At 67.8% G+C, this 54,942-nt stretch carries 56 protein-coding genes (2 of these 56 running past the window's edge); 32 read left to right on the top strand and 24 right to left on the bottom strand.

Annotated features, from left to right (window positions below; all coding sequences use genetic code 11):
- The 10 genes in view from AC1DS0_RS07840 to AC1DS0_RS07795 are tightly spaced (at most 50 nt apart) and all read left to right on the top strand, a layout consistent with a single transcriptional unit that may run on beyond the window.
- On the top strand, positions 1-704 hold the 3' portion of the coding sequence (locus AC1DS0_RS07840) for an ABC transporter substrate-binding protein (protein WP_476813810.1). It extends 292 nt beyond the left edge of the window; the window shows 704 of its 996 coding nt (coding positions 293-996); the start codon falls outside the window, past its left edge; its stop codon occupies positions 702-704.
- A 50-nt stretch (positions 705-754) separates the two neighbouring features.
- Positions 755-1,513 carry an ABC transporter ATP-binding protein gene (locus AC1DS0_RS07835; RefSeq protein ID WP_476813809.1) on the top strand — a complete coding sequence of 253 codons (759 nt, stop codon included), beginning with the start codon at positions 755-757 and terminating at the stop codon, positions 1,511-1,513.
- 2 nt (positions 1,514-1,515) lie between these two features.
- The gene (locus tag AC1DS0_RS07830; protein ID WP_476813808.1) at positions 1,516-2,283 is read left to right on the top strand and encodes an ABC transporter permease; all 768 of its coding nucleotides are present in this window, start codon (positions 1,516-1,518) and stop codon (positions 2,281-2,283) included.
- 38 nt (positions 2,284-2,321) lie between these two features.
- The gene (locus AC1DS0_RS07825) at positions 2,322-3,644 is read left to right on the top strand and encodes a UbiD family decarboxylase (RefSeq protein ID WP_476813807.1); all 1,323 of its coding nucleotides are present in this window, start codon (positions 2,322-2,324) and stop codon (positions 3,642-3,644) included.
- Between the two features lie 16 nt (positions 3,645-3,660).
- Positions 3,661-4,269: a UbiX family flavin prenyltransferase gene (locus AC1DS0_RS07820; protein WP_476813806.1), complete on the top strand. Its 609-nt coding sequence runs from the start codon at positions 3,661-3,663 to the stop codon at positions 4,267-4,269.
- Positions 4,270-4,285: 16 nt separating this feature from the next.
- Positions 4,286-5,032 (top strand): aspartate/glutamate racemase family protein, encoded by a 747-nt coding sequence (locus AC1DS0_RS07815; protein WP_476813805.1) that lies wholly within the window; start codon positions 4,286-4,288, stop codon positions 5,030-5,032.
- Positions 5,029-6,132, top strand: coding sequence for an NAD(P)/FAD-dependent oxidoreductase (locus tag AC1DS0_RS07810; protein WP_476813804.1), 1,104 nt, complete (start codon positions 5,029-5,031; stop codon positions 6,130-6,132). Before AC1DS0_RS07815 ends, AC1DS0_RS07810 begins: the two co-directional genes overlap by 4 nt.
- A complete protein-coding gene (locus AC1DS0_RS07805) occupies positions 6,116-6,412 on the top strand; it encodes a (2Fe-2S)-binding protein (protein WP_476813803.1) in 297 nt (98 codons plus the stop codon). The genes AC1DS0_RS07810 and AC1DS0_RS07805 overlap by 17 nt, the downstream gene beginning before the upstream one ends.
- On the top strand, positions 6,409-7,824 hold the full coding sequence (locus AC1DS0_RS07800) for an FAD/NAD(P)-dependent oxidoreductase (protein ID WP_476813802.1): 1,416 nt from the start codon (positions 6,409-6,411) through the stop codon (positions 7,822-7,824). Before AC1DS0_RS07805 ends, AC1DS0_RS07800 begins: the two co-directional genes overlap by 4 nt.
- Position 7,825: 1 nt before the next feature.
- Positions 7,826-8,353: a TIGR02444 family protein gene (locus AC1DS0_RS07795; RefSeq protein WP_476813801.1), complete on the top strand. Its 528-nt coding sequence runs from the start codon at positions 7,826-7,828 to the stop codon at positions 8,351-8,353.
- A gap of 46 nt (positions 8,354-8,399) precedes the next feature.
- Here the strand turns inward: AC1DS0_RS07795 and AC1DS0_RS07790 are convergent, their stop codons facing one another.
- Entirely contained in the window at positions 8,400-9,470 is a 1,071-nt protein-coding gene (locus AC1DS0_RS07790) for a Gfo/Idh/MocA family protein (RefSeq protein ID WP_476813800.1), read from the bottom strand.
- Between the two features lie 156 nt (positions 9,471-9,626).
- Here AC1DS0_RS07790 and AC1DS0_RS07785 point away from each other — a divergent pair, with 156 nt between their 5' ends.
- The gene (locus AC1DS0_RS07785) at positions 9,627-10,316 is read left to right on the top strand and encodes a TetR/AcrR family transcriptional regulator (protein ID WP_476813799.1); all 690 of its coding nucleotides are present in this window, start codon (positions 9,627-9,629) and stop codon (positions 10,314-10,316) included.
- Between the two features lie 3 nt (positions 10,317-10,319).
- On the opposite strand, the gene AC1DS0_RS07780 is transcribed toward AC1DS0_RS07785, so the two are convergent.
- The 9 genes from AC1DS0_RS07780 to AC1DS0_RS07740 form a co-directional block, all read right to left on the bottom strand.
- On the bottom strand, positions 10,320-11,228 hold the full coding sequence (locus AC1DS0_RS07780) for a polyphosphate kinase 2 family protein (protein WP_476813798.1): 909 nt from the start codon (positions 11,226-11,228) through the stop codon (positions 10,320-10,322).
- Positions 11,229-11,305: 77 nt separating this feature from the next.
- Complete coding sequence (locus tag AC1DS0_RS07775) at positions 11,306-12,301, bottom strand: hypothetical protein (protein WP_476813797.1); 996 nt, start codon at positions 12,299-12,301, stop codon at positions 11,306-11,308.
- A 2-nt stretch (positions 12,302-12,303) separates the two neighbouring features.
- Positions 12,304-13,419: a GNAT family N-acetyltransferase gene (locus AC1DS0_RS07770; protein WP_476813796.1), complete on the bottom strand. Its 1,116-nt coding sequence runs from the start codon at positions 13,417-13,419 to the stop codon at positions 12,304-12,306.
- Complete coding sequence (locus AC1DS0_RS07765; RefSeq protein WP_476813795.1) at positions 13,416-14,636, bottom strand: hypothetical protein; 1,221 nt, start codon at positions 14,634-14,636, stop codon at positions 13,416-13,418. The genes AC1DS0_RS07770 and AC1DS0_RS07765 overlap by 4 nt, the downstream gene beginning before the upstream one ends.
- Complete coding sequence (locus AC1DS0_RS07760) at positions 14,633-15,514, bottom strand: HesA/MoeB/ThiF family protein (RefSeq protein ID WP_476813794.1); 882 nt, start codon at positions 15,512-15,514, stop codon at positions 14,633-14,635. The genes AC1DS0_RS07765 and AC1DS0_RS07760 overlap by 4 nt, the downstream gene beginning before the upstream one ends.
- A complete protein-coding gene (locus AC1DS0_RS07755; protein ID WP_476813793.1) occupies positions 15,511-16,473 on the bottom strand; it encodes a hypothetical protein in 963 nt (320 codons plus the stop codon). The genes AC1DS0_RS07760 and AC1DS0_RS07755 overlap by 4 nt, the downstream gene beginning before the upstream one ends.
- Positions 16,473-19,880, bottom strand: coding sequence for an acyl-[ACP]--phospholipid O-acyltransferase (locus tag AC1DS0_RS07750; RefSeq protein ID WP_476813792.1), 3,408 nt, complete (start codon positions 19,878-19,880; stop codon positions 16,473-16,475). The genes AC1DS0_RS07755 and AC1DS0_RS07750 overlap by 1 nt, the downstream gene beginning before the upstream one ends.
- A gap of 116 nt (positions 19,881-19,996) precedes the next feature.
- Positions 19,997-20,275, bottom strand: coding sequence for a YiaA/YiaB family inner membrane protein (locus AC1DS0_RS07745; protein ID WP_476813791.1), 279 nt, complete (start codon positions 20,273-20,275; stop codon positions 19,997-19,999).
- Between the two features lie 38 nt (positions 20,276-20,313).
- Entirely contained in the window at positions 20,314-21,006 is a 693-nt protein-coding gene (locus AC1DS0_RS07740) for a PspA/IM30 family protein (protein WP_476813790.1), read from the bottom strand.
- Between the two features lie 108 nt (positions 21,007-21,114).
- Between AC1DS0_RS07740 and AC1DS0_RS07735 the strand changes: the two genes are divergently transcribed.
- Positions 21,115-21,732, top strand: coding sequence for a TetR/AcrR family transcriptional regulator (locus tag AC1DS0_RS07735; RefSeq protein ID WP_476813789.1), 618 nt, complete (start codon positions 21,115-21,117; stop codon positions 21,730-21,732).
- A gap of 18 nt (positions 21,733-21,750) precedes the next feature.
- Here AC1DS0_RS07735 and AC1DS0_RS07730 read toward each other — a convergent pair whose 3' ends face one another.
- From AC1DS0_RS07730 to AC1DS0_RS07715, 4 genes are all read right to left on the bottom strand, one after another.
- Positions 21,751-22,092 (bottom strand): hypothetical protein, encoded by a 342-nt coding sequence (locus AC1DS0_RS07730; RefSeq protein ID WP_476813788.1) that lies wholly within the window; start codon positions 22,090-22,092, stop codon positions 21,751-21,753.
- A gap of 117 nt (positions 22,093-22,209) precedes the next feature.
- Positions 22,210-23,472: an acetoin dehydrogenase dihydrolipoyllysine-residue acetyltransferase subunit gene (locus tag AC1DS0_RS07725; RefSeq protein WP_476813787.1), complete on the bottom strand. Its 1,263-nt coding sequence runs from the start codon at positions 23,470-23,472 to the stop codon at positions 22,210-22,212.
- A gap of 10 nt (positions 23,473-23,482) precedes the next feature.
- The gene (locus tag AC1DS0_RS07720) at positions 23,483-24,457 is read right to left on the bottom strand and encodes an alpha-ketoacid dehydrogenase subunit beta (RefSeq protein WP_476813786.1); all 975 of its coding nucleotides are present in this window, start codon (positions 24,455-24,457) and stop codon (positions 23,483-23,485) included.
- 2 nt (positions 24,458-24,459) lie between these two features.
- Entirely contained in the window at positions 24,460-25,446 is a 987-nt protein-coding gene (locus AC1DS0_RS07715) for a thiamine pyrophosphate-dependent dehydrogenase E1 component subunit alpha (RefSeq protein ID WP_476813785.1), read from the bottom strand.
- 252 nt (positions 25,447-25,698) lie between these two features.
- On the opposite strand from AC1DS0_RS07715, the gene AC1DS0_RS07710 reads away from it, so the two are divergent.
- From AC1DS0_RS07710 to AC1DS0_RS07690, 5 genes are read left to right on the top strand one after another with little or no spacing between them, the layout of a single operon-like run.
- On the top strand, positions 25,699-26,022 hold the full coding sequence (locus AC1DS0_RS07710) for an NIPSNAP family protein (RefSeq protein ID WP_476813784.1): 324 nt from the start codon (positions 25,699-25,701) through the stop codon (positions 26,020-26,022).
- 29 nt (positions 26,023-26,051) lie between these two features.
- The gene (locus AC1DS0_RS07705; RefSeq protein WP_476813783.1) at positions 26,052-26,924 is read left to right on the top strand and encodes a hypothetical protein; all 873 of its coding nucleotides are present in this window, start codon (positions 26,052-26,054) and stop codon (positions 26,922-26,924) included.
- The gene (locus tag AC1DS0_RS07700) at positions 26,921-27,751 is read left to right on the top strand and encodes an alpha/beta fold hydrolase (RefSeq protein ID WP_476813782.1); all 831 of its coding nucleotides are present in this window, start codon (positions 26,921-26,923) and stop codon (positions 27,749-27,751) included. Before AC1DS0_RS07705 ends, AC1DS0_RS07700 begins: the two co-directional genes overlap by 4 nt.
- Positions 27,752-27,753: 2 nt before the next feature.
- Complete coding sequence (locus AC1DS0_RS07695) at positions 27,754-28,689, top strand: 3-hydroxyacyl-CoA dehydrogenase NAD-binding domain-containing protein (protein WP_476813781.1); 936 nt, start codon at positions 27,754-27,756, stop codon at positions 28,687-28,689.
- A 22-nt stretch (positions 28,690-28,711) separates the two neighbouring features.
- Positions 28,712-29,464, top strand: coding sequence for an SDR family oxidoreductase (locus tag AC1DS0_RS07690; protein WP_476813780.1), 753 nt, complete (start codon positions 28,712-28,714; stop codon positions 29,462-29,464).
- A gap of 5 nt (positions 29,465-29,469) precedes the next feature.
- On the opposite strand, the gene AC1DS0_RS07685 is transcribed toward AC1DS0_RS07690, so the two are convergent.
- On the bottom strand, positions 29,470-30,249 hold the full coding sequence (locus AC1DS0_RS07685) for a pyrroline-5-carboxylate reductase family protein (RefSeq protein WP_476813779.1): 780 nt from the start codon (positions 30,247-30,249) through the stop codon (positions 29,470-29,472).
- 132 nt (positions 30,250-30,381) lie between these two features.
- Here AC1DS0_RS07685 and AC1DS0_RS07680 point away from each other — a divergent pair, with 132 nt between their 5' ends.
- The 11 genes from AC1DS0_RS07680 (at position 30,382) to AC1DS0_RS07630 (ending at position 42,368) form a co-directional block, all read left to right on the top strand.
- Complete coding sequence (locus tag AC1DS0_RS07680; RefSeq protein WP_476813778.1) at positions 30,382-31,146, top strand: GntR family transcriptional regulator; 765 nt, start codon at positions 30,382-30,384, stop codon at positions 31,144-31,146.
- A gap of 302 nt (positions 31,147-31,448) precedes the next feature.
- A complete protein-coding gene (locus AC1DS0_RS07675) occupies positions 31,449-32,288 on the top strand; it encodes a VOC family protein (protein WP_476813777.1) in 840 nt (279 codons plus the stop codon).
- A 49-nt stretch (positions 32,289-32,337) separates the two neighbouring features.
- A complete protein-coding gene (locus AC1DS0_RS07670; protein ID WP_476813776.1) occupies positions 32,338-33,942 on the top strand; it encodes an ABC transporter substrate-binding protein in 1,605 nt (534 codons plus the stop codon).
- A 132-nt stretch (positions 33,943-34,074) separates the two neighbouring features.
- Positions 34,075-35,052, top strand: a complete 978-nt coding sequence (locus tag AC1DS0_RS07665) for an ABC transporter permease (RefSeq protein ID WP_152015726.1) — start codon at positions 34,075-34,077, stop codon at positions 35,050-35,052.
- Positions 35,053-35,055: 3 nt separating this feature from the next.
- Entirely contained in the window at positions 35,056-35,886 is an 831-nt protein-coding gene (locus AC1DS0_RS07660; protein ID WP_476813775.1) for an ABC transporter permease, read from the top strand.
- A gap of 11 nt (positions 35,887-35,897) precedes the next feature.
- Entirely contained in the window at positions 35,898-37,496 is a 1,599-nt protein-coding gene (locus AC1DS0_RS07655) for an ABC transporter ATP-binding protein (protein ID WP_476813774.1), read from the top strand.
- 13 nt (positions 37,497-37,509) lie between these two features.
- Complete coding sequence (locus AC1DS0_RS07650) at positions 37,510-38,022, top strand: cupin domain-containing protein (protein ID WP_476813773.1); 513 nt, start codon at positions 37,510-37,512, stop codon at positions 38,020-38,022.
- An 11-nt stretch (positions 38,023-38,033) separates the two neighbouring features.
- Complete coding sequence (locus tag AC1DS0_RS07645) at positions 38,034-38,828, top strand: aspartate dehydrogenase (RefSeq protein WP_476813772.1); 795 nt, start codon at positions 38,034-38,036, stop codon at positions 38,826-38,828.
- 12 nt (positions 38,829-38,840) lie between these two features.
- Complete coding sequence (locus AC1DS0_RS07640) at positions 38,841-40,631, top strand: cobalamin-dependent protein (RefSeq protein ID WP_476813771.1); 1,791 nt, start codon at positions 38,841-38,843, stop codon at positions 40,629-40,631.
- Between the two features lie 82 nt (positions 40,632-40,713).
- Complete coding sequence (gene copM / locus AC1DS0_RS07635; protein WP_476813770.1) at positions 40,714-41,097, top strand: CopM family metallochaperone; 384 nt, start codon at positions 40,714-40,716, stop codon at positions 41,095-41,097.
- Positions 41,098-41,273: 176 nt separating this feature from the next.
- Positions 41,274-42,368, top strand: coding sequence for a lysylphosphatidylglycerol synthase transmembrane domain-containing protein (locus AC1DS0_RS07630; protein ID WP_193219564.1), 1,095 nt, complete (start codon positions 41,274-41,276; stop codon positions 42,366-42,368).
- 4 nt (positions 42,369-42,372) lie between these two features.
- On the opposite strand, the gene AC1DS0_RS07625 is transcribed toward AC1DS0_RS07630, so the two are convergent.
- Positions 42,373-43,260 carry a DMT family transporter gene (locus tag AC1DS0_RS07625; protein ID WP_476813769.1) on the bottom strand — a complete coding sequence of 296 codons (888 nt, stop codon included), beginning with the start codon at positions 43,258-43,260 and terminating at the stop codon, positions 42,373-42,375.
- A 140-nt stretch (positions 43,261-43,400) separates the two neighbouring features.
- Between AC1DS0_RS07625 and AC1DS0_RS07620 the strand changes: the two genes are divergently transcribed.
- Positions 43,401-43,955 (top strand): helix-turn-helix domain-containing protein, encoded by a 555-nt coding sequence (locus AC1DS0_RS07620; protein WP_476813768.1) that lies wholly within the window; start codon positions 43,401-43,403, stop codon positions 43,953-43,955.
- Positions 43,956-44,120: 165 nt separating this feature from the next.
- Here AC1DS0_RS07620 and flhA read toward each other — a convergent pair whose 3' ends face one another.
- Entirely contained in the window at positions 44,121-46,244 is a 2,124-nt protein-coding gene (flhA, locus tag AC1DS0_RS07615) for a flagellar biosynthesis protein FlhA (RefSeq protein ID WP_476813767.1), read from the bottom strand.
- Positions 46,245-46,488: 244 nt separating this feature from the next.
- Between flhA and AC1DS0_RS07610 the strand changes: the two genes are divergently transcribed.
- From AC1DS0_RS07610 to AC1DS0_RS07600, 3 genes are all read left to right on the top strand, one after another.
- Positions 46,489-46,788: a hypothetical protein gene (locus tag AC1DS0_RS07610; RefSeq protein WP_476813766.1), complete on the top strand. Its 300-nt coding sequence runs from the start codon at positions 46,489-46,491 to the stop codon at positions 46,786-46,788.
- Between the two features lie 83 nt (positions 46,789-46,871).
- Positions 46,872-48,302 (top strand): MFS transporter, encoded by a 1,431-nt coding sequence (locus AC1DS0_RS07605; protein ID WP_476813765.1) that lies wholly within the window; start codon positions 46,872-46,874, stop codon positions 48,300-48,302.
- Between the two features lie 186 nt (positions 48,303-48,488).
- Complete coding sequence (locus AC1DS0_RS07600; protein WP_476813764.1) at positions 48,489-48,773, top strand: hypothetical protein; 285 nt, start codon at positions 48,489-48,491, stop codon at positions 48,771-48,773.
- 65 nt (positions 48,774-48,838) lie between these two features.
- Here the strand turns inward: AC1DS0_RS07600 and flbD are convergent, their stop codons facing one another.
- The 7 genes from flbD to AC1DS0_RS07565 form a co-directional block, all read right to left on the bottom strand.
- A complete protein-coding gene (gene flbD / locus AC1DS0_RS07595) occupies positions 48,839-50,203 on the bottom strand; it encodes a sigma-54-dependent transcriptional regulator FlbD (RefSeq protein WP_476813763.1) in 1,365 nt (454 codons plus the stop codon).
- A gap of 44 nt (positions 50,204-50,247) precedes the next feature.
- Entirely contained in the window at positions 50,248-50,601 is a 354-nt protein-coding gene (gene fliN / locus AC1DS0_RS07590; protein WP_137878861.1) for a flagellar motor switch protein FliN, read from the bottom strand.
- A 5-nt stretch (positions 50,602-50,606) separates the two neighbouring features.
- Positions 50,607-51,191: a FliH/SctL family protein gene (locus AC1DS0_RS07585; protein WP_476813762.1), complete on the bottom strand. Its 585-nt coding sequence runs from the start codon at positions 51,189-51,191 to the stop codon at positions 50,607-50,609.
- A gap of 1 nt (position 51,192) precedes the next feature.
- Positions 51,193-52,275: a flagellar motor switch protein FliG gene (gene fliG / locus AC1DS0_RS07580; protein WP_476813761.1), complete on the bottom strand. Its 1,083-nt coding sequence runs from the start codon at positions 52,273-52,275 to the stop codon at positions 51,193-51,195.
- A 14-nt stretch (positions 52,276-52,289) separates the two neighbouring features.
- Positions 52,290-53,972 carry a flagellar basal-body MS-ring/collar protein FliF gene (gene fliF / locus AC1DS0_RS07575; protein WP_476813760.1) on the bottom strand — a complete coding sequence of 561 codons (1,683 nt, stop codon included), beginning with the start codon at positions 53,970-53,972 and terminating at the stop codon, positions 52,290-52,292.
- 200 nt (positions 53,973-54,172) lie between these two features.
- Complete coding sequence (sciP, locus tag AC1DS0_RS07570) at positions 54,173-54,448, bottom strand: CtrA inhibitor SciP (RefSeq protein ID WP_038359348.1); 276 nt, start codon at positions 54,446-54,448, stop codon at positions 54,173-54,175.
- A gap of 111 nt (positions 54,449-54,559) precedes the next feature.
- A protein-coding gene (locus AC1DS0_RS07565; protein WP_476813759.1) for a flagellar hook assembly protein FlgD crosses the window boundary here: on the bottom strand, positions 54,560-54,942 show its 3' portion. Its footprint extends 295 nt past the window's final position; only the last 383 of its 678 coding nucleotides appear in the window; its start codon lies beyond the right edge, outside the window; the stop codon is at positions 54,560-54,562.

The raw sequence follows: 54,942 nt of genomic DNA, 5'->3' as shown, positions 1-54,942 counted from the left end.
CGATCGCCAAGGGCGCCAAGCTCAAGTCCTTCATGGTCTATACCGACGTCACGACCAGCGGCCTTGCCTCGCTGACGCCGTTCAAGACGCCGGACTCGATCATCGGCAAGCGGATCGCCGCATCGCAGACCGACAGCGCCCGCGTCGTGCTGCCCATCATCTTCGACGAGAAGAAGCTCGACGCCTCCAAGCTGGACTGGCAGGCCGCCGACCCCGGCGTCTATTTCTCGCTGCTCCTGAGCAACCGGGCCGACCTGTTCACCGCCAGCTCCGACGGCGACATGCCGGCCCTGACCAAGGTCGCGACCGCGCAGGGCAAGACCGTCGAATTCTCCAGCTTCGTCGACTGGGGCTATGACGTCTTCGGCTATGTCCTCGTCGCCGGCACGCCGACCCTCGAGAAGAACATCGACGAGGCCAGGCGCTTCGCTGCTGCAACGCGCAAGGCGGTCGAATACGCCATCAAGAACCCGGAAGAGACCGCCGAGATCATGGTCAAGGCCAACCCGGCCATGAACCGCGACACCGTGCTGACGCAGTGGACCGGCGCGATCAAGTCGATACAGACGCCCTACACCGCAGAGCACGGCTACGGCGCGGCCGAGGACAAGCGCATCCAGCGCACCATCGACCTGGTGAAGAAGGCGCTGAAGCTCGACGCGGCGCTGACGCCCGACGACCTCTTCGCGATCAAGGGCAAATAGGCCGCTCCGGCCACCCTTCTCAGCCTGACGACCGCACTCCGGAAGCCTCCATGTCCACCTCTCTCGTCATCGACAACCTGTCGAAGACCTTCGGCTCGACCCTGGCGATCGATCAGGCCTCCTTCTCGGTCCCCGAGAACAGCTTCGTCTCGATCGTCGGCCCCAGCGGCTGCGGCAAGTCCACCTTGCTGCGCATCGCCGCCGGGCTGGTGCGTGCCAGCAGCGGCCGCATCAAGCTGCGCGGGCAGGAGGTCACCGGCCCGATCCGTGATGTCGGCATGGTGTTCCAGTCACCGGTGCTGCTGCCCTGGCGCACCACCCTCGGCAACATCCTGTTCGTCGCCGAGATGGGCGGGCTGCGCGCTGCCAACTATGAGGAGCGCGCCCGCGAGCTGATGGCGCTCGCCGGCCTCTCCGGTTTCGAGGAGAGCCGCCCCTTCGAACTATCCGGCGGCATGCAGCAGCGCGCCGCGATCTGCCGGGCGATGCTGCTCAAGCCCTCGCTGATCCTGATGGACGAGCCCTTCGGCGCACTCGACGTCATCACCCGCGAGCGCATGGGCTTCGCCCTGCAGACGCTGTGGGAAGAGAGCCGCAACACCGTGCTCTTCGTCACCCACAGCATCACCGAGGCCGTCCTGCTCTCCGATATCGTCGTGGTGATGTCGCCGCGGCCGGGGCGGATCCACGACATCGTCGAGATCGACCTGCCGCGCTCGCGCACCACCGCGACCCTGCGCGATCCCCGCTTCGTCGCCTTCGCCGCCCGCGTGCGCGAGGGCATCGAAGCCGGCGAGACGGAGTATTGACGATGGCCGAGACCTCCCTCGTCGCGCGCCTGCGCCCGCTCCTCTTCCTGGCCTTCCTGCTGCTCGCCTGGGAGATCGGCGCGCCGCTGCTGGGCATCCCCGGCTACGTCCTGCCGCTGCCTTCCGCGATCGCCGCCCGCTTCGCCGAGACCGCCTCGATCCAGCTGCACGGACTGGTGATGACCGGCATGACCACGCTGGTCGGCCTCGCTTTGGCGCTGGTCTTCGGCGTCCTGCTCGCGCTGCTCGTCATCTATGTGCCGATGCTGCGCTCGATCGTCATGCCGCTGCTCGCCGCCTTCAACTCGATCCCGAAGATCGCGGTGGCACCGCTCTTCGTGATCTGGTTCGGCCTCGGCGTCGAATCCAAGATCATCCTCGCCTTCCTGCTGGCGCTGTTCCCGATTTTCGTGAACTCGCTGACCGGGCTCGGCGAGATCGAGGCCGATGTCATCGACCTGTCGACGCTGGCCGGCGGCACGCGCTGGCGCATCTTCACCAAGGTGCGCCTGATGAACGCTGTCCCCTACATCACCGACGCGCTCAAGGTCGCCTTCCCGCTGGCGCTGGTCGGCTCGATCGTCGGCGAGTTCATCGGCGGCAACGACGGCATCGGCCATCTCATCCTGTTCGGCCAGTTCAACATGGATACCCCGCTCGTCTTCGCGGCGCTGGTCTCGATCACCGCCTTCACCACGCTCGGCATCGGGGCCGTCTCGCTGTTCGAGCGCATGGCCCTGACCTGGCGCCCATCGCAACGCCGGCGCTGACGCGCCCGCCCCGACGTCACATCCGCAAGGACAATCCGATGAGAAACTATATCGCGCGCCTGAAGGAGAGAGGCGATCTGCTGGTCGTCGACAGGGAGGTCGATCCCTTCCACGAGCTCGCCGCCGTGACCCATGCCGCACAGAAGCGCTGGGGCAAGCCGATCCTGTTCAACAAGGTCAAGGGCACCCGCTTCCCGGTCGTCACCAATGTCTACGGCTCGCGCGAGCGGCTGGCCGAGATCATCGGCATCGACGCCGCCGATTTCTGCCGGCAATGGAGCAACCTCGCCAATCTCGGCAGCGGCCCCGGCGGCACGCCGTTCGTCCAGTCCGAGGATGACGACCTGATCGAGTGCAAGCTCTCCGAGCTGCCGCTGATCACCTATTCCGACCGCGACGCGGCGCCCTATTTCACCTCGGCGATGTTCATCGCCAAGGACCCTGAGACCGGCGTCGGCAACCTGTCCTATCACCGCTCGATGTTCGTCAGCGACGACGAGTTGCGCTGCCGGCTGGCGCCGCGCCACCACCTGACGATCTATCACGAGAAGGCCGAAAAGATGGGCAAGCCGCTCGAGGCCGCCATGCTGATCGGCGCGCCCTCGACCTCGTTCCTGACCGCGGCTGCCCCCCTGCCCTACGATGTCGACGAGCTCGAGGTCGCGGCCCGCCTGAAGGGCAGCCCGATCGCGATGCGCAAATGCAAGCACATCGATCTCGAAGTCCCCGCCGATACCGAGATCGTCATCGAGGGCCGCTTCCTGCCGAACGAGCGCCGGCCCGAGGGACCGTTCGGCGAGTTCATGGGCTACTATGTCCCTGAAGGCCCGAACGCGGTCTTCGAGGTGCTGGGCGTCACCGTCCGCAAGGACGCCGTCTTCCACTCGATCCTGTGTGGTTCGGCCGAGGAGGTGCTGACGCTGGAACTGTCCGTTTCGGCCAATATCTACCAGCGCCTCAGCGCCGCCCTGCCGGGCATCCTCGACGTCACCTGCCAGCCCTTCGTCAACCACGCCATCGTCAAGATGGACACGCAGTTCGAGGGTCATGCCCGCCAGGTCATGCTGGCGACGATCGGCGCCGAGCCGATCTGGGCCAAGATCATCACCGTCGTCGATCCCGACGTGAACATCTACGACATGGACGACGTGATGTGGGCGACGCTGACGCGCTGCCGGCCCGACAAGGACATGCTGATCATCCCGGAGACGCCGTCCTTCTATCGCGACGAGCAGAAGGACCATTGGGGCCGTCTCCTGATCGACGCGACCAAGCCGTTCCACCGCAAGCCGGAATTCGAGCGCAAGAAGATCCGCCTCGCCGACCAGATCGTCCTCTCCGACTGGTTCGACAACGCCTGAGGGCAGCGGTGTTCCCATGAGCGATCACGACACGCCCGCGCGCATCATCGTCGGCATCAGCGGCGCCTCCGGCGCCGTCTACGGCGTGCGGGCGCTCGAATTGCTGGCGACGGCAGGCGTCGAGACCCATCTCGTCGTCACCCGCTCGGCGCATCTGACGCTGTCGCAGGAGCTCGGCATGAGCCCTGCGGCGCTGGCCGAGAAGGCGAGCGTCGTGCACAACATCCAGGATATCGGCGCGACGATCTCCAGCGGCTCCTTCCGCACGCTCGGCATGCTGATCGCCCCCTGCTCGGTGCGCACCATGTCGGAGATCGCGACCGGCGTGACCTCGACCCTGATCAGCCGGGCGGCCGACGTCGTACTCAAGGAGCGCCGCAAGCTGGTGCTGATGGTGCGGGAGACGCCGCTGCATCTCGGCCATCTCAGGACGATGACCAGCCTTGCCGAAATGGGGGCGATCATCATGCCGCCGGTACCGGCCTTCTACGCCCTGCCGGAGACGATCGCCGACATGGTCGACCACAGCGTCGGCCGCGCGCTCGACCTGTTCGGCGTCGATTCCGGCGCGGTCCGCCGCTGGGCCGGCATGGCGGCTGCCCGCAAGATCGCTTCCGAAGCCTGAGCGTAGGAGCCCGGTCATGACACCATCCGCGCATCAACCCAGACGCCGCCCGGTGCATGGCGCAATGATCGGCGTCATCGTGCTCGACACCGGCTTCGACCGCTTGCCCGGAGACGTCGCCAACACCGGAACCTGGGATTTCCCGGTGCAGTTCCGCGTCGTCCGCGGCGTGACGCCCAAGGACGTGATCGAGGGCGATCCGCAGCAGGCGCTCGGCCCGTTCCGCGAGGCGATCGACGATCTCGTCGCGATTGGCGCCGCCGGCATCACCACGAGCTGCGGCTTCCTCGCCGCGGTCCATCCGGAGCTGCGCCGCCATTCCCCGGTGCCGATCGCGACCTCCAGCCTGATGCAGATTCCGCTCGCGCTCAGCCTGCTGCCCGAAGGCCGAACCGTCGGCGTGATCGTCTCGGACCGCAAGGCGCTGCAAGACCGGCATTTCCGCAATGTCGGCGCCCCGACCGACCTGCCGCTCGGCGAATTGCCGGAGGACGGCGTCATCCGCTCGCATATGCGCGAGAACCGGCCGCTCGCCGATCACGAAGCCCAGGAGCGCGAGGTGCTGGCAGTCGTCGAGCGCATGCTCATGGAGACCCCGGCGATCGGCGCCATCGTCAGCGAATGCGCCAACCTGCCGCCGCATTCGGCGGCGATCCAGCGCGCCTTCGGCCTGCCGGTCTTCGACATCGTCACGCTCGTCGACTGGCTCCATTCGGCGATCCGGCCGCGGGCCTATGGCGGCGATCCGAGGTCGCGCAGATGACCTACGACCTCGTCGTGGTCGGCGGCGGCCTCATCGGCGCCGCGATCGCCTGGGGCGCGAGCCGGGCCGGCGCGAGCGTCGCGCTGCTCGACGAGGGCGATGTCGCCTACCGGGCCTCGCGCGGCAATTTCGGCCTGATCTGGCTACAGGGCAAAGGCGTCGGCAAGCCCGCCTATATGCACTGGTCACTGCGGGCCGGCCGCCTCTGGAAGGACCTCGCGGAGGAACTCCATGCCGCGACCGGCCTCGATACCGGGTGGCGCCAGACCGGCGGCGTGCATTTCTGCTTCTCGGAGGCCGAGCTCGACAAGCGCCGCGATGTCCTCGCCCGCAGCCACGCCGATGGCGGCGAGATCACCATGCAGTTCCTCGACCGCACGGCGCTGCGCGACCTCGTGCCCGGGATCGGTCCCGAGGTCGTCGGAGCCTCCTTCTCACCGGAAGACTCCCATGTCAGCCCGCTCTACCTGCTGAGCGCCTTGCAGCAGGCCCTGCAGGATCGCGGCGGCAGCTACCGGCCGGGCACGACCGTCACCGAGATCCGCCCCGAAGCCAGCGGCTTTGCCGTGGCGACGCCGTCCGGGCCGGTCCATGGCCGCCGCATCGTCCTCGCCGCCGGGCTCGGCTCCGCCCAGCTCGCGCCGCAGCTTGGCCTGTCGATGCCGGTGGAGCCCGAGCGCGGCCAGATCGTGGTGACGGAGCGCGTCCGCCCCTGCTTCCCCTATGCCGCCAACTGCCTGCGCCAGACCGCCGAAGGCTCCTTCCTGTTCGGCAGCAGCCATGAGGAGGTCGGCTTCGACGACGGCACGCAGCTGGCGACCGCGGCCGATCTCTGCGCCACGGCGCTGCGCGTCCTGCCCGGGCTGGAGGCGGCCGGGGTGGTGCGCTTCTGGGGCTCGCTGCGGGTGATGACGCCGGACGGGCTGCCGATCTACGAGGAATCCAGCCGCTATCCCGGCGCCTTCGCCGCGACCTGCCATAGCGGGGTTACTCTCGCCAGCGTGCATGCCTTCGACATCGGCCCAGCTGTCGCAGCCGGCGCCCTCCCCCCGGCAGTCGCCAGTTTCGGAAGCGGACGGTTCGATGTTCAGGCGCATTGAACCGGACGCTACCGAAGGCGACCTGACGCTGACCTTCGAGGGACGGCAGATCGCCTTTCACCCCGGCGACAGCCTGGCTGCGGCTCTGCTGGCTGCCGGCATCGGCGCACTTCGGCAGAGCCCGGTCGACGCTTCGCCACGCGCGCCCTACTGCATGATGGGCGTCTGCTTCGAATGCCTAGTCGAGATCGACGGGCGCCAAAACCAGCAGGCCTGCCTGACGCCCGCGCAGGACGGCATGGTGGTGCACCGGCAGATCGGCGCGAGGCAACTGCCATGAGCCGGGACTGGGATGCGATCGTGATCGGCGCCGGCCCCGCCGGCATGGCGGCGGCGGCGACCCTGGCCGAAGGCGGCGCGCGCACCCTGCTGCTCGACGAGCAGGTCGAGCCCGGCGGCCAGATCTACCGTGCTATCGAGCGCAACCGGAGCAACACCCGCCTCTCGGCGATCCTCGGACCCGATTATCTGCGCGGCGTGGCGCTGGTCGAACGTTTGCGCGCCTCCGGCGCCCAGCTACGCTTCTCCAGCACCGTCTGGCGGGTCGAGCCGGGAGCCGCGGTCTGGTCCCGCAGCAACGGCACTGTCGCGCTCGACCGGGCCAAGGCGCTGGTGATCGCGACGGGCGCGATGGAACGCCCGGTGCCGCTGGCGGGCTGGACCTTGCCGGGCGTGATGACGGTCGGCGCCCTGCAGATCATGCTGAAGACCGGCGGCCTCGTGCCAAGCGGCAAGCTCGTCCTCGCTGGCACCGGGCCACTGTTCTATCTCTTCGCGCGGCAATGCCTCGATGCCGGTGTCGAGCACCTGACCTTGCTCGACACTGCCCGATCCGGAAACATCCCCACCGCACTGCCGCATCTGCCGCGCGCCCTCACTGGCCAAGGCTGGCGCTATCTCGCCAAGGGCGCCGGCCTGCTCGCGGCCCTGACGATCGGGCGGGTGAAACTCCTGCGCGGAGCCAGCGAGATCGCGATCGAGGGCGAAGAGCGCGCCACCGCCATCCGCTTCCGCGCCGGCGGAACGCCGCTCCGGCTCAGCTGCGATCTGGTCGGCCTGCATGAAGGCGTGATCCCCCAGCAGCAGCTGCCGCGCGCTCTCGGCTGCACCTTCGACTGGAACGACGCCCAGTCCTGTTTCCAGCCGAGCCGCGACGCATCGGGCGCCGGCACGCTGCCGGGTATCTTCATCGCCGGCGACGCCGGCGGTATCGTCGGGGCGGAAGCGAGCCGCCATGAGGGCGATGCGGCCGCCGTTGCGATCCTGGCGGAGCTCGGGCGGATCACCGCGGCCGAACGCGACGCCCGGCTGCACAGCATCCGGAAGGCGCGCGATGCCCATCTTTCGGCGCGGCCCTTCCTCGACCGTCTGTACCGACCAAGCGCCGACCTCGTCGCACCGCCAGACCCGGTCACGATCTGCCGCTGCGAGGCGGTCTGCACCGGCTCGCTGCGCCAAGCGGTGGCGCACGGGGCACTCGGCCCCAGCCAAGCGAAAGCCTTCCTGCGCGTCGGCATGGGCCCGTGCCAGGGAAGGCTGTGCGGGCCGAGCGTGACCGGGCTGATCGCGCGCGAGACGGACCGGAGCGAAGCTGAGACCGGCTACTATCGCGTCCGCGACCCGATCAAGCCCGTCACCGTGGGCGAACTGGCAAGGGCCTCGCAATCAAGTGCTTCGCAGCGTGGAGGCTGACATGAGCAAGCTCGATCTCGACGGCCCGCTCTGGCGCTTCGCGCTGGAATTCTATGCGCTGCCCAGCGTCGCCGAAGCCTGCCTGACCTTGCAGGACGAAGCCGGTCTCGATGTGATCCAGCTGCTGGCTGCGACTTATGCCGACCTCGTCCTGCGGCAGCCGCTCTCGGCGGCGGATGTCGCGGAGCTAGGCCGGCAGACGGCCGAATGGCGGGCCGCGACGGTCCTGCCGCTTCGCGAGATCCGCCGCGTCCTCAAGCCGCCGAGGGACGGCTTTCCCGAGGAGCGGCAGCTGCTGCGGGAGAAGGTCAAGGCCGCCGAGCTGCTCGCCGAGCAGATCCAGCTCGCCATGACCGAGCAATGGCTGGGCCGGCGCGAGCCGAAACCGGGCCTGCCGATGCAGGAGGTGCTCGGCTTGTTCCTCGAGAACGAGGCAAGGACGCAAGGAAGCGAACGGACGATCGGCATCGCGCTCTCGGCCCTGGCAACCGCGAGGGACAGCATCGCTCGCGCCCGGAGCAATCGCTGATCGGCCACCCGCTGTCTCCGGCCAAGCCGGCTCAGCAGCCTCCTCGCTATGCCCCGGGCGGAAGCAGCGTCGCGTAGCGCTCGCGCAGGTCGATCCGCCTGCCGCTCGCGGCGGCCTCGGCTACGGCGAGCGTCGCGATCAGCGTGCGCGCCCCGTCCTCGACCGGCTGCAGAGAAGCGGAATCGCCCCTGACCAGATCGCGGAAATGGTCGAGCTGGGCGATATAGGGGTCGAGCGTCGGCGCATGGATGCGCTGCGCCTGGATCGGCAGGTTCCAGCTCGGAGTGTCACCAGCCTGCGCCCACTGCACCAGATTGGGGAATTCCAGCGCGCCGCGGCTGCCCATGAAGCGATAGCTGCTCTCGCCGCTGAACGGGAATTCGGGGGATTCGCCGACGCCCTGCTCAGTGGTCCAGGGCGAGACGGCGCTGTCGCTGACGAAGAAGGTGCCGATCGTCCCGTTCTCGAACTCGACCAGCACGCCGGCCGTGTCCTCGACGGCAAAGCCGCGCCGGCGGTTGGAGAGCACGGCGCCGACCGCGACGATCTCGCCGACGGAAAAGCGCAGGAAGTCGATCTCGTGGATCAGGTTGATCAGGACCGGCCCACCGCCGGCCTGTGTCCGCCACGGCGCTGCGCTGAAATAAGCCTCCGGCTTATGTACCGCCCAGATCGCGGAGACGCCGACGAGATCGCCGATCCGCCCCTCGCCCAGCAGGGAGCGCAAGGTCGCGACCTGGCGATGGTGGCGCCGGTGATGGCCGACAAGCGAGCGGATGCCGGCGGCCCTGGTCGCCTCGATCAGCGCACTCGCCGTTGCCAGCGTGTCCGTGACCGGCTTTTCGATCAGGATATGGATGCCGCGGCGGGCGCATTCGATGCCGTTCTCGGCATGGAGCTGGTTGGGCGAGGCGATGATGACGGCGTCCGGCCGGGCCTCGTCGAGCATCGCGCGATAGTCGGCGAAGACGCGCGCGCCGGGGTTCTGGGCCGCGACCTGCTCGGCATTGACGTCGGCGATCCCCGCCAGCTCGAAGTCGGGATGCGTGGCGATCTTGGCCAGGTGCTTGCGACCGATCAGCCCCGCGCCGATCACGCCGATTGCGATGGTCTTCATGCTCCCACGGCTCCCTATGACCGCCATATGTCTGCCCACAATTAACTCGTGGGATAATTACGTGTCAATTAACCAGATGGATAATTGCTGTCAAGCGTCGCCGGATGAGCTAATCAGCGAGGGCTCCCTATCGGAACGGGCAATCGGGATCGCGGAATGAAGGCAGTGACCACGCAGACGCCGGCGGGCGAAAAACCGGCCAAGGTCCGCCGCCGGGATCGCGAGAAGACCAAGGCCGAGATCCTGCAGATCGCTTTCGAGGAGTTCGCCGAGAACGGGCTGCTCGGCGCCAATGCCGACGCGATCGCCGCGCGGGCCGGGATCACCAAGCGGCTGATCTTCTACTACTTCAACTCGAAGGAAGAGCTCTTCATCGCCGTGCTGGAGATGGCCTATGGCAGGATGCGCCAGGCGGAGGAGAGCCTGCATCTCGAGACTCTCGAACCGGAGGCGGCGATCCGCCGGCTCGCCGAATTCACCTTCGACTTCCATCAGGCCAATCCGGAATTCGTCCGGCTGGTCGCGATCGAGAATATCCACCGCGGCCGGCATGTCGCCAGCAGCGAGACGCTCCAGCAGATGACACGGCCGATCATCGGCCAGATCGAACGCGTGCTCGCCAAGGGCAAGGACCTCGGCGCGATCAGGCTGGAGATCGATGCCCACGCACTCCATGCCACGCTGAACGCCCTGTCGATTTTTTCGGTGGCGAACCGCCATACTTTCGAGGCCCAGTTCCACTGGGACATGTCCTCACCCGAGGCGAAGGCCCGCCAGCGGGCGCAGATCGCCGAGGTGCTCTGGCGCTATGTCCGCAGCGACGACGCCTCCCCTGCCCCGGGGTAACGATTAGCCCCCGCCGCGGCGCTTGCGCCCACCATCCTCGGCCAGCAGTTCCTTCCGCGCCTTGGCCATGACCTTGCGGGCCTCGTCGTCGACCACGGGGAACTGCGGATCGAGCTTTTCCAGCCGGTTGACGATCGCCGCCGCGACGATCAGCCGGGTGAACCATTTGTTGTCGGCGGGAACGACATGCCAGGGTGCGTGCTTGGTCGCCGTCTCGGCGATCGCGTCCTGATAGGCGCCCTGATAGTCGTCCCAATGCTTGCGTTCGGCGAGATCGCCCGCATCGAACTTCCAGTTCTTGTCGGCCTCGTCGATCCGCGACAGCAGGCGCCGGCGCTGCTCGTCCTTCGACAGATTGAGGAAGAACTTGAGGACCACCGTGCCGTTGCGGGCCAGATGCTTCTCGAAATCGCGGATGCTCTCGAAGCGATCGCGCCAGACCTGCTTGCCGATCAGCTTGGGCGGCAGGCCCTGCTTGCGCAGCAGTTCCTCATGCACGCGCACGACCAGCACCTCCTCGTAATAGGAGCGGTTGAAGATGCCGATCTCGCCGCGCTCCGGCAGCGCGCAGGCGGTGCGCCAGAGGAAATCATGGCGCAGCTCTAGCGAGCTCGGCGCCTTGAAGGAGGTAACCTCGCAGCCCTGCGGATTGACCCCGGACATGACGTGCTCGATCGTCCCGTCCTTGCCGGCGGTGTCGATCGCCTGCAGCACGATCAGCACCGACCAGCGCCGTTCGGCGAAGAGCCGCTCCTGCAGCTCGCGCAGGCGCCTGACGCCGGTCTGCAGCAGATCGCGCGCACCGTCCTTGTCGAGATCGAGGCCGCAGGTTTCGCCGGGGTCGAAGCGCTTCAGCTTGAAGTCGTCGCCATCCGTGACCCTGAAGCGCTTGACCATCTCGTCCGGCAGCATGCCTGGCATCTCCTCGCTGAAAGAACTCTGTTCAGTCTGTCGCCTCGTCACCGATTGTCCAGCCTTACAGGCCGCGATCAGGCGATCAGCTCCGCGACCGGCAGCCTGGCCCGCACTGATGGAGGCGTCCCCGCCGCCAGCCCGAGCTTGAAGACATTAACCAGGCGGCGGCCGGCCGGAACGCCGTGTTTTTCGACAAGCCGCCGGTTGCTCGCCGGCCAGTCAGCCAGCACCGAGACCGGGCAGGCGGCGAGCCCCTGCGCCGTCATCATCAGCCAGGCGCGGTAGAAGGCGCGCCCGGTCACGCGCGAGTCCTCGCCATCCGGCCGGTGGAAGAGCGCGACGGCGGAGTTCGCGAATTTGCCGCGTTCGCTCACCAGCGTCGCAGCAAGACCCAGCCGACGCAGCGACGGAAACAGCGGGCCGAGTACCAGCCTGGTCCCGAGCGCGACCACGCCCGGCATCGCCATCGCCTCGGCGCTGAGCCCGTCGCGCTGGTATGCCGGGTCGGATCGCGACAGCCGCATCCAGTGCAGCAATTCGGCGCGATGGGCGTCGTCGCGGAGGAAATGGAAACCGGCCTCGTCGGCGAGCCGCGCGATCGCGTCGATGCTGTCCACGTCGCGGACCAGCTGCACATCATCGACCATGGCGGAATACATATGGAGCGCCGCCTCGCCTGCGGCATCGAGGGGCCGGAAACCACCGCGCCAGCTCGTCCGGGCAGGGACGAAGTCCGCCAGCCCATCAGGTTCGCCGCCCGCCGCGACGGCGATGCGCGCGACCGGCTGCAAGCCGTCCGACGCCGCGGCGTCGACCAGCGGTTCGACCTTCGCGATCCTCAGCCCGCGTCGGCCAAGCGCCAGCGACAGCCCCTCGATCGCGGCACCATGCGAGAGCCTGACGTCGTGCCCCGAGGGATCGGCCGCCGGCAGGCGTCGCTCGACGTCCGCCAGCACAAGCAGCGCATCGCTGCCGATGAGCCGCCAGCGCGTGGGCTGGATATTGTGAACGCTCGGCGCGAGGCGAACCTCGGCGATGAGATCTTCGAGCAGGGCCCGGTCGAGCATCATCGTTAGCCCCGCAAGCTCTTGGCGAAGAGGTGCAGCCGGTGCAGCGGCTTCGCCCCCGCTTTCTCGGCTTGCCGCAGACTCGGCCCGTTGACGTCGGCGATCCAGGTGCCGCCGAGCTCGTCATAGCCGGCCGCCTTCAGCGCGCTCGTCACCTTGTAGAGCATGGCGCCGTTGAGCCCGCGATTATGGAAGGCGCGATTGACCGACTGGTAGACGATGACGGCGCGCCGGTTGGTCCAGCGATGCCAGAGGAAGCGCAAGGGGAAGCTCAGGCCGATCCGCCCGCCGGCCGCCTTCACCAGCGGGTTGAGATCGGGGATCGCGATGATCGCGCCGACCGGCTCGCCCTTGTGGTGCACCACGGTCGAGATGCGCTTGTCGATCACCCACATCATGTCGCCGGCCTGGAAGCGGTATTCTGCCGCCGTGGGCGGCACGAACATCGGATTGGCGTCGAAGCCGTCATTGAGGATGAGACGCGACTCTTCCAGTCGCTCGGCAAAATGCCGGCGGTCGATCGGCATCCAGTGATAATCGGGATCGGCGAGGATCGCCTTTTGCTTGTCGCCGAGCAGTCCGGAAGGGTCGACCTCGGCGAGCGCGATCCGGAAGGTGGTCATCGGGAAGGTCGAGCCATAGCCGTTCGCTTCGAGCAGCCGCGCGACATGCGGCGGGCTGAAGATCATGTCGGTGAAGGGCGCGTTCTCGAAGCCGCCGGTGACGACGCCGGCCTGCTGCATCGCGGTCAGGTTGAAGTTGCCGACGAGCTCCGCCATGCCCCGCTCACGCGCCCAATTCTCGGCGGCGCCGAGCAGGGCCGAAGCGATTTCGGCATCATCGGCGCAGTCGAAATAGCCGAACTGGGCCCGGGCCGTGCCATGGCGCGCATTCGAGGTGTCGTGGATCGCAGCGACGATGCGTCCGAGCGGTCGCCCGTCTCTCAGCGCCGTGAACAGCTCGAAACGGCCATGCCCGTCCTTGACCAGCGGATTGCGCGCGGGATCGAGCATGCGGTCGAAATCGGACCACATCGGCGGCACATACGGGCTGTCCACCGGATAGACCTCGGCGGTGACGGCGAAGGCGGCCTTGCGGTCGTTGCTGGTGATCTCGATCATGCCGGGACCTTGCTCGGTGCGCTCGCCAGGAGCCGGCGCACCAGCGCCAGCGCCGTCTCGGTCGCAGGATCGTCCGACACCACCGACACGGTGACCAGCAGCAGGTCGAGCGGCTCCTCGCCGAGCACGAGCAGATGGCTGGCGGAATGGGCCGCCATCAGGGCAGCAAGCCGTTCTGCGGCCGGCTCGGTCGGCGGCCAGGGCCAGCTTCGCCCGGAGGCATGCAGCACGCCGATCTCGCGCAGCGCCGGCTTCAGGATGGCGGGGTCGTAATCGCCGAGCTCCGCCTCGCCGAGCCGCCGAGCGCTGCTGAACAGCGGATGCCCGGCCAGCTGGGCGATCAGCGCCTCCCGCGTCTCCGCCCGCGAACGGGCGAGCGAGCCAAGGACGCCGGGCGCTGCCGCATCGAAGGAACTCGACAGCGCATCGACCGCGAGCGCAATTGCGAGCACGCCGGCGAGCGCCACGGCGCAGAGCCTGACGCCATGGGCGAGGTCGGCGCCAGGGGTGACATGCGCAGCGGCCGCGCCGAGCAGCAAGGCCGCGGCAATACGCAGACCAAGCAGGAAGAAGCCCTGCCGGCGCGTCGGCGCCGCGCCGCCGGTCACGAGCACAATCGAGACCAGCAGCAGAGCCCCGACGCCGCCAAGCCGGACCGGCATGTCCGGCAGCAGCCCCCGGAAATCGCTGAGCGCGAAGGGCAGGATCAGGAAGGCGCAGAGTCCGAGCCGCCAGACGCTCGTATTCTCCGCTTCGGTCAGCGAAGCCGGATCGCGCTTGAACAGCAGCACGCCGCAGAAGGCAACCGTGACGAACTGAAAGCCGGCCAATGTCAGGTCATAGGCCCAGGGATGATCGGCGAGGCCGATGAGGCTGCCGAGCATGAGCAGGCCCGAGCCGGCGAGCACGGCGATCTTGCCGACGCGCGGCGCATGCCGGCGCAGCATGCCCTCGGTGACGATCAACGCCCCCAGCGGGAACAGCGCGGCGCACGCGAGCGCCAGTCGCTCGAGCAAAACGCTGCCGCTCCACCAGCCGAGGCCGCGCAGCAGGAAGAGCGCGGCGACGAGCCCCATCGCCACGAGGAAGCGGGTCGTCAGCGCCCCGCGCGGATCGCGCCGGCGCAAGGTCAGCATGGCGACGGCGAGCCCGAGCGCGCCGCAGATGTCGACGATGGAATCGGCGACCAAGGCAGGGTTGGCGAAGCCGCCATTCATGGCCCGGCCACCATCTGCTTGAGCGCCCGCACCACGAAAGGCTTCAGCAGTGCCGCGACCGGCGCCAGCAAAGGCCGTTCGACGGCCGGCCGATAGGGGTTGAAGAACCAGCCGCGGCAATCGGTGCCGGTGCGCTTGCCCAGCACGAGCGCGATCGCCTCATAGGCCATCATCATGCCGGTGGTGATCACCATCGGCGCGAAGGACATGCGGCTGCGCCGGCCTGCCGCGACCTCGCCGGCAATAGTGAGGTCGACATGATGGCGCGAGCGCGAATGCAGCATCACATGCGTGACCTCGCACAGCATCGCCGCGCGCTTGTCGTCCTCACCGAGCGTGCGCCAATCCTTGCCGAGGGTCGGGAAGCCGAGCCGCTCTTCCGGGCGCGGATCCTCCGGCCGGACCACGATCACCGAGGGAAGCGGGGCCATATAGGCATCGATCACGCTGGCGCCCGCCGTTTTCGCCGTACGGTAGAGGTGCAGGCCGGCGGCAATATCGTCCATGCCGTTGACGATCACCTTGCAGCGTCCCGCGATCTCCGGCAGGCGCTCCGCCCATTCGGCGCCGAGCACCTCGATCTCGATCTCCGGATTGATCGCGCGCGCCGCCTCGGCCGCGGCCTCGGCCTTGGACTGGCCGACCGTGCCGGCATTGGCGAAGACCTGGCGGTTCAGGTTCGAGACCTCGAAGACGTCGATATCGGCGATGACGAAGCGGCCGACACCGGCCCGGACCAGCGCCATGAAGGCGGCTCCGCCCATGCCTCCGACGCCGCAGACGAAGACCGTCGCCTGCCGCAGCCTTGCCTGCTCGACTTCCGTGACGAAGCCGATATTGCGGGTGGTGAAGAGCTCGTAGCTGAATCCGGGAATCATGGCTTCGTCCTCGCGGCGCGTGGACGCAATGTGCCGAAACGCCTGCCGTCGTCGAGCCAGTGCAGCAATGGCAGCACAAGCCTCTGCAGCAGGAGGAAGGCAGAGGCCCCGACGAGGCCAGGCAAGGACGAGCGCGGGACCTGCCCGAGCAGGTAGCGCCGTGCCGCCGCAAGATCCATACGGCCGAGCTGGAGCACGTCGTCGCCGCGCTCGTAGTTCAGCGCATCCCGGCAAAAATCGTTGTAGCTGGGATCGCGGTGCTGCGTTGCCTGCGCGAAGCCCTTCTTCAGATCGTCCGAGCCGCCGGTATAGGCGTCGGTGATGATCGAGCGCGCCTCCTCGAAGCCGGCCTCTTCCCCCACGCCGAAGACATGGCGGTGCCCGCGCATGATCTGCCGGGCGAGCGAGAGATGCGCAAAGCTCTGGCGGCTGCCGGCATCCGGCGAGGGATAGACGTCTGAGAAGGTCTCGCAGACCATGCCGACCACGCTCGGAACCTGCGTCACGTTCGAGATCCAGCGTGGCCTGAGGCCGCCGCGCACGAACAGCACCAGCACGGTCAGGCCGTAGAGCACCCAGGACAGCCCGCGCCCGCGCACCTCCGGATCGACCATGACGAGGCCGAGATGCGTGACCTGCTCCGGCTCACCGTTCAGCGAGAGCTGCATCTGCGCCAGGGCGTTGAAGGCGACCGGCCGCCCGGTCGCCGTCTCGCTGATCAGGGTGACGATGCTCTGGCTCAGGCGCTCGCGCTCGCCGGAGAAGACACCATAGGTCAGCGCGCCCTGCGCCAGCGTCCGCCCCGCCACCGTGCGCAGCTGCCCGACCAGCGCCGCGAGTTCGGCGTCGTCGAGCACCACGCCCGGCCGCTCGATGATCCGCGTCGTCAGGCCCGGCGCGGTCGCAAGCGAGAGGTCAAGCGTCGGTCGCCGCAGCGCCTTCAGCCAGAAGCCGAGCATCAAGCCACCGCCGTGGCGGGAGCCTGGCTGCGCTCCTTCACCAGCCTGGTGATGCCGGCGAAGTCGAGCTTGCCGGAACCGAGCACCGGTACGGCCGGCACCACCATCACCTCGGCCGGGATCATCAGGTCCGCGGCGCCCTTGCCCTTGGCGAAGGCCTGGAAGGCGGCGCGCGTCGCCTCCTTCTGCTGCGTCACCAGCACCAGCCGCTCGCCCTTGCGGGCATCGGGCAGGCTGGCGACGCCGGAGAGCACGCCAGGCCAGCATTCGGCGGCGAGCGCCTCGACCGCGGCGAGCGAGACCATCTCGCCGGCGATCTTGGCGAAGCGCTTGGCGCGGCCCTTGATGGTGACGAAGCCGTCCTTGTCGATCACGACGATGTCGCCGGTGTCGTGCCAGCCGCCCAGTGGCGGCTCGAGCACGCCCGGGTTCTCGGACTTGAGATAGCCCAGCATGATGTTCGGGCCACTCACATGCAGCCGGCCGCCCTCCTCGACGCCCGGCATCGGCTCGAGCCTGGCCTCCATGCCGGGCATGATCCGGCCGACCGTGCCGAAGCGGTTGAACATCGGTGTGTTCAGCGCCAGCACCGGCGCGGTCTCGGTCACGCCATAGCCTTCGAGGATGCGCAGGCCGAACTTCTCGGCATAGGTCCGCCGCGTCGTGTCCTTCACCGGCTCGGCGCCGGCCACGATGTAACGCAGCGAGCGCAGGTCGTAGGGGTGCGCGGCGCGGGCATAGCCGGTGAGGAAGGTGTCGGTGCCGAACAGGATGGTGGCGTTGCAGCCATAGACCAGCTCCGGCACCATCCGATAGTGCAGCGGCGAGGGGTAGAGATAGACCGGCACACCCGAGACCAGCGGCAGGACGAGCCCCGCCGTCAGGCCGAAGGAGTGGAAGACCGGCAGCACGTTGAAGACCTTGTCGCGCCGGCCGAAATCGATGCGCGCCGCGGCCTGCGCCGCATTGGCCAGCATGTTCCGGTGCGAGAGCACCACGCCCTTGGGTGCCCCCTCCGAGCCCGAGGTGAACAGGATCGCGGCGCGATCCGAGCCTTTGGCCTCTTCTATCGGGGTGCCGTGGTGCCAGATCGCCCAAAGCTTGTCGCCGGTCGAGACGGTGGCGCGCACGTCCTCAAGATAGACGATGCGGACATCGGTCTGCAGAGCCTCGATCAGCGGCCCCATCCGGCCCTTCTCGACGAAGGCGCGCGAGGTGACGATGGTCTTCACCTGCGCCGCCTTGCAGGCTGCAGCGATATTGCTCGCGCCGGCGGTGAAGTTGATCATCGCCGGCACGCGCGCCGCCGACATCAGGCCGAGCAGCGTCACCGCCGCGCCATTGGCGTTGGGCAGCATCACGCCGATCGCTTCGCCCTTGCCGGCCAGCGGCATCAGCTTGCGGCCGAGTACCTCGGCGCCGATCAGCAGGCGCTTGTAGGTCAGGCTGCCCGTGATCGGGTCCTCGACCGCGACGCGGCCCTTGCCGTTGAGCTTCGCCGCCTCGGCGACCGCCTCGAAGACGCTTCGGTCGATATCGGTGGTCTTGAAGATCAGGTCGGACATGATCTGGTAGAGCGCCGCGCCCGCCGCCTGGCGCCGCGGCTTGCCCTTCAGCTCCTCGGCCACCGTCAGCGAGACCGGCTCCAGCACGGTGACGCGCACCTTGGGGAACCAGCGCCGGCGCACTTGCTCGCGGGTCAGGCGCGAGAAGATCGTCGCCTCCAGCCCCTCGATCCGCACCGGTACGACCTTCGCCCCGGACTTCTCGGCGATCATGCCGACGCCGTCATAGACCTTCATCAGGCTGCCGGTGACGGTGAGGCGCCCTTCCGGGAAGATCACCAGGTTCTCGCCGTTCTTCACGGCGTTGATCAGCGAGCGCGTCGCCAGAGGCCGCGCCGGATCGAGCGGCATGGCGCGGGTCAGCTTCAGGAAGGGCTTCACCCACCAGCGCTGGGCGATGCCGTGGTCGATGGCGAAGACCGGCTCCTTGTCGAGGATCGAGAGTGCCAGCGCCGCATCGAGGAAGGAGACGTGGTTCAGCGCGATGATGGCGTTGCCGCCGGCCTTGGCGATGTTCTCGCGGCCGGTGACCTCGACCCGGTAGAAGGCGCGGAACAGGATCGAGAGAAAGTCGCTGAGCGGATTGGTCGGCAGCGTCCGCAGGATCCAGACGGATGCCGCGATGGTCAGCACGCCAATCAGAAGGAAGAGGTGGCTGAGCGTCAGGCCCGCCGCCTGCAGCAGCGCGACCACGATGGCGCCGGCGACCATGAAGGCGGCCGAGAGCACGTTGACGGCGGCGACGATGCGGGCGCGCTTCTCGGCCGGGGCCCAGGCCTGCGCCGCCGCGAAGGACGGCACGACGAAAACGCCGCCGGCGATGGCGAGGCCGGCGAGGTCGATGCCGACACGCCAGGCGGAGGGGCCTGAGAAGAAGGCGCCGATATCCTGCGCCGGCTGATGCGCGACGACGCCAGAGACGGCCCAGCCGAGATCGAGCGCGAACAGGCCCATCACCACGCCTGCGACCGGCACCGGCAGCAGCACGATGCGTCCGCTCGACAGGAAGGAGCCGATGCCGGAGCCGACCGCGATCGCGATGGCAAAGATGCCGAGATAGGTCGAGACCACCATCTCAGTGCCGCCCATGCCGTTCTTCACCAGCGAGGGCAAAAGCGACATCACCACCGCGCCGATCAGCCAGAACAGCGAGACCATGACGCCGGTGCGCCACAGCCGGGCGTCGCCCCAGAGATCCCTGAGCAGGTCGCGGGTCGAGCGCAGGATGTTGCGGTCGATCACGAGGTCGGGCGCCGACGGCCCGGTCTTCGGGATGAACAGCGTCGCAACCCAGCAGGCCAGCGCGAACACCAGGATCAGCAGGCTGAGCTGCGCGGCATCGCCGCCTTCGCGCGCCGTCAGGCCGCCGGCGATCGTGCCGAGCAGGATCGCGATGAAGGTCGCGCCCTCGATCAGCGCATTGCCGGCCGGCAATTCCTCGCGCTTCAGATGGTCGGGCAGGATACCGTATTTGATCGGGCCGAACAGCGCCGCGATCACGCCGAACAGGAACAGCGCGACGAACAGCACCGGCACGGAATGCAAGGTGAAGCCGAGGACCGCGACCGCCGCCGCGCCGATCTCGGCGAGCTTCAGCCGCTGCGCCATCATCGCCTTGTCGAAGCGGTCGGCCATCTGGCCGCCGACCCCCGAAAGCAGGAAGAAGGGCGCGATGAAGAGCCCGCCCGCCAGGGTCACCAGCGCTTCGCCATGTGAGCCGGCGAGCTTGTAGAGGATGATGAAGACCAGCGCGTTCTTGAGGAAATTATCGTTGAAGGCGGAGAAGAACTGCGCCCAGAACAGCGGGGCGAAGCGCCGCTTCAGCATCAATGTGTCGATCATGGCGATCTCACGGGAAGGGACGGTGAGGTTGCATCGGCCGGGCTTTAGCAACTCTTGCCTGCGCCGGCCGATCTCGATTTGCGGTTAAGCGGGACTTGCGGCCGGAGCGCCAAAGCTCACAGAGCCGGCTTGCCGACATCCATCAGCAGGCGCTCGGTACGGGCGTCCTCGATCCGGTTCACCAGCTTCGAGGCTTCGTGCATGTCGCGCACCGTCTTGGTCATGGTGATGCAGGACTGGACGAGCATCACGCAGCCCATGGCGAGGTAGCCCTTCGCCCACCAGTCGAGCGGCAGGAACAGGACGCCGGCGCCGACCATGGCCGCGGCAACGAAGAAAGAGGCGTAGGTGAAGCTGACCCAGGCGCCGCTATGGGGCTGTACATTCTGGTTCATCGTTGTCTCCCGTCGGGTGCGTTTGCAGATGAAAGAGGTCAATTCGCCTGGAGCTGCCGGCTGCGCAGCCGCTCCAGCACGTCATCGGCGGTGGTCCGCAGACGCGGGCCGAAGCCCTTGGCGGCGAGCTTCTCGGTGACGGAGGCGGCAGCCGCGCCATCGAGTTCGTCGAGCGCAGTCTCGGCAGCCTCGGCCTCGACCTGGCGCTCGCGCAGGCGCTTCAGCGTCTGCTCGGCCTCGGCGAGCGTCGATTCATAGGCAGGGCCGCTCTCGATCCGGCCCTGCCGCATCTGGCGCACCGCCTCCGAGGCGCGGGCGAGACGCCGGCCGCGGTCGAGTTCGCCGATGCGCGCCTGGGCCTGGCCGACATGGCGGCGCAGGCGGACGATCTCGGCGGCGAACAGCGCTTGCGCGCCCGCCGCCGCATCGCGGTCGGCCTCGAGGGCCGCGATTGCTTCGGCGCCCTCGCGGGCGAGACTCTCATCGCTCGCGGCGAGCGCGGCGGCGACACGGCTCTCCAGATCGGCGATGCGGGCAGTGCTCGCGGCGAGCCGCTCGCTCTCCTGCCTGTCCTGCGCGATCGCCACCGCAAGCGCCTTCTTGGCACGCTCGAAGGTACCAGCGGCATCGCGCATCTGCTGGTCGAGGATGAGGAGCGCGTTGCGATCGGCAAAGCGCTCCTCGGCAATGGCGGCACTGCCGCGAACGAAGGTGAGAAACATCTTGAGCATTGGTTGTTCCCTGCTATGAACGATGTTCACGAAGCAATGCATAACTCAGCCTTGAACGTCGTTCAAGAAATATTTTGAACATCGTTCACAAAATTTGAGATCGACGGAATGACCACGACGGCAGAGCGCCGCGAGCGGCAGCGAACCCAGCTGATCGATGCAGCCGAGAAGGCCATCGCCGAGAGAGGCCTGGCCGGCCTGAAGGCGCGCGAACTGGCGCAGGAGATCGGCTGCGCGCTCGGCGCGATCTACAATCTCGTCGCGGATATGGACGAGCTCGTCCTGCGCGTCGGCTCGCGCACGCTGGCACGGCTCGATGCGGCGCTGAGCGCGGCCGAGCGCGAGGACGCGCCGGCCTCCGCGGGTGCCGCCGCCGACAGGCTGGTCGCGGTCGCCCTCGCCTATTGCGCCTTTGCCCGCGACAACCTGCAGCTCTGGCGTATCCTGTTCGAGCACCGCATGGCGGAAGGCGCAGTGGTGCCGGACTGGGCGGTGAGCGAGCAGATGACGCTGTTCCGGCACATCCTCGAGCCGCTCAGCATGCTGTTGCCGGATCGAGCCGAGGCGGAGCGCATGCTGATGAGCCGGACCCTGTTCTCCGCCGTCCATGGCGTCGTCGCGATCGGACTGGAGCAGAAGTTGATCGCCGTGCCGCGCCGCGATCTCGACCGCCAGATCGAGGGCCTGGTCCGTCTGGTCTGTCGGGGGCTTGCCGTCTCGGACTGAGGCCTCGCGACGGCGTCCTCAGTCCTTGTGCACCCGGACGCGGCGCACGACCGGGTCCTCGCCCTCGGTCACGACCTCGATCGTGGTCGCCCTGCGACGCCAGATGAAGATGCACGGAGCCAGGCCCGTCCCGGCGCAGGCATGCATTTCCGGCCGACCGGCGCAGCGCTGGTCGCTGGCCATGCAGCGATCGGCGTCGGGCAGCGTGACCGGCTGCCAATCCTGACGCAACAGGGCGGCGCGCGCCTTGCCGTAATCCTGGCCCGCGAGCTTGGGCAGGGGCTCGGCGGCGGCCACGCCGACGACCGTTCCCAAAATCACGACGAGAGACGTGACCACACCCCTGAGCAGCTGCATCATGCCCTCGCAATGTCCTGGATACCGGCCGGCCTGCGGCATCGGCCGACGCCGGGCCTTACCATTGCATCATGCCGAATGACAGCGCTCCCACCCCTCGCTGCAGCGCCTGTTCACATGTCAACTCGCCTCGGCGCTGCGCACGTTCTGCATGATCAGCTGCGCCACGAGGGCCGGAGCTTCGATAGAGGGCATGTGCCCGACGCAGCCGAGCCGGTGGCAGGCGACATGGCCAGGCAATTCGTCCTGATGCTTTTGCGGGATGATGCGATCGCCTCGGCCCCAGATCACCTTGAGCGGCCCAGTGAAACGGTCGAGATCGGCGCCGATCCCGATCGCCTGCGTCCCGTCCGGAAACAGCCGTTGCGCGATCGCGGCCTGGGCTGCGCCGACACCAAACCGTTCGCGCTCGCGCAGCACCGCCTGGGCATAGCCGCGCGGCAGCCGGCCGGGATCTGCCGTGAGCCGCTCCAGCCAGGGCGCCAGGCTCTCCGTCGTCCGCGCCGACAGGAAGCCGGCGAGGAAGCTCCCGTCGATCTCAGGCCCAAGCCCCGCCGGCGCGATCAGCGTCAGCGAGCGCACCCGGACCGACTGGTTCGCCGCCAGCACCGCCGCGACGGCCCCGCCGAGCGAATGCCCGACGAGATCGCACTCGCGCGCGCCGCTGGCCTCGATCTGGCCGAGCACCGCCTCGGCGAGCGCCTCCAGCGATGGCGTTTCCAACGCAGGTTCCCGGCCATGGCCGGGCAGCTCCGGCGTCAGCACCGAACGCCCGTCGAGATGCGGCCGCACCATGTTCCAGGCCGCGGCATTGGCACCGAAGCCATGGATCAGCACGAGGGGGACGGCAGAGCTGATCTTTGTCACGGCAGGCGATGGTATCGCGGCAGCCGATACAGCCAGCGGAGCGGCTTCCGCCCGCTGACGCAAAACCCGCTCGATGTCGCGGCTCTTGATCCGCCCGCCCGGCCCGGTGCCGCCGATGTTGGACGTATCAAGCCCGGCCTGGCGCGCCAGTCGCCGGGCCAGCGGCGAGATGCTGACACGCCGACTGGCTGGCTCGGCCCGAGCCGATGCGTTCGGAACCGTGTCGGGCACGGCTGCCATCGCCGGCTCGGCAGCAGCGTCCGGCGCCGCATCCAGGCTATCGGCGATGCGGCCGAGCACCGCGCCGATGCCGACTTCGGCGCCCTCAGGCGCGAGGATCGCGGCGAGGACGCCGTCGCGCCCGGCCTCGATTTCGGTCGCGGCCTTGGCCGTCTCGACCACGACGACGACATCCCCCGCCTTGACGAGGTCGCCGACCTTCGCCGACCAGGAGACGACGGTCGCGCTCTCCATGTATTCGCCGGCGCCGCCGGCGAGCGTGATCTCATGGCTCATGCCATCCCCCTCAGGCCAGGGCCCGGCGCGCCGCCACCGCGATCTTGGCGGCATCGGGCAGGACGGTGCTTTCCAGCGGCTCGCTGTAGGGAATCGGGATGTCGTGGGTCGCGACACGCTCGACCGGCGCATCGAGCTCGTCGAAGCAGCTCTCCATGATCGTCGCGCTGAGCTCGGCGGCATAGCCGCAGAAGCGCCAGCCCTCGTTGACCACCACGGCGTGATGCGTCCGGGCGATCGAAGCCTTGATCGTCTCGCGGTCGAGCGGGCGCAGCGTGCGCAGATCGACGACCTCCGCGGAGATTCCCTCCTTCGCCAATTCGTCGGCGGCCTTCAGCGCGTCGACCACCATCTTCGAGGAGGCGATGATCGAGACGTCGCTGCCCGCCCGCGCGATGCGGGCCTTGCCGATCTCGACGAGATGGTCACCGTCCGGCACCTCGTCGCGCGTGTTGTAGAGCAGCTTGTGCTCCAGGAAGATCACCGGATGGTCGTCGCGGATGGCCGCCTTGAGCAAGCCCTTGGCATCCGCCGCCGTGGCCGGCGCGACCACTTTGAGGCCCGGGATATGGGCGACGAGCGCGTCCAGGCTCTTGGAATGCTGCGCGCCGGCGCCGGCTCCGCCGCCACCTTGCGTGCGCAGCACGAAAGGCATCGTGACCTGACCGTTCCAGATATAGTTGTAGATCGAGGCTTGGTTCATCAGCGCATCGATGCTGAGCGGCAGGAAGTCGGCATACATGATCTCGAGCACCGGACGGGTGCCGGCCATCGCCGCTGTCACCGCCATCGCAGTCAGCGTCTGCTCGGAGATCGGGGTGTCGCGCACGCGCTCCGGCCCGAACTCCGCCATCAGGTCCTTCGAGACCTTGAACACGCCGCCATAAACGGCGATGTCCTCGCCCATCAGCCAGACGGAAGGGTCGCGCTGCATCTCCTCGCGCAGCGCCGAACGCAGCGCCTCGGCATAACGCATCATCGCCATGGTCAGGCTCCCGCAACGGTATAGGGCGCGCTCGGCGCATGGTCGGCGAAACTGGGCAGCGGGTCGTTCAGGGCCTGCTCGACGGCGGCATCGACCTCGGTGCGCGCCGCCGCCATGACCGCGTCGAGCCGTTCGGCCGGAACGCTGTCGGCCAGCATGGCGAGCGCGCGCACGATCGGGTCGCGCTCGCGCCAGAGGGACAGGTCCTCCTCCGTCTGGTAGCCGCCGACATCGCTCGTCGAGAAGCCGACCATGCGGTAGGTCTTGGCTTCGATCAGCGAGGGCCCCTCGCCGCGCCGGGCCCGCTCGACCCCGGCGCCGACGGCGCGGTGGACGGCCATGATGTCGTTGCCGTCGACGATCTCGCCCGGCATGCCATAGCCGGCCGCGCGCACCGACAGGTCCGGCACCGAGGACTGCGTCGAATGATGCGCGGTCAGCCCGTACTGGTTGTGCTCCAGCACGAAGACGACGGGCAGCGACCACAGCGCCGCGAGGTTCATCGATTCATGGCAGATGCCGGTCTGTGCCGCGCCGTCGCCGAAGATGCACATGGCGACGCGCTGGCCGCCATCGGCCCGATTCTTCATCTGCAGCGAGACGGCGAAACCCGTCGCCGCCGGGATGCCGCCGCCGACGATGGCGTTGCCGCCGAGCAGGCCCTTCTTCACATCGGCGATCAGCATGTGCCCGGCCCGGCCGGCGCAGGCGCCGGTGGCGCGACCGAGGATCTCGGCGACGATCGGATGTAAGCCCACGCCCTTGCCGATATAATGCGCATGGCCGCGATGGGTGCTGGTGAGGAGATCCTGGTCGTCCAGCATCGCGGTCGCACCGATGCCGACCGCCTCCTGGCCGTCGCAGCGATGGATCGGCCCGCGCGTCTTGCCGGCCTTGTGCAGTTCGCCGAGACGCTCCTCGAGATGGCGCACCGCCACCATCCGCCCGAGCATGCCGAGCTGCTCGTCCACCGTCGGTGAATTCCTCATCGCCGCCGCTTTCTCCCTGCGTTCACGCCTCGCCCACCAGGTTTTGAACAGAGTGATCGAGACGCCCACGTCTTTCGCTGCGAGGGACCCTAGCGCAGTCCACGGCGCGGCGCTATAAGTGTCTACACAAGATAATGCAGTCTTGCAGCAAAGCGACAGGACCGGCCGCATGACGGCGAACGCGCGCTCCGATCACGGGGGGCGTCACCGGAGGAACGGCCGGCTTTCCGCCGGAACCAGAGGAGAAGCACGATGATCTTCGACCACCGCGTCTACACGGCCCGGCCGAACCGCCTGAACGACTTCCTGAAGCTCTATGAGGATGTCGGCCTGCCGATGCAGCGACAGTATCTCGGCGAGCCCTTCGGCTTCTTCCAGACCCATATCGGCGAGCTCAGCCGCGTCGTGCACCTCTGGCAATACGACAGCCTGGCCGACCGCGAGGCGCGCCGTGACGCGATGGAGGCCGATCCGGCCTGGCAGGCCTATCGCAAGCAAGTGGTCGAGGCCGACCCGCTGCTCGACATGCGCAACCAGATCCTCAAGCCCGTCTCCTTCTTCAAGCCCAAGACCTGAGAGCGAGCACCGCGCCGGACATCCAGCCCATGAAACTCGACCTGATCGTCGGCGACGACCGCTGGCGGATCGCCTGCGACACGGCGCGGGCGCCCCGCACGCTTGATGCGCTCGCCGCGACCTTGCCCACCGCACTCCAGCTCCACACCCCGAAGATCGCCGGCCAGCACGTCTACTGGCATGCGCCTTTCGTCGAGGATGCGGAGGGCGGCGTCGACGTCATGGAGGCGCAGCCGGGCGCCTTCCTGTACTGGCCGGCGCGGCAGTTCCTCGAGTTGATCTTCGCGCCGCTCCAGGCCGAGACCGCGCAGGTCACCCTGCTCGGCCAGATCGAGGGCGGGCTACCGGAACTCCAGGCGCTTGGCCTGCGCCTGCGCGAGCAGCATGGGCGCAGGCTCTTTGCCGGCAATCTGCTGCCGGTCGAAGGCGTGCAGGCGCCGGAATCGCGACCATCGCAGGTTCCGGCCAAGCTCGTCGCCTTGCGGCGCCAGCTCTGGAACGCCTCGCCCACCGATATCGAGGCCCTGCTGGCCTCGCGCGCGACCATGCATCCGGCCGGCCCGCTCTTCCTGGCAGAATCGGAAGCGCGCATCCTGCACGAATTGCTCTGGTGGGTCCGCGGCGGCCTTGCGACGGAAGAGCCACGCATCTCCCGCCGTATTGCAGCTGTCGCCTGCAACAAGGCCGCGACCCGGCTACGCGATTTCTGCCATCTCGGCGAGAGCGCGGCGGCGATCTTCGCGCTGGAAGCGGCCTTCAGCCGCGGCGACATCCCGCTCGCCGCTTTGGTCGACGAAGCCATCCTCTGCGCCGGGCGTCTGGCGGCCTGGCTCGACCTGCGCATCCCGTGGTCGGCAGTCAACGCCGCCACCCGCTCCGCCCTCGACGAGGTCATCGCATGAAGACCGGGCTCGCTCCCCTCGCCGATGGCGGAAGCCTCGCCTACACGCTTCGCGGCGAAGGCCCGCCGCTCGTGCTGATCTCGGGCCTGGGCGGCCTCGCCTCGTTCTGGAACGCCTTCGCCGAGGTCTGCGCGCCCTATTTCCAGGTCGTCACCTACGACCATCGCGGCGTCGGCGGTTCCTCGGCCCTCGAGGGCCCGACGAGTATCGACGCGATGCGCGAGGACCTTATCGGCCTGCTCGACCATCTCGGCATCGCCAGTTCCGCCATCCTCGGTCATTCCACCGGTGGCGCCATCGCGCAGAACCTCGCGCTCGCCCAGCCGGAGCGCATCGCGCGGCTGGTGCTGTCGGCGACCTTCGCCCGCCCCTGCGCCTATATGCGCCGCCTTTTCGTCGGGCGGATCGATCTGCTCGATAGGCTCGGCATCGACGCCTATCGCCGCCATGCGGTGACGCTGCTCAACGCGCCCTATTGGCTCGACGCCAACGATGCACTCGTCGAGGCGGAGTTGCAGGCCGCAGCGACCCGCTCGAAGCCGACGGACGCCGCGGTGATGCGCGAGCGCATGCTCGCCGTGCTCGGCCACGATGCGCAGGGCCGGCTGGCGCAGATCGCCTGCCCGGTCCGCGTCGTGGTCGCGGCCGACGACATCGTCACCCCCGCCTATCTCTCGGAGCGCCTCGCCGACGGCATCCCGCAGGCGGAACTCGCAGTGCTGCCGCGCGGCGGCCACTACGCCATGCGGGCCGAGCCCGAACTCTACCGCGACGCGGTGCTGGACTTTTTGCGTGGCGGGACGTCCGCCGCCGGGACGAGGACATGATCATGGATGTGAACGCGATGCGCGGGCCGATCGGCGTGGTCGGGCTCGGCACCATCGGCCAGCGCTGGGCCGCGACCTTCGCCCATCATGGCTACGAGGTCTCCTGCTATGATCCCGACCCGGCGCGCTGGCAGGGTTTCCAGGCGCTGCACCCGGCGCTGATCGACGATCTCGAACGGCTGGCGCCAGCGCGAACTGCACGCGGCCCGGTCCGCTTCTCCAGCGATCTCGGCAAGGCGCTCGCCGGCGTCGCCTTCGTCCAGGAGTCGGGGCCCGAACGGCTCGACCTCAAGCAGGAGCTGCTCGCGGCGATCGAACGAAACGTCGGCGACGACGTCATCATCGCCTCATCCTCCTCGGCATTGCTGGTCTCGGACATGCAGGCGAATTGCGGCCAGCCGCAACGCATCGTGCTAGCCCATCCCTTCAATCCCGTGCATCTGATGCCGCTGGTGGAGATCGTTGGCGGCCGCGACACCGCACCTGACGTGATCGAGCAGACCCGCGCCTTCTACGAGGCGCTCGGCAAGAAACCGGCAGTCCTGCGCAAGGAGGTCACCGGGCATCTGGCGCTCCGCCTGATGGGCGCGATGTGGCGCGAGGCGATCGCGCTGGTCGAGAATGGCGTCGCCAGCGCCGAGGATGTCGACCGCGCCTTCTGCTACGGCCCCGGCCCGAAATGGACGCTGCAGGGCTCGTTCATCTCGAACCACCTCAACGCCGAGGGTATCGAGGCCTTCCTGACCAAATACGGCAAGACCTACCAAGACATCTGGAACGATCTCGGCGATGCGAAACTAGAACCAGCGACAATCGCGCGCGTCTCGCAGGAAGTGCGTGCCGCGATCGGCGAGCGCAGCGACGCCGAGCTGCGCGACCAGCGCGACGCCGGCCTGGTCGACCTGCTGCGCGTGATGACGCAGCGCGCCGCCCTCTGACGATCGCAACGGGAGCATAGCCATGTCCGCGTCACTTCCCTATCGCACCGCCCTTGTCACCGGCGCCTCGCGCGGCATCGGTGCAGCGATCTGCGCCCGTCTGACCGGGATGGGCCTCACCGTCTACGGCGTCGCCCGCAGCCGCGAGGCGCTCGCCGGCGTCGTCGACGCGTTCGGCGTCGTGCCCGTCGTCGCCGATGTTCGCGATACCGACGCGATCGTCGCCGGGCTCGCCGGAGCCGAGATCGACGTGCTCGTCAACAATGCCGGCATGGTCGCGACCGTGAAGCCGCTTTACGAGCAAAGCGCCAACGAGATCGCCGAGACGATCGCGGTCAACCTGACTGCGCCGATGCTGCTGATGCGGGCGCTGCTATCGGGCATGGTCGCGCGCCGGCGCGGCCATGTCGTCAATATCACCACGACTGCGGCACGCGGCGTGCTCGCGGGAACCTCGGCCTATGGCGGCGCCAAGGCGGGCCTTGCCCATGCCTGCCGCTCGCTGCGCTACGATCTCGCCGGCAGCAATGTCCGGATCACCGATCTGGCTCCGGGCCGGGTCGAGACCGAGATTTATCTGCGCGCCTTCGGCGGCGATCGCGAACGTCTCAACGAGACCATGTACGGCCATGTCCGCGCGCTGCAGCCGCAGGACATCGCCGAGACGATCGCCGCGGTGCTGGCCTTGCCGCAGCATGTCGACGTCACCGAGATCGAGATCTCGCCGACCGACCAGGCGGTCGGCGGCCATGTCTTCAAATCGGTGGAGGGCTGAGCTGTTCAGGCGCGGCGGGTGCTCGCCGGCGCGCCCGTCAGCTTCTCCAGCACAGCATCGCAGGCGGCAATCCAGCTCGCCTCGACGTCACCAGCTTCGAGCACCTTCAGGCCGCATTCGGTGATGCCGCCCGGCGTCGCCAGGCTGTGGAGCAACGTCGCGACCGGTTCCGGTCGTTCCGCGATCATCCGGCCGGCGGCGACGAAGGTCTCCGCTGCCAGCTGCCGCGCCGTCTCGGGCGCCAGCCCCTGGGCGAGCGACCAGTCGCGCCCGAGCCCGATCAGCACCTGGGCCCAGCCATAGATCGCGGCGCTGACCGTCGCGGTCTCGAATCCTGCTTCGTCGGCGAGCGGGATGACCGCGCCGAGCCGCGCCAGCAGCGGCCGCAGCGCCGGCAGGTCCGGATAGACGGTCGTCGGACTCGCGCCGATCGAGGCCGCCGTCAGCGGCATGATCCGCACCACCACAGCCGGCGCAGCCACCGCCCGCAAATCCGCCAGGGGCACGCCGGCGCAGGCCGAGACCAGGATCTGGCCCGGCCGCCAGCCCAACCCCGTCACCGCGGCGGCGGCATCGCCCGGCCGTGTCGCCAGCAGCACAATGTCGGCGGCAGCGACGAGTCCGCCATTGTCGGCCGCGAGCCCGATACCATGGCGCTGCGCCAGCTTCGGGCCGTGCCCGCGCGGCGACAGGATCATCTCGCCCGCCGGCAATCCGCTGCGCAGGAGCCCGGTGATCATCTCTTCCGCGAGATGACCGACGCCGAGGAAGCCAATTCGTGTCATGTTGCATCCATGAGTGCGCACACTGCTTGCAGCAATGACGATCGGTGGTTGATTTTTGCGTGCGAGACGCTTTCAAGCATGAAGCGTCGAGAGGCCGGACGCGACCGCAGACCGGCCGGACAGAGAGGCTGAATGCCGAAGACCGCCAAGGCCACGACCGCGGAAAAGGCCGACAGGACCGCGCCGCGCCGCGCCGCCGACAGCGCCGAGCGCGCCTACAAGGCGATCCGGCAGCAGCTCGTCGAGTTCAAGATGCGCCCGGCCGAGCGAATCAACGAGGTCCATCTCGCTGAGATGCTCGACCTCTCGCGCACCCCGGTGCGCGAGGCGCTGAACCGGCTCGCCTCGGAAGGCTTCCTGGTGTTCACGCCCAATCGCGGCTTCTGCTTCCGCGGGCTCGACATCGACGATCTGCTCGACCTGTTCGAGATGCGCTCGATCATCGAGACCGGCGCCTTCGCGCTGGCCTGCGAACGCGTAGACGACGCCGGCATCGCCAAGCTGCAGGCCTTCTGGGCCGACGCGCACCCACGCTATGACAAGCGCGACCCGGACGAGATCCTCGAACTGGACGAGGCCTTCCACGTCCACCTCGCCGAACTCGCCAACAACCCTGAGATCGTGCACCAGCTCACCGGCATGAATGCGCGCATCCGCTTCGTGCGCCGCGCCCAGATCGAGAATGCGCCGCAGCACTGGAGCCTGGTCGACGACCATGCGCGCATCCTCCAGGCCCTGATCGACCGTGACCGCGAGCGCGGCGTCGACATCCTGCGCCGCCATATCTCGCTGACTTTCGCCGAGGCGCGCGCCGCCCTCAAGGAAGCGCTGCTCAAGAGCTATTTGCCGGACGAGGACGTGCCGCCCCGTCGCCGGGGACGCACGGCGCGGAAGTAGCGCGGGCCCCTCATTTCTGCAGATTGCACGGCCAGCGCGCACCAAGCCCTGAGCTACCGCTTCAATGGTCGCTGCAGCCAGCACACGGCTGCGCTTAGACCTTGAAATCGCGCCACTTTTCCTGAATTCACCGGAGCCTCGGCCCGACAAGGAACAGCTCACGGCCGGCGCTTTTACCAGCAAGAATCTGCGATTTGGGCAGGGGCTGCGCACGTGATGTCCAAAAGTGCCTGTACAACTGCATGCACTTATGACACGTTCCCTCCATCGGGGAAATCCCGCTGTGAATGGAACCTTTAGGGATGCGCGACCACGTCCTCGGGCTCGACCACATCGTCATCGCCGTGAGCGAGCTGTCGGCGTCGGCGCAGCGCTGGCAGGCGCTGGGCTTCGCGGTCTCGCCGCGCGGCCTGCACAGCGACTATCTCGGCACCGGCAACCACACAATCATGTTCGAGGACGACTATGTCGAACTCCTCGGCGTGCTCGCCGCCACCGAGTTCAACGCCCCGACACGCAGCTTCCTCGCTGATGGCGCCGGACTTGAGCGCCTCGCCATGCGCACCGACAATGCCGCTGCCGGGCTCGCCGCCCTGAAGCGTGACGGTTTCGATGGCAGCACCGGTCCCTTCGAGTTCCGTCGCCCCGTCGAGCTCGATAGCGGGCGCATGGGCGAGGCGGGCTTCCGCATCTTTCAATGGCCGCTGGAGCCGGCGCCCGGGAATGTTCGCCTGTTCGCCTGCGAGCATCTCACCCGCGACACCGTCTGGCTGCCGAGCCTGACCACGCATCGCAACGGCGCCCGGGCGCTGAAGCGGATCGAGATCGTCGCCACCGACCCGCGCGCCGAAGCGGAACTCTGCGGCAAGCTGCTCGAGCTGCCGGTCAGCGCGAATGCCGGCGCCCATACCGTCGCCATGCGCCCGCGCGGCGCCGATCTGGTCTTCGTCGACAAGGCGAGCTTCGCAGCGCGCTGGGGGCGTCAGGCCGACGGCGCGCTACCGCGCTGCGGCATTGTCCTGTCGGTCGCCGACATCGAGGCGGCCGCGCCCTTCGCCGAATGGACCGGCCCAAATGCCCTGCTCTGCGCGGGCGTCGACGGCGCGCTGATCGGCTGGGAGGCGTCCGTCCGGCGGGAATGACCGCTCGCCACAAAGAATTCACAAGCAAATCACGACAATGGAGGGGACCATGACCACGACACATCCGACACGGCGCCGCCTGCTCGCCAGCGCCGGCGCGCTCGCAATGGCTGCCGCACTGCCGGCCGCGACCTTCGCCCAGGAGCCGCGCCGCGGTGGCACCATCACCGTGCACATGCCGCAGGAGCAGCGCATCCTGAACCCTGCCTTGCGCGCCTCGACCGGCGTCTATGTCATCGCCTCCAAGATCATGGAGCCCCTCGTCGATCTCAACGAGAAGGGCGAGCTCGAGCCGATGCTGGCGACGAGCTGGGAAGGCTCGGCCGACGGCAAGACCATCACCATCAAGCTGCGCGAGGGCGTGAAGTGGCATGACGGCAAGCCCTTCACCTCGGCCGACGTGCAGTACACGGCGATGGAGCTGTGGAAGAAGCACCTGAACTACGGCACCGCGCTGCATTCGGCGCTTGAAGCGGTCGATACGCCCGACGCCCACACCGCGATCTTCCGCTACAGTCGTCCGATGCCGATGGACCTGTTCATGGGCGCGGCGCCGGACCTCGGCTACATCGCGCCGAAGCATGTCTACGAGGGCACCAACATCCTCGACAACCCGGCCAACGTCGCCCCGATCGGCACCGGCCCGTTCAAATTCGCCCAGTATGAGCGCGGGCAATACGTCATCGCCGAGCGCAACCCGGATTACTGGCGCAAGGGCTTCCCCTATCTCGACAAGATCGTCTGGCGCTTCATCACCGACAAGGCCGCCGCGACCGCCGCGATCGAGGCCGGCCAGGTTCATATGAGCAATTACTCCTCGCTGCCGCTGGCCGATATCGCCCGGCTCGGCAAGGATGCCCGCTTCGAGGTCTCCTCGCGCGGCAATGAGCGCCAGCCCTTCCAGAACACGATCGAATTCAACCTGCGCCGCAAGGAACTCGCCGATGTGCGCGTGCGCCGCGCCATCATCCACGCGGTCGACACCGACTTCTTCATCGAGAACTTCCTGTACGGCAACGGCAAGCGCGCCCATGGGCCGATCCCGTCGGTCTCGACCAATTTCTACAAGGCCGGCGCGCCGGACTATGCCTTCGACGTCAAGAAGGCCAACGCGCTGCTCGACGAGGCCGGCTTCAAGCGCGGCGCCGGCGGCGTGCGCTTCTCGCTGAAGATGCTGAGCCCGCCCTTCGGCGAGGACATCCCGCTCTGGTCGACCTTCATCCAGCAGTCGCTGCAGCAGGTCGGCATCAAGGTCGAGCTCCAGCGTCCGGACGCCGCGACCTATCTCACCGCGGTCTATCGCGACTGGGACTACGATCTCTCGACCGGCTGGCACATCTACCGCGCCGACCCGGCGATCAGCACCATGGTCTGGTACCGCTCGGGCAGCCCGAAGGGCACCGCCTTCACCAACCAGTGGGGCTGGGTCGACCCGAAGGCCGACAAGATGATGGACGACGCGGCCTTCGAGATCGATCCAGCCAAGCGCAAGGCCGCCTATCCGGAGCTCGTCAACCTGCTCAACACCGAGGTGCCGCTGTGGATGGCGACGGAACGCCAGTTCATCTCGGTCACCAGCAAGAAGCTGAAGAACCACCACAACAATCCGCGCTGGCCGTCGAGCCACTGGGCGGATCTGTGGTTCGAGCCCTGATCCGGCCGAGCCGGAGCGGCCGTCCCTAGCGGCGGCCGCTCCCCGCCTGACCACCGCCTTAGACTAGGGACCGCTTGGCGGATTTCGGATGCCGGCCATCCGAACAAGCCCGGCGCTTGAAGACCACGGTTCATGCACATTCTGAAACTGGCCGGACGACGGCTGATGAGCAGCATCCCGACGCTGCTCATCCTGCTCGCCGGATTGTTCATCCTCCTGCAGTTCGCCCCCGGCGACACCGTCGATGCGCTGATGGCGCAGATGGGCGGCGGCGATCCGGCGCAGGCAGCCGAGCTCAGGCGCTTCTACGGGCTGGAAGGCAGCGCGGCCGTGCGCCTGCTCGACTATCTCTGGCGGCTGGTCCGGCTCGATCTCGGCTTCTCCGCCATCTACAACAAGCCGGTCGCGACCGTGATCCTGGAGCGGCTGCCGGCGACGCTGATGCTGATGCTATCGGCGCTGAGCTTCGCCTTCTTCGCCGGCATGCTGCTCGGCATCGTCTCCGCCCAGCGCGTCAACGGCTGGGCCGACACGTTGATCTCGCTGCTCGGCCTCCTCTTCTACGCGACGCCGTCGTTCTGGCTCGGCCTGATGAGCATCGTCGTATTCTCGATCTGGCTGGCCTGGCTACCGCCGGGCGGGCTCTACGAGATCGGCTCGGGTGCGACCGGCATCTGGCTGGTGCTCGACATCGCCCGCCACCTGATCCAGCCGACGATCACGCTCGCTTTGATCTTCCTTGCCATCTACCTGCGCATCATGCGCGCCTCGATGCTCGAGGTCTCGACGCTCGACTTCGTCCGCACGGCCCGCGCCAAGGGACTGACCCGCGGCGAGATCGTCCGCAAGCACGTGCTGCGCAACGCGCTCCTGCCGATGGTGACGCTGATCGGCCTGCAGGCCGGCACCATGCTCGGCGGCTCGGTGGTGATCGAGAGCGTGTTCTCGCTGCCCGGCATCGGCCGCCTCGCCTATGAATCCGTCGTCCAGCGCGACCTCAACACCCTGCTCGGCATCGTCTTCGTCTCCGCCGTCATGGTCATCTGCGTGAACTTCATCGTCGATCTGGTCTATGCGCGGCTCGACCCCCGCATCAGCGCGGGAGCCTGAGCCATGAAGGCGCTCAAGCATTTCCTGATGAGCCCGGCCGCCATGCTCGGCCTCGTCCTGCTCGTCGTCATCGTCGGCCTCGCCCTCTTCGCCGATGTGCTCTATCCACGCGATCCACTCGGCCTCGCCGGCCGCCCGCTGCAATGGCCCAATCCCGGCGGCCGCTTCCTGCTCGGCACCGACGCATCGGGGCGCGACATCGCCGCCCAGATCGCCCATGGCGCCCGCACCACGCTTCTGATGGGCATCGTCTCTACTCTGATCGCCATCGCAATCGGCATCGTCATCGGCGCGATTGCCGGCTTCTATGGCGGACTGACCGACGATGTGCTGATGCGCCTGACCGAGGCCTTCCAGACCCTGCCGAACTTCATCCTGCTGCTGGTGCTCGTCGTCGTCGTTGGCTCGAACATGACTGCGGTGACGATCGCGATCGGCGTCGTCTCCTGGCCGGCGGTGGCGCGCCTGACGCGGGCCGAGTTCCTGACCCTGCGCAACCGCGAATTCGTCCAGGCCTGCCGCACCCTCGGCCTGACCAATCGCTGGATCATCTTCCGCGAGGTCCTGCCCAACGCGCTCGCTCCGATCATCGTCTATGGCAGCGTCGTGATGGCGACCGCGATCCTGCTGGAGAGCGCGCTCGCCTTCCTCGACCTCTCCGACCCGAACATCGCCTCCTGGGGCAACCTGATCGGCCAGGGCCGCAAGGTGCTGCGCAGCGAATGGTATGTCTCCGCCATCCCCGGCGTCGCCATCCTGCTAACCATCCTCTCGGTCTCGCTGGTCGGCCAGGGGCTGAACGATGCGCTCAATCCGAGGCTGCGCAACCGATGAGCGCCCCCGCGATGACTCCGCTCGTCCGCATCGAGGACCTCTCCATCGCCCTGCCCAGGGGCGCCGACCGGCCCTTCGCCGTCGAGACGCTGTCGCTGACCTTGAACGCCGGCGAGATCGTCTGCGTCGTCGGCGAGAGCGGTTCCGGCAAGTCGATGACCGCCTCGGCGCTGATGGGGCTGCTGCCGCCCTCGCTGCCGGTCCACAGCGGCAGGATCATGCTCGGCGAGCGCGACATCGTCCGCCTCACCGAGGACGAGCTGCGTGCCATCCGCGGTCCTGAGATCGGCATGATCTTCCAGGAGCCGATGACGGCGCTGAACCCGCTGCGCACCGCCGGCGACCAGATCGCCGAGATGTTCCGCGCCCATACCGACCTGCCGAGAGCGCAGATCGAGGCGCGGGCGCTGAAACTGCTCGACGAAGTCGGCATTCCCGAGCCGGCCTCCGCCTATCGCGCCTATCCGCACGAGCTTTCCGGCGGCCAGCGCCAGCGCGTGATGATCGCGATGGCACTCGCCCTCGAACCGAAGATCCTGATCGCCGACGAGCCGACCACCGCGCTCGACGTCACCATCCAGGCGCAGATCCTGGAACTGATCCGCGACATCCAGCGGCGCACCGGCATGGCGGTGCTGTTCATCACCCATGATTTCGGCGTCGTCGCCGAGATCGCCGACCGGGTCATGGTGATGCAGCACGGCAAGGTCGTGGAAAGCGGCGACGCGCAGGGGGTGCTGCACAACCCGCAGCATCCCTATACCAAGGCGCTGATCACGGCGGTGCCGAGCCTGACGCCACCGCCACCGCGCGCTCTGCCCGACCAGACCATCGCGACCGTGCGCGAGCTCTCGAAGACCTACCGCACCGGCGGCGGCTGGTTCGGCCGCAAGCAGCGCGTCACCTATGCGGTGAAGTCGGCGACCATTTCCCTGCCGAGCCAGGCGACGCTCGGCATCGTCGGTGAGAGCGGCTCGGGCAAGTCGACGCTGGCACGCTGCATCGTGCGCCTGCTCGATCCCGACAGCGGCTCGATCGAGCTCGGTGGTGTCGATTTCGGCAGGCTCGAGGGCGAGGCGCTGCGGCGCCAGCGTCATCTCGTCCAGATGGTCTTCCAGGACCCTTACGCCTCGCTCAACCCACGCCGCAGCGTCGGCGACCTCGTCACGCAGGGCCTGATCGCCCGCGGCACCAAGCGCGCCGACGCGATGGCGCGCGCCAAGGAACTCTTCGCTTTGGTCGGCCTCGACCCTGCCGCCACCGATCGCCTGCCGCACGAATTCTCCGGCGGTCAGCGCCAGCGCATAGGCCTCGCCCGGGCGCTGGCGCTCGAACCCAAGGTGCTGGTCGCGGACGAGGCGGTCTCGGCGCTCGATGTCTCCGTGCAGGCGCAGGTCCTCAAGCTGCTGGTCGAACTGCGCGACAAGCTTTCGCTCTCGATGATCTTCATCACCCATGACCTGCGCGTCGCAGCGCAGATCTGCGACCGGATCGCGATCATGCAGCGCGGCGAGGTCGTCGAGCACGGCGTGACCGCGGACATCTTCGCCGCGCCGAAGCACCCCTACACCCAGAAGCTGCTTTCCGCCGTGCCGGGAAGGGCGAACTGACGGAGCTGATCCGATGAGCGAGACCCACGAACCCGGCGAAACCTTCGTCGTCCAGCCCGGCACCGCGACGAGCTTCTGGCAGCCCGTGCCGGCCAATGGCCATATCGAGGTCGCGCTCGACCCGTCCAAGGTCAGGATGGACAACCCGCTCGCCTTCGGCACCCAGACCGTGCCGCCCGGCGGCCATGTCCGCGAGCACAGCCATGACCGCCATGAGGAGGTCATCTACTTCATCAAGGGCAAGGGCCGGGCCGTGCTCGACGGCCAGGACGTGCCGGCCGTGCCGGGCACTGCGATCTTCGTCGGCAAGAGCCGCCGCCATATGTTCATCAACGACGGCACCGAGGACCTGCATTGGGTCTGGCTGATCGTGCCGAACGGCCTCGAGGATTTCTTCCGCCTGATCGGCCGCCCGCGGACGGCCGGTGAACCGGCCCCGGAGAATTTCCCGCGGCCAGAGAACGTGCTGGAGATCGAGCGTCAGACCGTCTTCGCAGTCCAGCCCAAAGACCAGCGCCAGCCCTGACGGAGGCTACAATGGCGAGCGAGCGGCGCATCGGCCTGATCGGCTTCGGCACGATCGCCCGGGACATCCGGGCCCGGCTCGGCGGCGACGGCTTTGCCTTCGCCGCTCTGTTGCGGCCGGATTCGCCGAGCTGCGCCGGCTTGCCAGCCGGCCTCACCTTGCTCGCGTCCGTCGATGAGTTGCTGGCCTGGCGCCCTGACATCGTTGTCGAGGCAGCCGGGCATGCTGCCGTCTCGCAACTCCTGCCCGCAATCCTCGCCGCCGGCATTCCAGCCATCCCGGCCTCGACCGGAGCACTCGCCGACGATGATCTCCTCGCCCGCCTCACCGAGGCGGCCGAGCAGGGAAGGACGCGCCTGATCGTGCCTTCCGGCGCGGTCGGCGGCCTCGATTATCTCGCCGCGCTGCGCGAGACGGCCGACGCTCGTGTCCGCTACACCTCGCGCAAACCGCCGGCAGCCTGGGGACCCGAGCTCGCCGCACTTGATCTTGCGGAAAAGGCCGCGCAGGCCGAGATCGCGCTCTATGAAGGCACGGCGCGCGAAGCGGCCAAGCTCTATCCGAAGAACCTCAATGTCGGGCTGACTATCGCGCTGGCGGTCGGGCATGACCGCCTTTCCGTCCGCATCGTCTCCGACCCGGAGGCAGCCGGAAACACCCACGAGATCGAGGCGGAGAGCGCGCTCGGCACGGCCCGGATGAGCTTCGTCAACCTGCCTTCGCCGGCCAACCCCAAGACCTCGGCCCTGACGGCGGCCAGCCTCACCGCGGCGATCCGCCGGCAATTCGATCGCATCGCGGTCTAGGAGAGGATATCGATGACCGCGCCCGTGCTGCCGAAGCTCGCCGACCTCGTCCCGCCGAATTTGCGGCCGGGCGCCGAGCTGCTGGCCGACGGCGCTGCCATGGCGCGCGACTGGCAGGTCGGCCGCAATCTCTTCCTCGATACGGCCGGCGTCGCCTGCGAGGCCGACTACAAGCGGCGTATGGCGAGCGAAGGGCGCATCATGCAGCATGCCCATATCGGCTTTCGCAGCGTCGAGCGCACGCTTGAAGCAATCCGGACCGTGCATGAGAGCTGCGCCAGGCTCGGCGTCACCGTCGATCGCTTCGGCATCACGCTCGACTGGTCGATGGGCTACCCGCTGGGCGAGCGCGACAAGCGCCCGCGCGGCACTGGCATCGTGCTCTCCGGCCCCGAGGACTTCTCCCGCATCACGGGCGTCGTTCCGGCGGCGGCGCATTTCGGCGACTTCATGCTCGGCCTGCCCGGTGCGGTCGAGAATACCCGCGCCGCGCTGGCGGCCGGCGTCACCACCGTCGGCAATCTCGGCCAGTACTTCACCTTCCGCCTGCCCGACTGGGACGACGACGTCGCCACGACCGAGGCGACGGTGACGGCGCTCGGCCTGATCGCGGCCCAGCCGGTCGAGGTGCTGGTCCATTCCAATCTCGACGACGGCTTCGCCGGCCTGTTCTCCGATATGAGCTCGGCGCTCGGCATGGTGCTGATCGAGAAATACATCGTCGAGGAACTGATCGGCGCCCGCGCCTCGCATTGCTACGGGCACCATTTCACCGCCCCGCTGGTGCGCCTCGCCTTCCATCACGCGCTGATGCGAGTTACCGACACGCCCGGCAGCATGATCTTCGGCAACACGGTCAGCTACAAGTCGACGCCGGCCGGCAATTTCGCCAGCCTCGCCAGCTATCTCCAGGCCGATATCTGGTCGCTGCGCCGCCAGCATAGCGGCCACGCCATCAACCCGGTGCCGGTCACCGAGAATGAGCGCATTCCCGATACCGACGAGATCATCGACGCGCAGATTTTCGCCGGACGGCTGGTCGAGCACGCCTCCGGCAGCCTCGGCTTGATCGACCTCGCACCTGTCGATGCGATGGCGGAGAGCCTCGTCGCCGGCGCGCACAAATTCCGCTGCCGGGTCCTCGCCGGCCTCGCCGATCTCGGCGTCGACATCGCCGACGCCGCCGCGATCATGCTGGCGCTGCGCCGCATCGGCCCGCGGCGGCTGGAAGCGCACTACGGCTCCGGCGCACCGGATCGCGCCGCCTGGGGCGGGCGTCGTGCCCTGGTCGAGGCCGAATGGGTCGAGGAACTCCGGCACGAGACGGAAGGCTGGCTCGACAAGGTCGCAACACCGGTCCGCGCGGGCATCGGACAGGCCAGCCTCAAGGTCTGCGTCGCCAGCAGCGACGTGCACGAGCATGGCAAGAGCCTGATCGAGCACCTGCTGACACGGCTCGACGCCGAGCCGGTCGACGGCGGCACCTCGGCGGATCCCGATGATCTCGTCGCCATCGCGCTTGCAAATGGCTGCGACGTGATCGCGATCAGCACCTATAACGGCATCGCCCTGCGCTTTGCGACCGAGGTTCTGGCGGCGTTGGAACGCGCCGGCGCCAGCCTGCCGGTCTGCATCGGCGGCCGCCTCAACCAGATTCCCGAGGATTCGAATTCCGGCCTGCCGGTCGACGTCACCGATGATCTCGCCAGGCTCGGCGTCATCCCCTGCCCGACGCCGGAGGGCCTGGTCGCCGAGCTCGATGCGCTCGCGCGGGCCCGGTCGGCACAGGCCGGAGCAGCCTGAGGCCGCGCTCCGCCGCGCTGATGACATGATCGGCACGGAGGGTTCGGGCATGCCGGATCCGGCCTCCCGAAAGGACATCAGCATGACCACCACCCGCAGCCTCCTGGCGGGCGCCGCTCTTTTCGCCACCTTCGGCCTCGCCGGCATGGCCCTGGCGCAAGGTCATCAGGGCCATGGCAGCCATGGCACGACGACGCCTGCCACCGTCGGTACCGCGGCGACTCAGGCCTACAAGGCCGCCAACGACAAGCTGCACAAGGAGATGGGCATCGCTTTCAGCGGCGACGCCGATGTCGATTTCGCCCGCGGCATGATCCCGCATCACCAGGGCGCCGTCGACATGGCCAAGGTCGTGCTCGCCCATGGCAAGGACCCCGAATTGCGCAAGCTCGCCGAGGGCGTGATCACCGAACAGGAGAAGGAGATCGCCTTCCTGCGCGACTGGCTGAAGAAGCAAGGCAAGTAATCTTTACCACACCGCCCCGGATTCGTCGCGATCCGGGGCCCGCTTCACGCCGGCGGCTTGCCCTGCAAGGCAGGCTTTGGCAGAGAGGCGGCGCGACTTGCGTCCACGCGTCCTGCATGCACAAGCCGTGATTCACACATGGGCTCTGCTCTCGCCTCCGGCTGCTCGCGGGTTCGATGAAAAAATACCTCGACTATCTCTGGCCCCTGATCGGCCTCGTCGCTGTGATCTGGTCTGTCGACCTGCTCTGGGACAAGCTCAAGACCGAGGCCCTGACCAATGAGGCCATCGCGGCCCAGCTCGATCAGGCCGGCCTCTGGGACGCGTTCAAGATCGTCGCCACCGGCATCGGCCAGAAGATCGCGCTGATCCCGCCGGCCGCCTTCTTCCATGCCGGCCTCGCGACGCTCGTCGCCTATGCCGCGCTCGCCTGGTACGACCGGATCGCGCTTTTGCATCTGCATCGCGAGAAGGGCATCTCCTGGGCCTATATCTCGCTCTGCTCCTTCGTCACCTACGCGCTCTCGCACAATATCGGCGCCTCGGTCTTCTCCGGCGGGATGGTGCGCTATCGCGCCTATCACGCGAAGGGCCTGAGCGCGGCCGAGATCGCAGTGCTGGTGGCGCTCTGTTCCTTCACCTTCGCCTTCGGCACCATCCTCCTGATGGGCTGCGTGCTCATCGGCGAACCGCAGATCCTGCGGCCGCTACACCGGCTCTCCGACTGGTTCGGCATCGGCGACAAGCAGGCGCGCCTGATCGGCTTTGGCCTGATCGCCTTCTGCGTGCTCTACACGATCGGCGCCTGGCTGCGCTTCAAGCCGCTCAAGATCGGTTCGTTCGAGCTGGTCTATCCGCGTCTGCCGATCGTCGCCAGGCAGTACTTCGCCGCCCCGCTGGAGCTGATGGGCGCCGCCGGCATCATCTATTTCGCGCTGCCGGAGCAGGGCAATCCCGGCTTCTTCATCGTGCTCGGCGCCTTCCTGATCTCGTTCTCGGCCGGCCTGCTCAGCCAGGTGCCGGGCGGCGTCGGCGTGATGGAGGCGGTGTTCCTCGCGGTGATGCCGGGCGTGCCGGCCCCGGCCGTCTTCGCAGCATTGCTGGTCTGGCGGATGTTCTACCTGATCATTCCGCTGGTGATCTCGCTACCGATCGTGCTCGCATTCGAGCGCGCGCAACTGCGCAAGGCGTTGGCGCACGAGACGCAGGTGAAGGCTCAGGAACAGGCGGCGGCCAAGGCCGCGGCTCTGCACATCGACAAGCCGGAGTAAGGCTTCAGCGCTTGAGCGCGATCGCCGCTGCCCCGAACATCAGGAGGCTGCCGATCGCCTCGGCCGGCCCGAACGGCTCGCCGAGCGCGAAAACGCCGGCCCCGACCGCCACCGCCGGGCTGATGAAGGCATAGAGCCCGGCCCGGAAGGCGCCCCAGTCGCGCACGAGCCTGAGATAGATGGTGAAGCCGATCAGCGAGCCGCCGATCACCAGCACCGCCACCGCCGGCAGTACCGGCCACGAGACCAGCGCGCTGAAATGCGCCGGCGTGACGTTCTCCAACAATGCCGACATCAGGCAGAGCCCGAGGCCGCCGATCAGCGTCTGCCAGCCGGCCAGCGTCAGCGTCGGGATGCGGCCCATCACCGGCCGCGACCAGACCGCGCCGAAGCAATAGAGCAGCGTGCCGCCTGCGACCGCGGCCAATCCCCAGAGCTCGAGCGGCCCGCCTTTCGCCGCGGCGAGCCCGCCCAGCGCCCGCGTCGAGAACAGGAAGCCGAGACCGACGGCGCCCAGCCCGATCGCCGCGAGCTTGCGCCCGCCGATCGCATGCCCCTCGATCAGGTAGCTGGCGATGATGGTGAAGATCGGGATGGTGGCGAAGTTGACGATCGCTGCGAGCCCGGTCGGCGCCTGCGCCGTGCCCCAGAACAGCAGGGTGTAGTTGCCGGTGTTGAGCAGCAGCGCGGTCATGACGACGCGCGGCCAGGCTGCAGCCGGCACCCGCAACACGTCCCGCCCGGCCCAGGCCAGCATCAGCGCTCCTGCGATGATGAAGCGCGACGCCGCGAGGAAAACCGGCGGCACATGCTGCGAGCCGACCTTGATCGGCAGCCAGGTCAGGCCCCAGACGAGGCACATCAGCGCGAAGAGGGCAGCGTTGCGAGACATGGGCTTGCGCTTAGCGAGGGTGACGGGAAGGACCAATGCCGGCCCGGCATGCGGCCATGGCGTTGATGGAGGAACGCCTACCCCATCCTCTGGCCAACGCGCTTGCCGCACTCTATTATAAGAGAATCAAGGGTAAGATGATGGACGATCTCGCGTCAAGATTGGCAGAACGGCTGCGCGGCGAGCGTGAAGGCCGCGGCTGGAGCCTGAACGATCTCGCCGAGCGCTCCGGCGTCTCGCGCGCCATGATCAGCCGGATCGAGCGCGGCGAAGCGAGCCCGACGGCAGTCCTGCTCGGCCGGCTTTCCGGCGCCTTCGGCCTGACCCTGTCGAACCTGCTGGCGCGGATCGAGAATGCCGGCGAGCGCGTCCGGCGTGCCAAGGACCAGCCGCTTTGGCGCGATCCCGAGACCGGCTTCGTCCGCCGCGCCATCTCGCCGGCCGGCAATGGCGATCTCGAACTGGTCGCCGGCGAATTGCCGCCCGGCGCGGCGATCGCCTATCCCGCCAGCTCCTACGCCTTCATCCGCCAGCAGATCTGGATGCAGTCGGGAGAGCTCGATTTCGACGAGGGCGGCATCGTCACCCGGCTTCAGGCCGGCGACTGCATGGAGCTCGGCCCGCCCAGCGATTGCCGCTTCAGCAATCCCGGCCCCGGGCCGGCGCGCTATCTCGTGGTGGTGAGCCGGCGCTGAGGCTCGAACCAGTTCCCCCACAGAATTCAAAAGCGCGTGTCATCCCGGGCGACCGGAGGGAGACCCGGGATCCATTCCGGAGCCTTTCCGAAAAAGGTTCAGGAATGGATCCCGGCTCTACGCTTCGCTCCGGCCGGGATGACTAAATTATAAAACGCGAGCCAATTAGACCGTCCCCACCGTCCTGAGCTTCGCCCGCGGGTGGATCTCGCTCTGCGAGAGCACCGGCGTCTCGCGGCGGAAGCGCTCGATGATCTGGCGCACGAAGGGCCGCGCCATGCCGGAGGTGACCAGCGCCGGCATCTCGCCGAGCCGGGCCGCGTCCTCGAACTTCTCGCGCACCTGATGGACGAAGTCCTGCAGCCGCGAGGGCTGCATGGCCAGATGCCGGTCCTCGCCCTGGCCGACGATCGATTCGGCGAAGACGCTCTCCCAGGCCGGCGACAGCGTGATGATCGGCAACTGTCCGTGCTGGTTGGAGAACTGCGCGCAGATCTGGCGGGCAAGCCGGACGCGGACATGCTCGGCGATGTCGCGCGGGCTCCTGACGTTGCCGGCGACCTCGGCGATGCCCTCGACGATGGTGGCGAGGTCGCGGATCGAAATGCGCTCGGAGAGCAGGAGCTGCAGCACGCGCTGGATGCCGGTGGTCGAGATCTGCTGCGGCACGATCTCCTTGACGAGGTCGGCATGGTCCTTCGGCAGTTCGCGCAGCAGCTTCTGCACCTCGCCATGCGAGAGCAGCTCCGGCATGTGCGATTTCAGCACCTCGGTGAGGTGGGTCGAGATCACCGTCGCCGCATCGACCACGGTATAGCCGCGCAGTTGCGCCTCGTCCTGCAGCGCCCCGTCGATCCAGGTCGCCGGCAGGCCGAAGGTCGGCTCCAGCACATTGTGGCCCGGCAGCGTCACGCTGCCGCCCATCGGGTCCATCGCCATGTACTGGCCGGGATAGACCATGCCGTGGCCGGCATCGATCTCCTTGATCTTGATGAAGTAGTGGTTCGCCTCGAGCTGGACGTTGTCGACGATGCGCACCGCCGGCATGACGAAGCCGAGCTCGGCGGCGAGCTGGCGCCGGAGCGCCCGGACCTGGTCGGTCAGCCGGTCGGCTCCCCCCGGTGCATTGACCAGCGGCAGCAGGCCGTAGCCGATCTCGATTTTGAGCTCGTCGAGCTTGAGCAGGTCGTTGAGCGTCTCTTCCTTCGGCGTGCCATCGGGCGCGAGCGGCGAGGCCGCCTGCGCCTGCACGGCCGTCTCCGCCTCGCGCGCCTTGGCGAGCTTGCCGAAATGCCGCGCCAGCCAGCCCGCGCCGCCTGCGAGCACGAGGAAAGGCAGCATCGGGATGCCCGGCAGGACCGCGATCAGCAGCATCACCGCTGCCGACATGCCGAGCGCCTTGGGGTAGCCCGAGAGCTGCTTGCCGAGTGCCTTGTCGGCGGCGCCGCGCACGCCCGATTTCGAGACGAGCAGGCCGGCCGCGGTCGAGACGATCAGCGCCGGGATCTGGCTGACCAGGCCGTCGCCGACCGTGAGCAGGGTATAGCTGTGCGCCGCTGCGCCAAAGCTCATGCCCTGCTGCGCGACGCCGATGATGATGCCGCCGATCACGTTGATGAAGGTGATCAGCAGACCGGCGATCGCGTCGCCGCGCACGAACTTGGAGGCGCCGTCCATCGAGCCGAAGAAATTCGCCTCGTCCTCCAGCGCCTTGCGCCTGACCTTGGCGACGTCCTGGTCGATCAGTCCGGCCGAGAGGTCGGCGTCGATCGCCATCTGCTTGCCGGGCAAGGCATCGAGGGCAAAGCGCGCCGCGACCTCGGCGATACGGCCCGAGCCCTTGGTAATGACGACGAAGTTGACGATGATCAGGATGGTGAAGACGATCACCCCGATCACGAAATTGCCGCTCATCACGAAATTGCCGAAGGCCTCGATGACGTGGCCGGCGGCGGCAGTGCCCTCATGGCCATGGGCGAGGATCAGGCGCGTCGAGGCGAGATTCAGCGCGAGGCGCAGCATCGTCACGATCAGGAGCACGGTCGGGAAGGCCGAGAACTCCAGCGGCTCCTCGATGAACAGCGCCGTCATCAGGACGAGCACCGACAGGATGATCGAGAGCGCCAGCAGCATGTCGAGCAGCATCGCCGGCAGCGGGAAGATCAGCACCACGAGGATGCCCATCACGCCGATGGCGAGGAACAGGTCAGGCCGGTTGAGCAGCGCGCCCATCTGGCCGCGCGTCGGCATCTGCATGCCCCCGCCGCTGCCTGCCGTCACATCGCTCATCGACCGGAAACCCCCACGCGTCGCCCGTCGCCGGGCGGCTGTCGTACCCGGCAATTCTTGCCGAGCACATGGTGAACGAGTGGTTAAGAACCCTCAAAAAATCCCATTCGGAACCTTTCCCTGAACGGGCTGTTATCGAATGGCCGCCTTCTGGCCGCATTCGCCCGTCCAACTTCAGGCGGGCCGACGACACTGGCCGCCTGGCCGAAGCCTTTTGGAGGATATGTTGGATAGACGTTCATTCATGCTGAGCCTTTTCGGCGGCCTCGCTGCCGCCAGCGTCGGTGGCATGGGCATCGCCCACGCCGCGAGCGCGGCGCCCAGCGCAGCTCCGGTACCATCACCGGAAGAGCTGGCCCCCGCGCTGAAAGCCGGGCTCGACAAGACCGACGCCGATTTCAGCCAGGTCGTGGTGCGTGACCGCGTCGTCGTGCGCCGCCGCCCCTATCGTCGCCCGGTCGTCGTCCGCCGCACCGTCGTGGTTCGCCGGCCGAGGCCTTACCGCCGCCCGGTCGTGGTGCGCCGGCGTGTGATCTACCGCTGAGAGCGGCGACTATCGACGGGCGGCCTCAGGGCCGCCCGCCAGCCCTGAAGCGATAGCAGGACGGAGCGGCGGGAAGGACGATTGTGACGCAGACCCGCACAGGCACCGGCGAGATCGTCACCGACATTCCGGCCAGGCTCGATCGCCTGCCCTGGTCGCGGTTCCATACGCTCGTCGTCGTCGCGCTCGGCATCACCTGGATCCTCGACGGGCTCGAGGTCACGCTGGCCGGCGCCGTCTCCGGCGCGCTGAAGGAAAGCCCGACCCTACGCTTCACCAATACCGAGGTTGGCATGGCCGGCGCCGCCTATCTCGCCGGCGCGGTCATCGGCGCCGTCTTCTTCGGCTGGCTCACCGATCGACTCGGCCGCAAGAAGCTCTTCACCATCACCGTCCTGGTCTATCTCTCCGCGACGGCTGCGACGGCCTTCTCCTGGAACCTCTGGAGCTTCCTGCTCTTCCGCTTCCTGACCGGCATGGGCATCGGCGGCGAATACACCGCGATCAACTCGGCCATCCAGGAACTCGTGCCGGCGCGGGTGCGCGGCTGGACCGATCTCGTCATCAACGGCTCCTTCTGGGTCGGCGCCGCGATCGGCGGCGTCGCCGCGATTGTGGTACTCGATCCGGCTCTCGTGTCGCCCGACATTGGCTGGCGCCTTGCCTTCTTCATCGGTGCCGTGCTCGGGCTGGTCATCATGATCCTCAGGCAATGGATCCCGGAGAGTCCGCGCTGGCTGATGAGCCATGGCCGCATCGCCGAGGCGGAGGCAATCGTCGCCCATATCGAATCCTTCTCGCCGCCGCAGCCCGCCGCGACGCTGCCGACGCTCACCCTGCGCCCGCGCCCGGGCACGCCGATGAGCGAGGTCGCCCATACCCTCTTCGTCACCCACCGGCCGCGCACATTGGTGGCGCTGGCGCTGATGACCTCGCAAGCCTTCTTCTACAACGCGATCTTCTTCACCTACGCGCTGATCCTGACCGACTTCTACGCCGTCCCGTCCAACCTGATCGGCTGGTTCATCCTGCCCTTCGCCGCCGGCAACTTCCTTGGCCCCGTCCTGATCGGCCGGCTCTTCGACACGCTCGGCCGGCGCCCGATGATCGCGGGAACCTATATCCTCTCCGGCCTGCTGCTTGCCGGCACGGGCTATCTCTTCGCGCGAGAGATGGTCAGCGCCAGCCAGCTCACCATCTGCTGGAGTGTCGTTTTCTTCTTCGCCTCGGCGGCGGCGAGCTCGGCCTATCTCACCGTGAGCGAGACCTACCCGCTCGAGATCAGGGCGCTGGCGATCGCGGTGTTCTATTCGCTCGGCACCGGCCTCGGCGGCATCGCCGGCCCCTGGCTGTTCGGCGCCCTGATCGACACCGGCTCGCGCGCGAGCGTGTTCGGCGGCTATCTGTTCGGCGCCGTGCTGATGATCGCCGCCGGGCTGATCGCCTGGCGCTTTGCGATCAAGGCCGAGCGCCGCCCGCTCGAAGAGGTCTGCAAGCCGCTGGGAGCGCTATGAGGACTCGGCGGATGCTCGGCAGGCGATTGCGCCTCAAACCGTCGCAACAAGCTAACGGCCGGTCTCCCGCGCCGTCGGCCCTTTGTGAACCATCGTCACAACACCAGCGTGACGAAAGGTCAGAAAGGGGAATAGAGTGGCCTCGTGGGAACGCGGCGCCTGGATCGAACCAACTGGAGGCATGACATGGATCGACGTTCATTCGTAATGGCGCTGTTCGGCGGTCTCGCCGCGGCCAGCGTCGGCGGCATCGCCGCTTCGGAAGCCGCGCAACCCAAGATCGCCCCGCTCCCGGTCAAGAAGCCAGAGGAGCTGTCGGAGGAACTGAAGGAAGGCCTCGACAAGACCGACGCGGACTTCAGCCAGTACTATTATTATCGCCGCCCGCGCTATGTCAGACGTTACTATGCGCGGCCGCGCTATTATTATCGCCCCCGGCGCCATTATTACCGCCGCCGCTACTACTACTGAGCGGACGCCGACGGGCCGGAGCTTTCGCTCCGGCCCGTTTGCTTTTCAGGGCTTGTCATCGCCTGTCAGAGCGAGGTCGTCCGCGCCTGGCCCGGCTCGGCGACGGGAACGCCCGCCGAGACATACTCGCTCAGCTTGTTGCGCAGCGTCCGGATCGAGATGCCGAGGATCTTGGCGGCATGGGTCCGGTTGCCCAGGCAATGGTCGAGCGTATCGAGGATCAGGTCGCGTTCGACATCGGCCACGGTCCGCCCGACCAGGCCGCGCGTCACCGCCTCTGCCGTCTGCGCCGCCCGCGACGCGACATCGCGTCCGCCGGCCGGGCCGAGCGTCTCGCCTTCCGGCGTCAGCATCGCCTCGGTGCCGATTTCGACGCCCTGCGCCAGCAGCACGGCGCGATGCACGGTGTTCTCCAGCTCGCGGACGTTGCCGCGCCAGCTGTTGCCGAGCAGGAGCTTGCGCGCCTCGGCTGCGATCGGCCGCAGCGGCATGCCGTTCAGCTCGGCGTATTTCCTGGCGAAATGGTCGGCCAGCGCCAGGATGTCGCCCGGCCGCTCGCGCAGCGCCGGCAGGCGCAGGTGCACGACATTGAGCCGGTAGAACAGGTCCTCGCGGAAGGAGCCCTCGCGCACCGCGTCGCCGAGATTGCGGTTGGAGGTCGCGATGATGCGCAGGTCCACCTTGACCGGCTGCGTGCCACCGACCCGATCGATCATCCGCTCCTGCAGCGCGCGCAGCAGCTTGGCCTGCAGGCGCACATCCATCTCCGAGATTTCGTCGAGCAGGAGCGTGCCGCCATTGGCCTCCTCGAACTTGCCGATCCGCCGGGCGATCGCGCCGGTGAAGGCGCCCTTCTCATGGCCGAACAGTTCGGATTCGAGCAGGTTGTCAGGGATGGCGGCGCAGTTGACCGCGACGAAGGGCTTGTCCTTGCGCAGCGACTTCTGGTGCAGATGCTGCGCGATCATCTCCTTGCCGGTGCCGCTCTCGCCGGTGACGAGAACGGGCGCATCCGAGCGTGCGATCTGGTTGGCGAGCTGGACGACGCGCTCCATCGCCGGATCGCGCCAGATCAGGCTCGCCTTGTCGCCGGCGACGGCAGCGAGCACCGCGGCGATCAATTCGGGATCGGGCGGCAGCGGCACATATTCGCGTGCCCCGGCCTGGATCGCGGCGACGGCGGCGCGGGCATCGGTCGAGGTGCCGCAGGCGACCAGCGGGGTGCGGATGCGCTCGGCCTCGAGCGCCGCGATGAGCTTGGCGATCGGCTGCTCGACATCGACCATCAAGAGGTCGCCGCCCTTGGTGCGCAGCACCGCCAGCGCCTGCTCGATGCTCTCGGCATGGGTGACGGCGGCGCCCTGCGACACCGCGATCTTGGCGGCGGTGATGAGCTGGCCCTTGAGGCTGCCGACGATGATGAGGCGCATGGCTCAGGCCTTCCTTGAAGAATGCAGTCGCTCCGGCCGGTTCGTCACCGGTCGGTCTTGATGATTTCCGTCATGGTCACGCCGAGGCGCTCCTCGACCACCACGACCTCGCCGCGCGCCACCAGGCGCTCGTTGACGAAGATGTCGATCGCCTCGCCGACGCGCCGGTCGAGCTCCAGCACCGTGCCGGGCGTGACGCGCAGGAGGTCGCCGACCGCGATCCGCGACGAGCCGAGCACGGCGGAGACCGTGACCGGCACGTCGAAGACCTGCTCGAGGTCCTCCGCCGTCTTGACCGGCACCGGCCCGGAGCGCGCCACCGAGTCTGCGGCATTATGGTCGAAGGAGAGATCGGCCGGGTTGAGCGGCGGCAGGTTGAGGTCGTTTTCATTTGCCATCTGTCTTACCCCGCTGCCGGGCCGAAGACGGCCCTGACTGCCTTGTCGACCGCCTCATTGAGCGCTGCACTTTCGATCGCGATACCGCCATCGGCCCATTCCAGCCGGCCGTCGCCGAGGGCGATATCGGGCTCGCCCAGCACGACGATGCGGCCGGCGAAACCAGTTTCACGCGCCAACGCCGACAGCTTGCCCTCGACAGCCTCGACCAGGCTCTCATGCACCCGGATCGCCAGATGTGGCGCGTGCCGGGCATGGGCGAGGCATTCGCGCGCCGCGTCGAGCAATTGCGCCAGCGGCTTGTCGGCGAGTGCCGCGCCGGCGAGGCTGCGCGCGGTCGCGATCGCGAGCTGCGCCGCCTGCGCCTCGATCTGAGCCAGTTGCTCATCCTGGTGCGCCAGCAATCGCTCGCTCTGGCGCACCAGTTGCGAGAGCAGCGCGCCGAGCTGGTGATCAGCCTCGCGTCGCGCCTGGTCGAGGCCGCTATGGAAGCCATCCGCCCTGGCGGCCTCGAGCGCCGCCTCATCGACCGCCTTGCTGCCATTGCCGCGGAAGTCGGTGGCGAACATGAATTTCTTGGCTGCGGCCATCTCAGTAAACCAGCTCGTCTTCGGCATTGCCCTTGGAGATGATGATCTCGCCCTTCTCGGCGAGGTCCTTGGCCAGGGTCACCATCTTCATCTGCGCCTCGTCGACTTCCTTGAGGCGCAGCGGCCCGAGGCCCTGTATGTCGTCCTGCAGGACCTTGGCGGCGCGCTGCGACATCGCCCCCATAAAGAAGGCGCGCATTTCTTCGTTGGCTCCCTTGAGGGCACGGGCCAGCGCATCCTTGTCGACCTGGCGCATCAGCGTCTGCAGGCCGGCGGAATCGAGCTTGCCGAGATCCTCGAAGGTGAACATCAGGGCGCGGATGCGCTCGGCCGATTCCTGGTTGGTGGCGTCGAGCGCAGCGAGGAAGCGCACTTCGGTCTGGCGATCGAAGCCGTTGAAGATCTCGGCCATCATCTCGTGCGGATCGCGCCGGCGCGTCTGCGTCAGCGTCGAGACGAATTCGGTGCGCAGCGTGTTCTCGATATGGTCGAGCGCCTCCTTCTGCACCGATTCCATGCGCAGCATCCGGCCGACCACCTCGATCGACAATTCGTTCGGCAGGTTGCGCAGCACATTGGCCGAATGATCGGGCCGGATGCGCGAGAGGATCACGGCGATCGTCTGCGGATATTCGTTCTTGAGGAAGTTCGCGAGCACGACGGCATCAATATTACCGAGCTTCTGCCACATGTTGCGGCCGGCAGGACCTCGGATCTCCTCCATGATCAGAGCGACCTGATCGGTGGGCAGGATTTTCTCGAGCAACGAGATCGTGCGGTCGAAGGAACCGGTGATCGCGCCCGCGCTGGAGAGCCGGCCGACGAAGTCGAGCATCAGCTTCTCGACCTGGTCGGCATCGACCGTGCCGAGCTCGGCCATGGCGCGGGTGATGATCCGGATCTCCTCGTCGTCGAACTCCTCCCAGATCACCCGGCCATGCTCTTCGCCGAGGATGAGCAGGATGACCGCGGCGCGCTGCGGCCCGGTCATGCTGTCGAGCATCATCGGGCCGTCGGAATAGTTCGACGTCTCGCCGTCGGAGCCGGCGTTTCCGCTGCGGGTTGCGATGGAGCGTGTCGCCATGGTTCAGGCTCCCGTCACGCCGGTGCTTTCTCGTGGATCCAGCTGCGCAGCACTGCGACGGAATCCGCGGGATTTTGGGCGACCATGGCGCCGATCTTCTCGACCGACTGGGCCTTGAGCTGGCCTTTGATCTGCGCGATCGCCAGCATCCGTTCCGACGGCGCCTCGACATCGACCGAGCCAGACTCGCCGCTGGCGCCCGCCCCGCCGGAAACGGAGGGGAACGTCGACGGATCGCCGGTGCCGTTATCAACGACGACCATACCGTTGCGCATGAAGCTCGGGATCGCCCGGACCTCGCGATCGGGCGCCAGCACCTGCTTGAGCAGCGGGCGCACCACCACCATCAGCACCATCAGCACAAGCAGCGCGATCACGCCCATCTCGGCGAAGCGGACGACGTCCTCCTTGGTGAAGGAGAGGAGCTGCTGCATCAGCGTCTGATCGGTCAGATCAGCCGGCGCCTGCGGCGCCTCGGCGAAGCGCAGGTTGACGACCTCGACCTGGTCGCCGCGCTGGCGGTCGAAGCCGACTGCGGTGCGCACCAGCTGCGAGATCCGCTCCAGTTCCTCGGGCGGGCGCGGCTGGTAGCTGACCTCGTTGCCCTGCTTGCTGTAAAGCCCGTCGACCAGCACCGCGACGGAGAGCTTGCGGATGCGCCCGCCCTCCTGCACCTCGGTGCGGGTGGTGCGCGAGATCTCGTAGTTGACGACTTCCTCGTTCTTCGAGCTGGTGTCGCGCTGCTGGCCCTGCTGCTGGCCCTGGTTCTGCTGCGCGCCCGGCAATTCGTTGCCGACGGTGACGCCCTCACGCTGCTCGTTCGAGGCGGAGGCCTCGTTGCGGTTCTGGCTGGAGCGGATGACCTTGCTCTCCGGGTCGAAGGTCTCGGAGCGGCTCTCGATCCGGTTCGAATCGAGCACGGCCGACACCTGCACGCGGGCGCGGCCGGGGCCGACGATGCTGGCGACGATGTCGTCGACCTGCGCCTTGATCCGCCGTTCGATCGCGCCCTGGCGCTCGTCCAGCGCGACGCCGATCATGCCCTGCTCGCCCTGGGCGCCGTCGGCAAGGAGCCGGCCGCGCTCGTCGACGATCGAGACCCGCTCCGGCTTCAGGCCGTCGACGGCCGAGGACACGAGATGGCGGATCGCCCTGACCTGGGCGTTGTCGAGATCGCCGGCGAGCTTGAGCGCGATCGAGGCACGCGGCGGCTCGCGGTCGCGCTCGAACAGGCGCCGCTCGGGAATGACGAGATGGACCCGCGCTGCCTGCACACGGCCAATCGAGCGGATGGTGCGCGAGAGCTCGCCCTCGAGCGCGCGCAGATGGTTGATGTTCTGGACGAAGCTGGTCGAGGAGAAGGCGTCGCCCTTGTCGAAGATTTCGTAGCCGACGCCGCCGCCCGACGGGATGCCCTTGCCGGCGAGCTCCAGCCGAAGCTTCGGCACATCGGCGCGCGGCGCCAGGATGGTCTGCCCGTCGCCACGCAATTCGTATTTGATCCCGCGCGTGTCGAGGTCCTTGGTGATGGCACTGACGTCCTGGCTCGACAGATCGGCGAAGAGCACGCCCATCGCCGGCTGCGACATGCGCAGCATGACGAAGGCGAAGAAGCCGATCAGCGCCAGCGTCACCGCCAGCATAGCCGCCAGCCGCGCCGCGCCGAATCTCCGGAACTGTTCGACTAGCCCGTTCACGCCGTTCTTCCGTCGCCCGGTGCCTGCGAGACCAACGCACAGACACACCACTAGGCAAGTTTTTCCCGGTGCATGGTTAGCGCCCGGTTAACGGCGGTTAGGAAACGGGACAGTTCGGCGTAAATGCCACATCGCCAAAACGCGAAAAGCGCCGGCCTCTCGGCCGGCGCCTCCCGAATTTTTGTAGACACCAGAAGAGGTTACTGGCGGTAGTGCTGGATGCGGGTAGTGCGCAGGCCAGCCAGCCCATGCTGGTCGATCGACATCTGCCAGCTCAGGAATTCGTCTACCGTCAGCGTATAGCGCTGGCAGGCCTCCTCCAGGCTGAGCAGGCCGCCGCGCACGGCGGCGACGACCTCGGCCTTGCGCCGGATCACCCAGCGGCGCGTGTTCATCGGCGGCAGATCGGCGATCGTCAACGGGCTGCCATCGGGCCCGATCACATATTTGACGCGCGGTCGCAGCGGCTCGGTCATTGTACTCTCACACAACTCAACAGACCTACTGCCAGAGAGCCTAGCCCCGACGGGCTTAAATTTTGCCTAAAGCAATCACGCAGGCTTTCGGCATGGCTCATGACGGGTTCGTCAGGACGTGCTCTTCACCGATTTGACCTTGTCGAGCGGGACCTTGATCGCGCCGATCAGCAGCGTCGGCACGGTGGTCGAGAAGTCGATGCCGTCGACCTTGCCGGTGATCTCGGTCTTGACCGTGATCGCCGCGCCGGAGACATCCTTGCCGTCGACGGTGATGGTGTATTCGCCGTCGGGCGCAGTGGACCCCGTCGAGGTCTTGCCGTCCCAGCTATAGGTCTGGTCGCCGGCCGTCAGCGTCTTCGTGCCGCTGTAGACGACCTTGCCGCTCGAATCCTTGATGGTGACCGTGCCGGTGCCGCCCTTGGAGGCGTTGAGCTTCCATTCGGCCTTGCCTTCCTTGAGCGGCGTCGCAGCACCATCGGCCGTGACGGTCT

It is taken from the genome of Allobosea sp. P4_H5 (genome assembly GCF_056400825.1).
Note: the sequence above shows the minus strand (reverse complement) of the source record. Positions and strands in the feature narration are given on the sequence as shown.

Coding starts and splice junctions, on each gene's coding strand:
- AC1DS0_RS07835 (WP_476813809.1), top strand. CDS start 755: ATGTCCACCTCTCTCGTCATCGACAACCTGTCGAAGACCTTCGGCTCG.
- AC1DS0_RS07830 (WP_476813808.1), top strand. CDS start 1,516: ATGGCCGAGACCTCCCTCGTCGCGCGCCTGCGCCCGCTCCTCTTCCTG.
- AC1DS0_RS07825 (WP_476813807.1), top strand. CDS start 2,322: ATGAGAAACTATATCGCGCGCCTGAAGGAGAGAGGCGATCTGCTGGTC.
- AC1DS0_RS07820 (WP_476813806.1), top strand. CDS start 3,661: ATGAGCGATCACGACACGCCCGCGCGCATCATCGTCGGCATCAGCGGC.
- AC1DS0_RS07815 (WP_476813805.1), top strand. CDS start 4,286: ATGACACCATCCGCGCATCAACCCAGACGCCGCCCGGTGCATGGCGCA.
- AC1DS0_RS07810 (WP_476813804.1), top strand. CDS start 5,029: ATGACCTACGACCTCGTCGTGGTCGGCGGCGGCCTCATCGGCGCCGCG.
- AC1DS0_RS07805 (WP_476813803.1), top strand. CDS start 6,116: ATGTTCAGGCGCATTGAACCGGACGCTACCGAAGGCGACCTGACGCTG.
- AC1DS0_RS07800 (WP_476813802.1), top strand. CDS start 6,409: ATGAGCCGGGACTGGGATGCGATCGTGATCGGCGCCGGCCCCGCCGGC.
- AC1DS0_RS07795 (WP_476813801.1), top strand. CDS start 7,826: ATGAGCAAGCTCGATCTCGACGGCCCGCTCTGGCGCTTCGCGCTGGAA.
- AC1DS0_RS07790 (WP_476813800.1), bottom strand. CDS start 9,470: ATGAAGACCATCGCAATCGGCGTGATCGGCGCGGGGCTGATCGGTCGC.
- AC1DS0_RS07785 (WP_476813799.1), top strand. CDS start 9,627: ATGAAGGCAGTGACCACGCAGACGCCGGCGGGCGAAAAACCGGCCAAG.
- AC1DS0_RS07780 (WP_476813798.1), bottom strand. CDS start 11,228: ATGCTGCCGGACGAGATGGTCAAGCGCTTCAGGGTCACGGATGGCGAC.
- AC1DS0_RS07775 (WP_476813797.1), bottom strand. CDS start 12,301: ATGATGCTCGACCGGGCCCTGCTCGAAGATCTCATCGCCGAGGTTCGC.
- AC1DS0_RS07770 (WP_476813796.1), bottom strand. CDS start 13,419: ATGATCGAGATCACCAGCAACGACCGCAAGGCCGCCTTCGCCGTCACC.
- AC1DS0_RS07765 (WP_476813795.1), bottom strand. CDS start 14,636: ATGAATGGCGGCTTCGCCAACCCTGCCTTGGTCGCCGATTCCATCGTC.
- AC1DS0_RS07760 (WP_476813794.1), bottom strand. CDS start 15,514: ATGATTCCCGGATTCAGCTACGAGCTCTTCACCACCCGCAATATCGGC.
- AC1DS0_RS07755 (WP_476813793.1), bottom strand. CDS start 16,473: ATGCTCGGCTTCTGGCTGAAGGCGCTGCGGCGACCGACGCTTGACCTC.
- AC1DS0_RS07750 (WP_476813792.1), bottom strand. CDS start 19,880: ATGATCGACACATTGATGCTGAAGCGGCGCTTCGCCCCGCTGTTCTGG.
- AC1DS0_RS07745 (WP_476813791.1), bottom strand. CDS start 20,275: ATGAACCAGAATGTACAGCCCCATAGCGGCGCCTGGGTCAGCTTCACC.
- AC1DS0_RS07740 (WP_476813790.1), bottom strand. CDS start 21,006: ATGCTCAAGATGTTTCTCACCTTCGTTCGCGGCAGTGCCGCCATTGCC.
- AC1DS0_RS07735 (WP_476813789.1), top strand. CDS start 21,115: ATGACCACGACGGCAGAGCGCCGCGAGCGGCAGCGAACCCAGCTGATC.
- AC1DS0_RS07730 (WP_476813788.1), bottom strand. CDS start 22,092: ATGATGCAGCTGCTCAGGGGTGTGGTCACGTCTCTCGTCGTGATTTTG.
- AC1DS0_RS07725 (WP_476813787.1), bottom strand. CDS start 23,472: ATGAGCCATGAGATCACGCTCGCCGGCGGCGCCGGCGAATACATGGAG.
- AC1DS0_RS07720 (WP_476813786.1), bottom strand. CDS start 24,457: ATGGCGATGATGCGTTATGCCGAGGCGCTGCGTTCGGCGCTGCGCGAG.
- AC1DS0_RS07715 (WP_476813785.1), bottom strand. CDS start 25,446: ATGAGGAATTCACCGACGGTGGACGAGCAGCTCGGCATGCTCGGGCGG.
- AC1DS0_RS07710 (WP_476813784.1), top strand. CDS start 25,699: ATGATCTTCGACCACCGCGTCTACACGGCCCGGCCGAACCGCCTGAAC.
- AC1DS0_RS07705 (WP_476813783.1), top strand. CDS start 26,052: ATGAAACTCGACCTGATCGTCGGCGACGACCGCTGGCGGATCGCCTGC.
- AC1DS0_RS07700 (WP_476813782.1), top strand. CDS start 26,921: ATGAAGACCGGGCTCGCTCCCCTCGCCGATGGCGGAAGCCTCGCCTAC.
- AC1DS0_RS07695 (WP_476813781.1), top strand. CDS start 27,754: ATGGATGTGAACGCGATGCGCGGGCCGATCGGCGTGGTCGGGCTCGGC.
- AC1DS0_RS07690 (WP_476813780.1), top strand. CDS start 28,712: ATGTCCGCGTCACTTCCCTATCGCACCGCCCTTGTCACCGGCGCCTCG.
- AC1DS0_RS07685 (WP_476813779.1), bottom strand. CDS start 30,249: ATGACACGAATTGGCTTCCTCGGCGTCGGTCATCTCGCGGAAGAGATG.
- AC1DS0_RS07680 (WP_476813778.1), top strand. CDS start 30,382: ATGCCGAAGACCGCCAAGGCCACGACCGCGGAAAAGGCCGACAGGACC.
- AC1DS0_RS07675 (WP_476813777.1), top strand. CDS start 31,449: ATGCGCGACCACGTCCTCGGGCTCGACCACATCGTCATCGCCGTGAGC.
- AC1DS0_RS07670 (WP_476813776.1), top strand. CDS start 32,338: ATGACCACGACACATCCGACACGGCGCCGCCTGCTCGCCAGCGCCGGC.
- AC1DS0_RS07665 (WP_152015726.1), top strand. CDS start 34,075: ATGCACATTCTGAAACTGGCCGGACGACGGCTGATGAGCAGCATCCCG.
- AC1DS0_RS07660 (WP_476813775.1), top strand. CDS start 35,056: ATGAAGGCGCTCAAGCATTTCCTGATGAGCCCGGCCGCCATGCTCGGC.
- AC1DS0_RS07655 (WP_476813774.1), top strand. CDS start 35,898: ATGACTCCGCTCGTCCGCATCGAGGACCTCTCCATCGCCCTGCCCAGG.
- AC1DS0_RS07650 (WP_476813773.1), top strand. CDS start 37,510: ATGAGCGAGACCCACGAACCCGGCGAAACCTTCGTCGTCCAGCCCGGC.
- AC1DS0_RS07645 (WP_476813772.1), top strand. CDS start 38,034: ATGGCGAGCGAGCGGCGCATCGGCCTGATCGGCTTCGGCACGATCGCC.
- AC1DS0_RS07640 (WP_476813771.1), top strand. CDS start 38,841: ATGACCGCGCCCGTGCTGCCGAAGCTCGCCGACCTCGTCCCGCCGAAT.
- copM (WP_476813770.1), top strand. CDS start 40,714: ATGACCACCACCCGCAGCCTCCTGGCGGGCGCCGCTCTTTTCGCCACC.
- AC1DS0_RS07630 (WP_193219564.1), top strand. CDS start 41,274: ATGAAAAAATACCTCGACTATCTCTGGCCCCTGATCGGCCTCGTCGCT.
- AC1DS0_RS07625 (WP_476813769.1), bottom strand. CDS start 43,260: ATGTCTCGCAACGCTGCCCTCTTCGCGCTGATGTGCCTCGTCTGGGGC.
- AC1DS0_RS07620 (WP_476813768.1), top strand. CDS start 43,401: ATGGACGATCTCGCGTCAAGATTGGCAGAACGGCTGCGCGGCGAGCGT.
- flhA (WP_476813767.1), bottom strand. CDS start 46,244: ATGAGCGATGTGACGGCAGGCAGCGGCGGGGGCATGCAGATGCCGACG.
- AC1DS0_RS07610 (WP_476813766.1), top strand. CDS start 46,489: ATGCTGAGCCTTTTCGGCGGCCTCGCTGCCGCCAGCGTCGGTGGCATG.
- AC1DS0_RS07600 (WP_476813764.1), top strand. CDS start 48,489: ATGGATCGACGTTCATTCGTAATGGCGCTGTTCGGCGGTCTCGCCGCG.
- flbD (WP_476813763.1), bottom strand. CDS start 50,203: ATGCGCCTCATCATCGTCGGCAGCCTCAAGGGCCAGCTCATCACCGCC.
- fliN (WP_137878861.1), bottom strand. CDS start 50,601: ATGGCAAATGAAAACGACCTCAACCTGCCGCCGCTCAACCCGGCCGAT.
- AC1DS0_RS07585 (WP_476813762.1), bottom strand. CDS start 51,191: ATGGCCGCAGCCAAGAAATTCATGTTCGCCACCGACTTCCGCGGCAAT.
- fliG (WP_476813761.1), bottom strand. CDS start 52,275: ATGGCGACACGCTCCATCGCAACCCGCAGCGGAAACGCCGGCTCCGAC.
- sciP (WP_038359348.1), bottom strand. CDS start 54,448: ATGACCGAGCCGCTGCGACCGCGCGTCAAATATGTGATCGGGCCCGAT.